Consider the following 57,671-nt stretch of genomic DNA (forward strand, 5'->3'; position numbering starts at 1 on the left):
GACAGCTCGTTGTCGGCGAGTACCCGGCGAACGGATTCGACACGTGCGTCCGTGGCGTGGAACAGGTCCAGATGCTGGGCAATCCCCCACAGCTCGATCTCGCGGAGGCCAAAGCCTCGGATCGTCCTGGCGACCTCATCGAAGGGGAAGTGCTGGAAGCTGAAATTGGCTCCGATCAGCTGATGAGCAGCGAGCTGCGGCATGAAGGCTCCTTTCGGGAATTGTTATTTGCCGATGCCTTCGGCCAAGCCACGGATGAAGTAGCGTTGCGCGGCAAAGAACACGATCACGATAGGCAGCGCCGAGATCGTCATGGCCGCGAACACCACGGCATAGTTGGTCCCGTGCGTTGCCATGATCGACGTCAGTCCGACCGGCAGCGTCTGCACATCCGAGCCGCTCGTGAAGATCATGGCGAAGAGATATTCGTTCCAGGCGAACAGGACGTGCAGGATGACGCAGGAGATGATTATCGGCCGGCACAGCGGCAAGGTGATGCGCCAGAAGATCTGACCCTCGCTGGCGCCATCCATCGTCGCCGCCTCGTCGATGTCTTCAGGCAGATCCAGCATGTAGGCGCGGATGAGGAAGGTGGTGAACGGCACCCGGAACGCCGTGTAGAGAATGATCAGCGCCCAGTAGGTGTTGTAGAGACCGAGCGCCTGCAACATCTTCACCAGTGGAATGATCGCCACCGTGGGGCTCAGCATCAAGCCGCCCAGAACGATGGCGATAACCAGCGGCTTTGCCGGCATCTTCGTGCGGGTCAGGCCGAAGGCCGTCCAGGCGCTGATCAGCACGGTGCATATGGCCGAAGCGATGGTCACCAGCACCGAGACTGTCACGTAGCCACGCACGCCCTGGTTCCATGCCTGAACGTAGTTGTTCCACGACCAATGGGTGGGCAGGGCGAAGGGATCGCCGAAGATCTGCGCATTGTCCTTGAAGCCGCTCAGCGCCATCCAGATCAGCGGGTAGATGACGACGACAGCGAGGCAGACCAGGAACGAATAGAGCAATGTCCTGGCGATGACCGACCACACATTGACGTGCCGGCTGCGACCGGCTGCAATCGTTGCGCTCATTGCTGCACCCGGCGGCGCTTGGTGTACCAGAGCTGTGCCGCACCGGTGAGCATGGTCAACATGAAGATGACGGCGGCGATCGCCGCGCCATAGCCGAAATTGTCCTCGATGAAGGCCTTCTGGTAGAGCCACGTGCCCAGCACCTGGCTGCTGTTGTTGGGGCCGCCCGCGGTCATCACCATGACCTCGTTGAACACCTGGAACGCGCCGGTGATGGTGACGATGATCATCAATCCCGTCATTTCCCGGGTCAGCGGAAAGGTGATGCTCCACAGGCGGCGAAGCGGGCCTGCGCCGTCGATCGTTGCGGCATCGTAGAGGTCGCGCGGGATCTTCTGAATGGCAATGGCAAACAGCAGCGTCGAATAGCCAAAACCCTGCCATTGGCTCATGGCGATGATGGCATAGATGGCGGTGTGCTCATTGCCAAGCCAGGGCATGACGAGCTGGCTCAGGCCAACACGGCTGAGGGCTGCATCCAGCAAGCCGATCTGCGGCTGGTAGATGAAATAAAACAGCAGGCCCGTCACCGTGATCGAGATGGCCGACGGGACGAAATAGACGGCGCGCCACAGGCGGCGCCAGCGTTCGCTCTTCAGGTCCTCGATGATGGCCGCCAGCAGGAACGCGCCGAAGACCTGGAAGATGACGGAGATGAGAGCGTAGAGGCAGTTGTTCCACAGCGCCAGCAGCACGACCGGGTCATGCAGCAGCCGGTCGTAATTGGCGAGGCCGACATTGGTGACCTCGCCGGTGTAGATGTCCTGGTCGGTGGTGCTGACGATGAAATTGTCGACGATCGGATAATAGACGAACCAGCCGATGAGGATGAGCGCGATCGCCGCCCATCGCAACGACAACAGGTTGGCGAAACAGGCCCGCCGGCTCTTTGGCCGTTGCGGCTTGGCGACGCCGCGAATATCGGCGCCGCTGTCCACTGTGTCCGAGGCCCTTGCCATGGTCTGTTTTATTTGGCCGCGGATGCGGCTTTGCGCACCTCGTCCATCACTTGCTCGGGCGTCATCGAGCCGCCCGCCAGCGCCTGCAAGCTGGACAGCCAGACGGCGGCGACGCGCGGTGGGTTGGCCGTATCCAGCCAGGGCATGAGGTATGAGGCGGCGTTGATATCCTTGAGGCCATCGACCACAGCCGCGCTCATGTTCGATTCCGAGGCGCCGCCGATGGTGGCGCTCGGCTGGCCATAGGGTGGCGCAGACAGCACCTGCGCATTTTCCTTGGAAGTCACGAACTTCATGAAATCGATCGCCAGCGGGATGTTCTTCGATGCCGCATTGATCATGTAGCCCTCCGGCGCGCCCTCGATCGACTTGGCGTCACCCTTTGCGCCAGCGGGCACCGGCAGCCGGAAGAATCCGAAATCGGCGGGCTTTAACGCCGACTCCGGCGTGGCGGCCTGATCGAACTCGATGATTTCCTGGTAGTACATCGCCGACTGGGCGTTGGTGAAGGCCTGGAGAGCCGAAGCATAGGATGTGCCGTTGACGCCGGCGCCATCGGTGCAGCGCTCGACAAGCTGGCTGAACTGCTTGAGTGCTGCGACGTAGCCTGGATCGCTGTATTGGGCGGTGGCCGGATCGAAGTCGCGTTCCAGCGTTGCCTGCGGCACGTTGTAGGCGAGCAGCTGGCCTGCAAAGTGGATCGCCGGCCAAGCCTCCTTGTTGCCGAAGGAGATCGGTGTCACGCCGGATTTGCGGATGGCGTCGCAGCTGGTCAGCAAGTCCTCGAAAGTGGCGGGTGCCTTGAGGCTGAGCTTGGCGAAGATCTGCTTGTTGTAGCCCATGAACTTGGCATCCTGGTAAAGCGGAATGCCATAGAACTTGCCGTTGTACTGGAACGCCTTGACGGCGGCTGGAGACAGCGACTTGCCCCACTCGGTATCGGCAGCAATGACGGGCGTGAGATCAACGGCGCGATTGCCGCGCACGAAATTGCCACCCCAGCTGCCTGTCCAGGAGAAATAGATATCGGGCAGCGAGTTGGAAGCGACCAGCGTCTTGGTCTTGCCCTTCACGCTGTCGTCGCTCTCCTGGATAAGTTCGACCTTCACATCCGGATGGAGCTTCTCATAGGCCTGTGCCAGGTTGACGAAATAGGGCGACAGCTGTTGCAGCCCGAACTTGGTCAGGACCGAAAGCGTGCCGGTGTATTCCACCTTGGCGTTTGGGTCGGCCGTGACAGCCGGCGAAGCGGCGGAACTGCCGCTTATCGACAACCCCAATGATGATACCGCGGCCACCGTGACCGCCACGACTTGCAGCGAACGTTTCATGGATAGCTCCTTCAGAGGTAAGAGGGGATCAATATTCCACGCGTTTGTAGTAGCGACGGGTGGTCAGCGGGTGGTTGCGCAGCACCTCGAGATGGGCGCTCAGCCGCTCGAGCAAGGTGGCGAGCAGAACCGGCGAGATCATGCCGCGGACCTTTGCGGAGATGCCCGGCAACTTGACCGAGGCCGCGTCCAGCGTGCGAACGCGGTCCGTGTAGCGCCTGGCGAAGTTCTCGACCCGGTCGGCCAGGGGCCGAAGGGCATCTTCGCCCTTGAACACGAAAACGCTGACGCCCGGCTCGACCAACTCGAGCGTACCGTGGAAGAAGTCGGCGGCGTGCACCGGGCGGGTGCGAATCCACTGCATCTCTTCGAGGATGCACATGCCGTAATAGTGTGCCTCCGGCCACACCGAGCCGGCGCCGGTGAAGATGTGATAGGTATCGTCCTTGATTGTCTGGGCCAGTTCGGCCGCCCTGTCCTCAAAGGCAGCCTTGGCGTCGGCAAGCAGGTCCGGCAGCAGTTTGAGTTCGGCGACAGTGCCATCAAAATCATCATATTCGCCGCGCTCTTCCAGCAGGGCCAGGACGATCAGCAGCGTCTGCAGGTAGAAGGATTCCGACGAGGTGTCGTCTTCGGCGAAGTTCGTGAAATTGTGGTCAGCCTCCCGTGCGATTGGCGTATCCGAATGGCCGGTGAGCGAAATCGTGCGTACACCACGTTTTTTCAGAAAGGCCATGAGCTCGACGCCTTCCTTCGTCGTGCCCGACAAGGACGGGATGACCACCACGGCCTTGCTGTCGAGACCGGCGGGCGGATCGATCACGACCTGCGCCGGATAGGCACCGCTCACCGGGAAGGTGGAACAGCGCTGCGCCAACTCGATCGCGGGCAAGGTTAGAAGCTGCACGCCGCCGGTGCCCATGACAAACAGCCGCTCGACGCCATCTGCCAGCAGTGTGCGCATCAGTGAGCGAACCTCACCTGCGACGGCGACGGCCCCGCTTTGGATCTTCACGAAGCGGTCCCTATCGAAGTTCAGCATGACGTTTTCCTTGTATTTCGCATGTTACAGGCCTCTAGCCCGCCTTAGGCGTCGGTGGGCCGTCTAGCTCGTTTTCCCGATGTGAGATCGATCTCACAAGCAATAATGGGCACGCAATTTCGCCAATGGCAAGTCCTTTAGACGAAATTCTCCGAAATCGAGGGGTTTGCTCTTAGCGCACAGCGCGCCGGACAACCGATCCGCGTACGATCAAGCGGGTCTGAAACCGGGTACGGCGCGGTGCAACCTTTTTGCCGGCAAGCCGCTCCAGCAGGTATCTGGCGGCGAGCGGTCCGATCTCGGAGATGGGTTGCGCCACGACCGTTATCTGCGGATCGGTGAACGTGGCGAGGTTGAAGTCATCGAAGCCAACCACCGACACATCATGCGGAATCGAGAGCCCCATTGAACGCAGGCCAAGAAGCGCGCCTTGCGTCATGAGGCTGTCCACCGTGAACAGTGCGGTCGGGCGATTGCGCCGGCTGAACAGGCGGATCGTGGCTTCGATGGCGTGCTCGACGGTCGAGCGCGATACGCCGATGAGCGCTTCATCGATTGCGATCCCATGCGAGTGGAGCGAGTTTTGGTAGCCAGCCAAGCGTTCCTGTGCCGTAAAGATGCGTGACTCGTCGCGCAAAAGACCGATCCGGTGGTGACCGTTGCCAACCAGATAGTCCACTGCCTCGCGTGCCCCGCCCTCGTTGTCGACGACGACGCTGTCGCATTGCAGGTCCTTTACCACGCGGTCGATGAGCACGATCGGCGCGCCTTCGCGGGCCAGTTGCACAATATGCTGGCTGTCGGTTGCAGACGTTGGGGCAAGGATGAAGCCGCGAATGCTGAGCGAGCGAAGGCTCTCAAGCAGTTCTTTCTCCTGTTCTACATTCTCCTCGCTGCTGGCAATCAGAAGATTGTGCCGGTGCTTGCGCAGTTCCACCTCTATGTCGTGCGCGATTCGGGCGAAGAACGGATTCTGGATATCGCCGGGCACGAAGCCTATGATCGGCAATTGTCCGCTGCGCAGCGCCTGCGCGACGAGGTTGGCCCGATAGCCCAGCCTTTCGGCTGCCTCAACCACGCGGAGCGCCGTCTCGTCGCCAACGTAACCATAGCTGTTGAGCGCCCGGGCGGCCGTGGCGCGCGACACCTTAGCCGCTGCGGCAACGTCCTTTAGTGTGATTCCTTTCTGGGCCACAGGTAACCGTCCTTCTTGGATCTGAACATTGCGTCAGATCATTCTCGGCTCGTCTTGCCGGCATCGTTGTGCGGCATATCGGACGATTCTCAAACTGCGAACATAGCTTTCGCAACTCCTTGCCACCTAATCGAGATACGCGCGCTGTTTGGCTATCTGGAAATTTGATCCACGAATGCACCTACATGTTGTGCAGTCAGTTCATTGCCTTGCACTGCCAGCATACGGCAATGAGTTCACGCCATGGTCCAGGCGGCCTCCCTGGCATCGATCATAACACCGATGGAGACGACTAGCCTTGCCGCCAAACTCGTCCAGCGATTGGAGGCGAGCTTTCAAAAAGGTCGAGCCAGACGCTCAAGGCCCGCTGCACGGAGAGCCACAGGCTGGGAGACTCTGAGCAAATCGGGAATCTGAGTCGCTTGCTCTGAACCGTCGGCATCATGCTGCTAACCGGTTTTGATCCTCCGGGGCTCCGCATTGGCAATAGCGACGAAAATGCTGTCGAGCAGCCCTTGTCGCGGCAGGAACTTGCCAAGCAAGGGCACCTCGGCCAAGTACGCAGACAACGCCCGGCACTCTTGCGATAGCCGCGGAATATGCGGAAGGTCCGTCAGGCGGTCCGTCAAAGGCAATCTCTAAGCACCGATTGTCGCTGATTATCCTGAAAGGATTTGTTTTTATTTCAGCGCGTTACGTCAGATTGGCGTATTTTCGGCGGCGTTTGAGTGGGCCTGAATCATTCCCACTCGATTGTTTATACAGCCTATAACCATTGAACGACTGTCAGTATTTTCCATCAAAGCAAAAAAGTCCGCCACCAGAACCGTCAAAAAATTACCCTTTTGATTTAAAGGAAAAATCGGCGCAAAAAACATTTTGAGGTTTCACCAACTATCGGGATCAATCGGACGATTTTTTGCAGTTTGTGGCGTTCGACAGCCGCGCCCAACACTTTTCGAAAGTACCGTCACTGCTCCAGGTGCATTTGCGCGTTGCAAAATCAATGGCTATGGTAGGCCCGGAGGGCGAATGAAAATCGTTGATTTTGTTGAGTTCTTCGTGGGCCAAAATCTGAAAGCTTCCCGTATGCTCCCGCGACCCCGAACTGCCGACCATAGCTGACGTCGTTTTCCAAACCTTGGGAGACCAGGTCCAGAACGTCGGAAATTGGTCCGGTTGCAGATCGGCAGCTGTGGCAACAGCCGCGCGACCAGCTGACGGTCTAGCGCCTCGATATGGCCGATGAGACTTGGGAAGTACGAACATGCGGCAGCTTGCAGGCAGTTGTAATCCGTGGAACGGATTTACGAGTCGACGCGCCGGATTAGGACGGGCTCACTTGCCTCGAAGTTCATCCTGTTGCCAACCAATTGCCATGTGGGCTCGCAGATGAATATGCGCCCCAGAAATAGTCAGGCTATCTGAGCAGATTGGTTGTAAGTTGCCACTGCGGGCCCTTCCCGGGGGAGCATTCTCCTTTGCCTGCGCGAACCCGGATGGCTGTTGCCAGAAACCGCACCTGAGTATCTTTATGTGCTATTTTTGCTACATTCCTTAGATTTATGGCTTGAACTCAGCGTTTTACCGGTCACTAAATCAATAAGCGCTCACATATTTTGTAAATTTGTGAACAATCACGCTTGAGTTGTAGCGCCCGGGGATAAGGGCGCGGGGAAACGTTGGGATGGGCAAAATGAAAACAATAGTTATGCCGGCGATAGGCAAGCGCCTCGGCCTGCTGACGACGGTCGCCATATTGAGTTGTGGGAATGCTCACGCGCTCACTCTCCAGGAGGCGATGGCGGTTGCGGTGGAGTCCAACCCCGAAATTGGCCAAGCGATCGAAAACCGCGAAGCAATCGAATTCGAGCTACGCCAAGCGAAGGGACTTTATCTTCCCAGCGTCGATGTCGAGGCGTCGGCGGGGGTTCGTCGTCTCGACAATTCCTCCCGGCGTTCGCTGTCCATAGAGGATGACGCGCTCTATCCGTCGGAAGCCGATGTCGTTGTCACGCAGACGCTTTATGACAGCGGCGCAAGGCGGGCGGAACTGAACCGTCAGGCGTCGCGGGTCGACGGCGCATCGTTCCGGGTGCTGGAACGGTCTGAATTCATTGGACTGTCTGTCGTCCAGGACTATCTCGAATACATGCTGCAGGCTTCGATCGTTTCGGAAGCGAAGAAGAATCTGGGCTTTCACCAGGCAATCCTCGGCGACATCCGGCAAGGTATTGCAGGCGGCGCGTTGAACGAGGCTGATCGCCAGCAGGCCGAGGAGCGGCTGTTCGCTGCCAAGGCACGTATGCAGGAGGCGACCGAAGAACTGGAGGCTTCCAAGATACGGTTCTTCAAGACGGTCGGTAAGCCGCTGACCAACGCGTCAAGGCCAGGCGATGTCTCGAGCGCGCTGCCAAGGTCGCTCGACGACGCGCTAGGGCTGGCGCGACAGAACAATCCGCGCGTCCACATGGCCAACAGCGATATCGACGCCGCCGCCTCCCTGGTGGATGCGGCGCGGGCGAAATTCGGGCCGTCCGTCATCGCCGAAGGCCGCGCCCGCGGCGGCTATGACATCGACGGCGACGATGGCGACGCTAGCGACCTGCAGGCGCGGCTGGTGCTGCGCTGGAACCTCTATCGCGGCGGCATCGACAAAGCCAACGAGCAAGAGCAGGTCCGCCGCACCAGCGAGCAGCGCCTTGTGCTGCACCAGGTTCTGCGCGAGATCGAGGAAGCCGTCCGTACGTCATGGGATCGCCGCTTCCGGCAGGCCGATCTGGCAAAGACATTGAAGCTTCAGGCTGCCGCCAACGAAAGGCTGGTGGCGTCCTATCGCGAGCAGTTCAAGGTCGGACAGCGCTCACTGCTCGACGTGCTCGACGCGCAGAACACGCGGTTCAACACAGCTACGCTTGCCGACACCGCATCCTACGCGTCGCTTTTCGCGCAGTACCGGCTGCTGGCGGCAACCGGGCAGTTGCTGAAGACCATGAATCTTCAGCCGGCAAAACAGGCCACCGCCTATGCCAAGGCCGAGTTCAATGCGCCTGAAACGGCCGACACCGAAACCTATGCGCGCACGCCGTCGGAGCAGACGAACGATCTGCCTTTCGACATCCTCGCACCGGTAAGAAAGAAGTAGGAAGGTCAAGGACGAACGATAGTCCTGCGGGCCGATCGTGAACCCACAACCCAAAATCCTCTCCCCAAAAGAGGCGTTCAAGGCCTGCTTCTCCGCTGTTGCCGGGTACCTCGGCAGGCCGAGTTCCGAGACCGTGCTGTTTGCCGGCGTGCCGCTGTCAGACACCCGCATCGATATCGACGCCATCCGGCATCTTGCCGAACGCATCGGTCTTGAAATCACGGAATTCAGCCATCGCGACTTTCTTCGCGGACGCATCGACCTTCCCGCCATTCTGTTTCGCGTCAGCCAGTTGCCTGTAGCGCTGCTTGCCCAGACCGAGGACGGTGGATTTACGACCGCTCCCCAGGAAGACGGCCGCACGACAATCAGCAAATCCGAGTTTTCCGGAAGTTATATTAGTGGCGGCGTTTCGTTCTCGATAACCTATGCCAACGCAGTAGAGGCGATGAGCGTCGGTTCGGCGGCCAAGATCGAGCGGCGACATTGGCTGACCGGCACGATGGGGCCGTTCTGGCGCACCTATTCGAAGGTCATCCTGTCGGCGGTATTCATCAATCTGCTGGCTCTTGCCTCACCGATCTTCACCATGAACGTCTACGACAGGATCTTGCCGAACAAGGCGATATCGACGCTCTGGGTGCTGTCGATCGGGATCGGCGCGGTCATTCTGTTCGACCTGCTCTTGAAGACCGCCAGAGCGTCACTGATCGACTATGCCGGGCGCAAGGCCGATCTTCGCATCTCCTATATGCTATTCGAGAAGGTGCTGAACTCGTCCTTGTCGGCAAGGCCCGGCTCAACCGGCGAATATGCAAATCGGGTGACCCAGTACGAGTTCGTGCGCGAGTTTTTCACGTCGAACACCATCAGCGTCTTCATCGACACAGCATTCGTCTTCGTCTTTCTTCTTGTCATCTATGCGATAGGCGGTTGGCTGGTCGTCATACCGGCCATTGCTTTTGTCGCCTCGGTGATCGTCGGGCTGATCACGCAACGGCGCATCGGCAAACGCGTTGCCGCTTCCATGAACGAGGCTTCGCAGCGCCAGGCCCTGCTGGTGGAATCCATCTCCACGCTGGAAACGATCAAATCGCTACGCGCAGAGGCGTACCTTCTGCGAAAATGGGCGGAGCATTCCAAGAACGCATCCAACACGTCCGAGAAGATCAAACAGCTTTCGGCTGCCGCCGGCAACATAACCCAAGCCATCCAGCAGATGGTCACCGTCGCTTTGATCGTGGCCGGCGCCTATGCCTTTTCGGAAGGGCATGTCTCGACCGGCGCCATCATCGGCACCGTCATGCTGGCAGGCCGGGCGGTGGCCCCGCTTGGGCAGATTGCGATCACCTTGTCCAGACTTCGCCAGGCGATGCTGTCCCTGCGAATGGTGAATTCGATCATGGCGCAGCCTGAGGATCGGCCGGACACGGTTGGTTTCGTCAACCGCCCCATTCGCAACGGTGCAATGGCATTCAGGAATGTCGGCTTTGTCTACCCGGGTTCCGAAAACGAAGTGCTGACCGGCCTGAATTTCTCGGTGAAGCCCGGTGAGCGGATCGGCATCATCGGCCGCATAGGCTCGGGAAAGACGACCATGGGGCGGCTGATCGGCAGGCTTTTCCTGCCGACCTCCGGCGAGTTGCTGCTGGACGGGATCGACATCCGTCAATACCACCCGTCGGAGGTTCGCGCCGCGGTCGGGATCGTCGCGCAAGCCAACGATCTGTTTTCCGGCACCATCAAGGAAAATCTCCTGATGGCGTGCCCGGAGGCGACCGATGAGCAGATCGTCGACGCGGCCAAGGCTGCCGGCGTCGACGACTTCGTCTCCCGCCATCCGCGAGGTTACGACATGAATGTCGGCGAGCGCGGCACCAATCTCTCGGGCGGTCAGAGGCAGACAATGGCAATTGCCCGCCTGCTGCTGACCAAACCGAAAATCGTGTTCCTGGACGAGCCGTCCGGCTCGATGGATCTGGCTTCCGAGCGCCAGCTGATCAAGCAGCTCAAAGTGGCTTTCGATCGCAACACGACGCTGATCGTTTCGACGCACCGCTTCAGCATGCTCGAGCTGGCCGACCGCCTCATTGTCATCGAGCAGGGCAAGATCGTTGCCGATGGACCGAAAGACCAGGTGATACAGGCGCTGCAGAAAACAAGCGCCTGACCGAACAGAATTACTGAGTTAATTCAACACTTTGGGGCGTTGGAAATGCTAGCCAGGGAAGACCGTCCGCCGCTTTTTGCGTCGGCTTCGATATTCATTATCGGAGCGCTTTTTGCGAGTTCGGTAGCCTGGGCATCCTTCGCCGAGGTCGATGAAATCGCACGCGGCGACGGCAAGATCATACCGGCGTCGAAGACCCAGATCATCCAGGCCAGCGAGCCGGGCGTGGTTCAGGAAATCGCCGTGACGATCGGTCAGGTCGTCAAGAAGAATGACCTCATCATTCGTCTCGACAACACCTTCAACACTTCCAGCCTTGGCGAGCAGCAGGCCAAGGCGCGGGCATTGCAGACGCGCATTGCACGGCTCAAATTCGAACAGACCGGAAGTCTAGAGGGCGCGTTTCCCTGCCCGCCCGAGATTCAGAAGGTGGCGCCGGAAATCTGCGACAACGAGCAGAAGCTGCTAATCGCGCGGCGCGACAACTTCGAAGTCAAACTGTCGGTTCTCAAGTCGCGCCTCGATCAGCGTGAGAAGGAACTCGACGAAGCCAACGCCAATGCCGATCGCCTCACCAAGAACCTGGCCGTCAGCGACCAGGAGGCGAAGCTGGTCGAAGCGATGGTCAAGAAGGGCCTGATGGCGCGAACCGAGCAGCTCCGCGTCGAGCGCGAGCAGACCGAGCTCAATGGTCAGCTGACGCTTGCCGGAGAGACCATCAAGAAAGCCAGGTCTGCCATCACGGAAGCCAAGCTTCAGGTCGACGAACTTGGCCTCCAGCTGCAACAGGAAGCGCTCAGCGATCTGACGCAGGCGCTGGCCGATCTCTCGGTGGTGGACGAGACGATACGCGGTGCCACCGACAAGGTGGCGCGTACCGATATCCGTTCGCCTGTCGATGGTATCGTCAACACGCTTGACATCAACACGGTCGGCGCCTTCGTCCAGCCCGGCGCGGTCGTCGCGGGTATCGTGCCGACGTCCGAGACCCTGCTGGTCGAAGCCCGGGTCTCACCGCGGGACGTCGCCTTCATCCGGCCGGGCCAGGATGCCCTGATCAAGGTGACCGCCTATGACTTCTCGATTTTCGGCGGCATCGAAGGCAAGGTCTCGAACATCACTGCCGACAGCCTGGTCGACCAGAAGACCGGCGAACCCTATTATCAGGTCCGTGTCGCCACCGACAAATCGACGCTGACACGCGACGGCAAGACCTATTCGATCATCCCCGGCATGATCTGTTCGGTCGACATCAAGACCGGACGCAAAACGATTCTCACCTACCTTATGAAGCCGATCAACAAGGCGCGAGAGGAGGCAATGAGTGAGCGATAGCGCGGTCTCCCTTCCTGCCGATCGCGACCGGCTGCTGCCACCGCTGGCGGCAGAGGATTTCGGACTGGAGTTCCGGGTTGTGGCGCGTGGCGGCATGCGCCGCGGCATTCGTCTGGAACGGGCGTTCTGGACATCGCTGAAGCAGATGGCGGAAAGCCGCAAATGCACGATCGGCACACTGATCGAGGAAATTGCAGAGAGCCACGCCAACGCCGGAAACCTGACATCGGCAATTCGCGTAGCCTGCATGCGTGGATTGGCCGACCAAAACCTCACCTTGCAGAGGCTCGCGTCGATCAAGACCATCAGCGCCATTCTCGTCGCCTGTCCCTCGCCGGCCTTTGCCCTGGCATCGTCGAAGAAGATCCTGACCTTCAATGCGCCGTTCCAGCAACTGGTGCGGCGGCAATTGCCGGTGGCGCCGAACGAGGACGCGCGCCAGGATCTCAAGCTGGCGCTGGACCTCAATGTCGCCGACATATTCGCTAGGCTCGACGCCAATGGCGAGACGCCGGTCGCGACCGGTTTCGTCATAGGCGCCGGCGACCGCCGCTACCGCGGTCAACTGAGCGCGGTGCGGGCGCCGGTGGTCGAGCCGGAACTGCTGATGGCGTTCGTCTTCGGCGGCTAGAGCAATTCCGGGAAAAGTGTGAGCGGTTTTCGTGGAAAATTGCGTCAAACAAGAGATAGAGCGCTCAAGACTCTCTGATGGGAGCTTACGGCTGCACACCTTCACCAGGCGCGACCGTCGAAAGGCCGCCCTTGATATCGGCTATTTGAGCAGAACCGGTCTTCGCGCCATGGATCCACGCGCGATCGGTGCTGAACGAATACAGCGGCACGTAGGTCGGCAGGTCTGTGTCGCGGGAAACTACATTGCTCAAACTGTCGAGAATGAAGACGCCGCTGCCGGTGCTGACCGACAGCACGGCATGAAAGAAACCGCGCTTGCGATCCTGCAAGACGACCAGCGACATGCTCTGCGCCGGGATGCCTGCATGCAGCAGCGCGGCCATCTTGAGGATGGCGAAATCCTCGCAGTCCCCTGCCCGCCGCTCAAGGATTTCCCGGGGCTTGGCCCAGTAGTCGAGCTTGCCGTAAACCACGCTGTCCTTCTTGTAGGCGATGGCGCGATTTATACTTGAGTTGACGAAGGACAACTTGTCGATGAAGCGCTTGTTCCCGGCTGCCTTGACTATCTCGGCAAAGGCGCTGTTCTTGCGTTCGCACGCGCTGCTCGCGGTACAGTCGACAATTGCCTTGTAGACCGGCGCCCAGCGCGCCGAAACCGGGAAATTGCGCATCGACAGTGCAACAGAACCGAACACGCCGGGAATGATCGCCGCCGTCTGGATCAAGTCGATCCCGGCGGCGGGCGGCGCGATCGAAGAACCACGCTTTTCATCAACGGCAACAGAGCTGCTGAAAATCATGCCGATCCGGTAGGCTGAAACCGGCTGCCATGGCTGCGGCCGAGCCAGCGAAACGCCGCCGAGACTGGACGGGGTTTCGACCGCCGCCAGAACTCCAGCGGCAGCGCCGGCATTCACGGCAATTGCTTTCGCGGATGATGGCTGCGGCAGGCTTGCAATCGCCATTGCCAGCAGGAGGAGCCTGAGCCCGGTTATTCCCAGGGCAGATTTTTCTTTTTTCATGACGCCCACCTCTTGACTGTGGACGGTACCAATATTGTCTCAAATTACTGGAAAGGAAGGTGGATAAGTTTCCTTCAATCGGGAATACCTATTTTGTGTAAAACTTTATTCAAATTTATACTTCTGTTTACCAATCCAGCTCAGCCGGCGGATATCAAACGAAGCGCGGCGCGGCCAATGTATATCAGATTATATCTTCCGGGTTTACCACACGTAAAAAATGCCGAGACTTGCATACCGGGATATATGAAATTGATTGCGGGACAGTTGCAAAGCAGAAGTCGTCACTGTCTCTATCCGGGAAATGCCGGAGGGGTTTGGCGATGACGACCAGTAACGATTTGGATACCGTCTCGAATTCTTGGGACGAGCACTCTTCACATGAACATGGCGGCTCGCCATCGCAGGCAGGCATCCAGGTAGCGCAGGCCGCTCAGGCGGCGCCTGCCGAGCCGGTGCCGGTCGATGTCGGCAGTGGCGCACCCGTTCAGCCGGCAGCACCCGCGGAGGCGAAAGCGCCGGCGGCAGCCGCGCCGCATGAATACGTGGCCGACGCCAGCAACATCGTGAAACTTCCGGCGGACGTCTCCATCGACAACATCAAGGTCGACGGCCACAATCTGTTGCTGGAACAGGCCGACGGTTCAGTCATCCTCATCAAGGATGGCGCGCTCAACGTGCCGACCTTCATCATCGGTGATGTCGAAGTTCCGCGCGTGGCCTTGCTGGCCGCTCTTGAAGCGAGCCACGTCGATGTCGCCTTCGGTGCCGATGGTTCGATCTCGGCCGGCCCGGGCGGCGCCCCAGGCAGTGCCGGCGGCGACTTCACCATTCCCCCAGGTGGTATCGGCGACGGCTTCGATCTTTCCGCATTGTTGCCGCCGACGGACCTGCAATTTGGACGGCTGGAGCCGCGTGAGCTGACGATCGGGGTCAGGGAAGAAGATACGACGCCGACAATCGACATTGGCTCCGGATTTGTCGTCAACGAGGCCGCGCTTGCCGACGGGACGGACCCGGCCAGCACCGCCGAGCAGGTTTCAGGGACCTTCAACATCGTCTCGGGTGATGGCATCGGGACGCTTGTCATTGACGGTGTGGACGTGACCAACGGCGGCAGCGTTGCCGGGCAATACGGCACGCTCGTGGTCACCGGCAATCCGACGAACGGCTATAGCTGGATTTATACCCTTGCCGACAACACTCTTGATCATCACGACATCTCATCGACCGGAACGACCGAGGGGGTTTCCGACAGCTTTGCCGTCGTGGTTACAGACACAGACAATGATCCGGCCACCGCGACCCTCAATATTGGTGTGCTGGACGACGGCCCTACGCTTTCGGTCCAGGCAACCGCGCAAGCGGCACAGTTGCTTTCGGTCGAGCTCGACGAGACGGTCGGCGGCGACCGCTATAATGCCGGCGAGACCGAAGATGCCGGCGGCAACGCCAACACCGATGACGGCGTTGGCCTGGCCCAGGTGACGACCGGCCTGGCGGGTGGCCTTTCTTCGCTGTTCGCCGTTGGCGGCGTCTACGGTGCCGACGGGCCAGGCAACACGACCGCGCAGTTGGCATTCACCGGCATTCCGGCCGGTGGCCTTGCCACGAATCTCATTGCCACGGACGGCGGGGCCATTACGCTCTTCCTCGAAGGAGGAGTGATTGTCGGCCGCGACACGCAGGGTGATCAGGTCCTGACCATTGCGATCACCGGCGCGCCCGGCGCAGAGCAGTTGCAGACCACGCTCTACGAAGCGCTCAACCATGGCGCCGACGGCAACAAGTTCGATTCCGAACTCAATCTGTCGCTGACCAATGGCGGCCAGGTTCAGCTGCAATATGAGGTAACGCGCCAGGATGGCGACGGCGACACCATCACAGAGAAGGCGACCGTNGGCCAGGTTCAGCTGCAATATGAGGTAACGCGCCAGGATGGCGACGGCGACACCATCACAGAGAAGGCGACCGTAGACCTGATCGACGACAAGGGTTCGGCATTCTCCTTCGACGATGACGGGCCAAGCCTTACGGTTGGCGCCTACCATGGAGCCGCTGGCCTGCTTTCCGTCGAACTCGACGAGACGGTTGGCGCGGATCGCTACAATGGCGCTATCGGCGAGACCGAAGATGCCGGCGGCAACGCCAACACGGATGATGCCGGTCCGGGCCTGGCGCAGGTCAACACCGCGGTAGCAGGCGGACTGACCAATCTGTTCACTGTCGGCGGCAGCTATGGTTCGGACGGTCCTGGTACCGTTACCGGGAATCTGAGCTTTACCGGCATTCCGGCCGGTGGCCTTGCCACGAATCTCACCGCCACCGACGGCGGCGCCGTCACGCTCTTCCTCGAAGGAGGAGTGATCGTCGGCCGCGACACGCATGGCGATCAGGTTCTGACCATCGCGATCACCGGGGCGCCTGGCGCCGAGCAGCTGCAGACCACGCTCTATGAGGCACTTAACCATGGCGCCGACGGCAACAAGTTCGATTCCGAACTCAATCTGTCGCTGACCAATGGCGGCCAGGTTCAGCTGCAATATGAGGTAACGCGCCAGGATGGCGACGGCGACACCATCACAGAGAAGGCGACCGTCGACCTGATCGACGGCCAAGGCTCCGCATTCTCCTTCGACGATGACGGGCCGAAGGTTACTGGCACCGCCCAGGTCACCGCGAATGTCGACGAAGACGGTCTGCACAACAGCCAGTCCACCGGAAATGCCGACAATCTTCAGCCTGGCGAAGTGACCGGAACAAACTCCGCGGTTGCCATCGGTGCTGCCGGCGCATTGAATGCAATCGTCGACTTCGGCTCTGACGGCCCGAATGCGACCTCGGCCTTCGGCCTTGTCACCCAAACCACCCCATCGGATTCGGGATTTGATTCGAAAGGCGGCAACGTCCTCATCGTCTCCGACGGCACGACCCTGACCGGCTATGTCGATGTAGGCGCCGGCGCCGGCTATCAGGCGGGCACGGATCGTCCTGTTTTCACCCTGACCGTCGGTGCGGACGGCTCCTATGTCTTCACCCTGATCGATCAGATCGATCATCCGACTCTGGATACGCTCCCGGGCGACAACACCGAAAATACGCTTGCCAATGGCGGTATCGATCTTTCGGCCTTCGTCATCGCCATGGACGGTGACGGCGACACCATCGGACTGGCGGCTGGTACGTTCAAGGTCCAGGTGCTCGACGACGTTCCGCAGATCGTCGCGCGGGATGCGGGCACGACAACCACAACCACGACCGAAACGATCGTCTATACGCTGCAGGCCGGCAACACCGATGTTCGCGGCATGGATGGCGCCGGCAATCACGACATCAAGCTCAGCGGCATCGACATCAACGAAGGCGACAATTCCGTCAACACCACCGGCACCAAGATCGGCGTCGGCGACGGCCAGATCATCGACGGATACGAAACCCATCCGCATTTGACCGGCCCCGAAATCGTGACGATGGACTTCGTCAATGATCTTGTGATCACACCCAACGGTCCGAATCCGCCAAGCGTCAGCGACAGCGGCTCGTACGATGTCGCCTCGGTCAAGTTCACGATCGATGTTGCGGAAGCCCAGGGTGTCGAAGCCGCCGTGATGTTCATCGGCGCCAAGGACGGTGGCACATTCGAACCGTTCACCGTGAGCATCAACGGTGTGCTGACCGCCGGCACGGCTGTCTTCGAAGGCGGCGCGCAGGTGGGCTATGCCTTCGCCGGCGTGCCGGATGGTGCGACTGTCGAGGTCATTGGCAGCACCCCGTTCGACCAGCTCAAGGTGGGCAACTACAACGATTTTACCTTCGATTCCAACGCTGGCGGAACCGATGCGACCTTGACTGGCGGCAACCCGTTCAAGATCTTCGGCATCGAAGCCAAGATCACCACCGTCACCACGCAGACGGAGGTCTTCAGGGTCAGCCACGACGAATCCGCCGGCGTCAACAATGCCGCGGATCCCAATCCGGCCAACGACACCGCGCTGCCCCCGCCTGCCCTGGTCACCGAACCAGACGCACTAGGTTACGCAAAATCTTCAGCCAGTGCACTCGGCCTGTTCAATGCGTCGGTTAGCGCGGACGACGACGCGACGTTCTCCTTTGCGGTGACGGATGCGAACGGCAACCCGCTGGCAAACATCGATTCGGGCCTGAAGACACTCGACGGCCTGGCAATCATGCTCTCGACAAATGCGGACGGCGTTCTCGTCGGCTCTGCCAACGGCGTCGACGTCTTCAAGGTTTATGTCGATCCAACCGGAGCGGTCTGGATCGGGCAATATCAACCGATCGCCCACAATGTCGACGGGTCAAGCGCGGCAGCTTTTGACGACATCGCCACGGTCGCCGCCGACCTGCACGTCAAAGCCACCATTACCGATTTTGACGGCGATTCCAGCACTGCCATATCCCATGTCGCCCTGAGCATCGAATTCCAGGATGATGGTCCGGTTGCGCAGAACTATGCGGGAGCGACCTTCGTCGAGGGCACCGGAGCGCACGACATCGGTGATGCAGTGACGGTTCTGGGCATCGGCGCGGGCGCCGACGGCCTGCAGGGAACGCTGCAAGGCCTGGTCTTCGCCAACCAGGGCGCGACAGGCGGAACGCTGTCGATCGACGGCGCCGGCCATCTGATCTACACCGCGCCGGCGCACGTGACGAGCGCCACGACGGNCTTCGCCAACCAGGGCGCGACAGGCGGAACGCTGTCGATCGACGGCGCCGGCCATCTGATCTACACCGCGCCGGCGCACGTGACGAGCGCCACGACGGTAACCGAGACGTTCAGCTACACGGTGAGCGACAAGGACGGCGACACGGTCACCAAGCAGGTGACGTTCGGGGTCTCCGACAGCGGCATCACCAATGTGACGGCTTCGGCGAACCTGATCGCCGACGAGGACGACCTTGCCGCCGGCAATCACGACACGGCGACAGGCGATGCCACGCCGNGGTCTATACCAACACCACGCAGAACGTGGCCAACGGGACGACGGTCGACGAGACCTTCACCTACACCATCAAGGACGGCGACGGCGACACCACCACGGCGACGTTCACGGTGACGCTGAGCGATACCGGCGTGACGGCGCTGTCGACGTCGGCGAACCTGATCGCCGACGAGGACGACCTTGCCGCCGGCAATCACGACACGGCGACAGGCGATGCCACGCCGGTGCTGACCGGCCATATCGCCTACACGCTGGGCGCCGACCATATCGCCCTCGGCGGCGTTGTGCTGTCGACGGCCGGCAATGCGACGGGCCTGCAGACGCTGGCCGGCGCTGTGGTCGACACGACATGGGTCGGCAGCCANCCGACCATATCGCCCTCGGCGGCGTTGGGCTGTCGACGGCCGGCAATGCGACGGGCCTGCAGACGCTGGCCGGCGCTGTGGTCGACACGACATGGGTCGGCAGCCAACTGATCGGCTACGTGCATAACACCGACCCGAGCGTGGCCGCCAACCAGGTGTTCACCATCGCGGTGAGCAGCGTCAACGATACCGGCGCCGACTACACCATGACCCTGCTGCAGCCGGTCAAGCACACAGTGGCCGGCACCGAGGACGACACCGCACCGTTCACGGTCACCGCCACGGTGACCGACGCCGACGGCTCAACCGGAACCACCTCCTTCACCGTGGTCATCGACGACGACCTGCCTACGGCTGCGAACGATACCTGGGCATCCACGGTTACAGGCCCCACAGTTCTCATCGACCTGCTCGCCAACGACAAATTCGGAGCCGACGGCGTCGACACCGACAACAATCCGGTCAGCGGCCAGGTGACCGCCACCAACGGTGCTCACGGCACCGTCACCTACAACAACGATGGAACGTTCACCTACACGCCGACGGGCATCTATNACCTACACGATCAAGGACGGTGACGGCGACACTTCGACGGCCACGGTGACCCTGAATGTGCAGACCAACACCGTTCCATCGGGTGGCGGGACTGCATCGTTGACATTGAACGAAGCCGCGCTCGACACCACGCTCGATGCTTCGGCGCCTGCGGATCTCCAAGCCGGGGCCGTGACCGGCACCAACCCAGGCAGCCGCGGCGAGACGGCGCAAGCAATCAGCGGCATCACCTTCACCACGACCGGCGAAGCCATTAATGTTGCATTCGCCAACCCGACCGGCGATCCAAACTGGGTGGCGCCGACTGTTTCTGGCCTAGCCTCTGGATACACAATCAGCTGGGCGCTCGTCGGCAACCAACTCGTCGGCAGTCTGATACAAACGGCCGGCAGCGTGAACCTCGGCGCATTCGTCTATCTGGCGCTGTCAACCACAAACGCCGGCCCCAACAGTTCGTTGACACCCGTCGTTACCGCGACACTGACCGACCAGCTCCAGCATCTTGCCGGCTCGGGCAACGTCACCATCAACGGGATTCAGGTGGTGGCAACCGACACCAGCGGCGATCATGTTTCCGGCTCGGTCAATCTGACGGTTCTGGACGACGCTCCGCTGCCGTTCACTCCGGATGGTATCTTCGTCGAGAACATCAACCATACGACGCTCACGGAACAGATCAATTTCGGACCATCCGCCGGCGCCGACGGCATCGGCAATGTTGTGTTCAACGTGACCGAAGGCGCTGCAGTGAAGGATGCGACGGGCACGAATATTTTCCTGAACGGCGAACAGGTCTTCTTCCACGTCGTCGATTCGCACACCGTGGTCGGACAGACTTCGGTTGTCAACGGTAGCGATCTCGCATTCACGGCAACACTCAATCCAGCCACGGACACCTGGACCTATACGCAGAACGCGACAATGTTTGCCGGCAACCAGTTCAATACGGCGAACTTCACACCCAGCGGCGGCAACAATGACGCTATTGTTCTTGACTCGACCGGGTCGACCAGTGACCTGCTAGCCACCGCCAATGGCCACACCGTAAATACGAGCACGGGCAGCTGGGGTGTCAATGGCGGAAACAGCATCGGACCAGGTGAGGCGATTCGTTTCGACTTCGTCAGCAACGCAACAACCGACGGCAATATCGCCGGCACCCCTGACGGTACCGGGACCGGAATCCATTATACCGATCACTACGAGGTAGCCAGCTACACCCAGGGGATTGGCAATGTCTCGGGATCAGCTCCGGTATCCATCACCATCCGCCCGGTCAACGCCGACTACGACAACTCCTACATTGGCGACGGAACAGGCGAAAGCACAGCGTTCGGCAGCCTGGTCACCGTGGTCAACGCCGGAGGGAGCATTAATCCGGTGGCAACGTACAATGCGTTGAACGGAACATGGACCATCATCGGCCTGGAGCAAGGCGATACCTTTACCGTGATTGCAAATTCCGACCCGTTCAGCGCAATCGAGATTTCGGCCAATGCTGGCTCAAACGACTTCAAACTGGGGCCGGTGACCTACACGACCGCCAACGCCGTTACGCCATTCGATATCGCGATACCGGTTACCGCGACCGACGGTGACGGCGACGCGATCGCCGGGTCAGTGACGGCACACCTTTCGCCCGATCTCAGCACCTGGCAAGGAACCTCTGGCGTCGATACACACACTACGACGTCGGCGGAAACCACGTTGCTCGGCGAGGGCGGTAACGACACCCTCAATGGACTCAATCTCCAGGCTGATATCCTCTCCGGCGGACGCGGCGATGATACCTTGTCGGGCAACTCCGGTAACGACACGCTCTACGGCGGCTCGGGAGCGGACATACTGTTCGGCGGCGACGGCAACGACCTGCTGATCGGCGGTTCCGGTCAGGACACGCTCACCGGTGGTATAGGCGTCGATACGTTCAAGCTCGAGCACCTCGACATCAAAGATCTTATCGCTGACTACAGCGGTGTCGGCGGCCATGGCGACATCATCGACCTTACCTCACTGTTCGATACAGCCGCCGGAGGGGCCAATGTCGGCGACTTCGTGAACTACAATGCGGGAACGAACACTGTCAGCGTCGACGCCGACGGTTTGGCCAACGGCGCCAATTTCGTGGACGTGGCCACCTTGACGAATGCACCCGTCGCCAACACGATCACCCTGCTCTACGATGACGGAGTGACGCAGCATACGACAACGGCAAACGTGGTCTAGGAGCATGGTGCGGGGCCACGCGACTATGCTATGCATTAGAGATTAGGAATACAGAGGGGGATCTCATCATGAAACGTTCCGTAAGACTGTTGGTTTCCGCTGCGACGCTGTTGCTGGCAGTCGGGTCGACGGGTTATGCCGCCGACATCATCGAAGGGCCGGTGGCCGACTATTGCCGGACCGTCGGCACATCGAACCTGGTGCTGACCGACAACATCGTCGATCTCAAGGCCGAGGTGGTGAAGCTGATGGACGAGTCGGTGGCCGTCGCCAACAGCTCGGAATGGATCAATTCGTCCCGTCCTGCCTTCGTCTGGGCATCGGAAGCCAAGGTCGCCTGCGGCATGGCCTATGGCTACCTCAAGACGAACTACAAGGACGAGGACACGCTCAACAAGTGCGAATGCTTCCACGACCGCATGGTCGAGTACATGAACTGACCGGAAGGGATCCGGCAGTGCCGGTTGGCTGACCGATGGTCGGCGGACGATTGACGAGGGCGATCGCCGGAGCGATCGCATTGACCGGTTTTGGCCAGCTTGCCACTCAAGCCTGCGCCAACTGGCTGGAACGACCTAGCCTGGAGAGACCAGCACCGTTCGGCTTAAGGCGGCCGGTTCGCTGCGACGCCGCCTCCGAATGGACGCGCGCGACATTCAAGGCGTTTGCGACATGCCAGGCATCGCTCTACGGCTTGGAGCCGGTGCTGGCGCACGCGGTGATGGAGATCGAAAGCGGGTTCGATCCCGATGTGCACGGCGCCGATGGTGAGGTCGGGTTGATGCAGGTAATGCCCGCGACGGCCCGAATGCTGGGCTTTCGTGGCTCGCTCGACGAGCTTGGCGCGCCGGCGACCAACATCGCGCTCGGCGTCAGATATCTGGCGCAGGCAAACAGCCTTGCCGCAGGCGATCTCTGCACCACCGTCATGAAGTATCGTGCCGGGCACGGCGAAACCCGGTTCTCCGAACTTTCGGTCCGCTACTGCCGGCGTGCGCGTGCAATCCTGGCGAGAGAAGGTTTTGCGGTGGCCGGGCCATTGCCGGTGGCGACGTTCGGATTCTCCGCATTCCCGACAGCAGGAGACGATGGTGCCCCTGCCCCGGCGAGGCGGATTTGTGTGCGCCGACTGTTCGTGCCGGGCCCGCGATACATGAAATGCGCGGACTATCGAAGCGCCGGGCAAGCCAGAATGATCAAGGCGCTCCGGGCAAGACTTTTCGACGGCTGAGCCATAATCCAGCAATTGCAAAGACGGCGAGGCAAGTCTGCCGTAAGATGAACGGATGAGACCGGGACAAATACCCGGCGGGATATGAGGGAGGCATCATGGATTCTGGCCGGCAGCGACACGGTTTGTGGACGTGGGCGATCGTCTTTGCGTTCGCGGGCATGGTGTCGGGCTGCCAGTCGAAAGGCAGCGTCTCGGACGCGCTCGATCCGGCGGCGATCGCCGCACCCGGAGCGCCGGCCGCCGGCACCGCTGCCAGCCCGGCCCAAGCCACGCGATCGCTCGGCACCGGGTCGACGAAGGTCACGATGCTGCTGCCTTTGTCGGCCCCGGGCAACGCCGGCGAAAACGGCCGGAAGATGCTCGATGCGACCAAGCTGGCGATGGCCGACCTTGGAAATGTCCTGCTCACGATTACGGTCGAGGACACCAAGGGCGACAGCGCGCACGCCAGCGAATTGGCTGTGAAGGCGATCACCACTGGAACCGCGATCGTCATCGGCCCGGTCGAACTCGCGGCCGCGCAGCACATAGCCAAGCTGTCGGGATCGAAGCGACCGCCGGTGCTGGCGTTGGCCGACAATTTCGCCGGCGGCCCGGGCGTCTATGCGGTGCGCCTCAACGAGGCCGACAGCGCGGCCGCGGGCGCAGCCGGCCTGGCGGCCAAAGGCAGCAAGAAGTTCGTGTTGCTCGTTCCGGCGGGCGCGAATGCCGGCGTGGTTGAAAAGCGGGTCGCCAACAGTCTCAGCATCTATGGCGCGACGCTCGCCGTCACCGTTCCGTATCCGGCCGGCGATGGCGGCACCAAAGTGGTCAATGATGTGGGCTCGCTGGTCGAGGCTCCCGATGCCATCATCATCGCCAGCGGCGACGACAATCCGGCGCCGATCCTTGCGGCGCTCAAAACGAAAGGCATTCCTGGAAAAGCAATTGCCGTCGTTGGAACCAACCGCTGGCTGGAACATCCGATGGAGCCGCTGTTTGAAGGCTCCTACATCGCCACGCTCGACCCAACGGAAACCGGCCCGATCGCCGACCGCTTCAAGACGACCTACAATTATCCAGCCGACGCCAATGTCGCCTACGCCTATGATATGGTCGCCCTGACAGCAGGAATTGCAAGTTCGGCCGGGCCTGACGGCTTCAGCAAGCAGGTGCTCGAAAATCGGAGCGGATTTCGCGGATCGACCGGCCTGTTCCGGTTTCGGGCGGATGGCTCCAGTGAGCGATCCATGCCCTTCTACCAGGTTCGAAAAGGTGCACTCAAGCTGGTCGCCAAATCGACATCGGGGTATTGAGGGGCAAGGAACCTTGCTTGAGTTGATGGGCTGGCTGAGGCACAATCGCTTGATAGCGCTCGGAAGCCTGCTCCTCCTGGCCGGGGTCTTGTTGATCATCCGGGCCGCAGATCTGCTTCCGAACAATCGGCCAGCGCCACGTCAATCCATCGATCATAGCCAGGCAATGCGACCACCTCCGAGCGCCGCCAATACGCCATGGCGGGGACGGGCACGCAAGATTGCTCAGGACCTTATCGCGCCGCCACAGCTTGATCCGGCGCAAATCGAACGGGTCGAGCCGCGCCTGCCGCTCAGCGACCTTGGTCTGGCTTCGCCTGCAGGGATGCGGATGCCAAAGGATTGGAAAGAGGTCCTGCTGTACCAACCGGTTGCCACCTCGTCGGCAACCTTCGAATCGATGGGGCGCAAGGTAGCCATCAGCGGGATCCAAGGCATTGACCTGGATGAGACCTGTTCCTTTCGTGGCATCGCCTGGCCTTGCGGCCAGCGTGCGCGCGCGACGTTCAATTCCTGGCTGCGCGGCCGGGCGCTGAAATGCGTCGTGCCGCCGGAAATCGATCGTTTTGCCATTGCGGCACCGTGCAGCTTGGGCAAGCAGGATGTCGGCGCGTGGCTTGTTTCCAATGGCTGGGCGACGGCCTTGGCGAGTGGCATCTATGGCAAGGCGGAGGCAGTGGCCAGAGACGCGCAGATGGGGATATTCGGCCCGCCGCAATAGCCGATAATTCGGTGTCGTTGCTTTTGCCGCCGTAGCCTTGCTTTTGAAGGGCTGATTTCGGGCCGATGGTAGGTGATTGCGCCATTACTAAAATTGTATGTTTCCTCGAAACTGAAAGTGCAGCACCTTGGCCTTATGACAGCCGATCAGGCGGGAGATTGGCTAATGATGACACCAATGGCGAATAGCTCGCCCCGGCAATGGAAAGATATCGCATGGCTGACTGCCCTGGGATCGGCGGGCATTCTGCTCCTCTCGGTTGGCCTAAATTATCTGCTTCTGTTCTCGGAAGCCTTGGCGCCCTTCGGCCGCAGCATGGTCACAGCGATCCTGTTGCCGGTCATCGTCGGTGGCCCGCTTTTCCTGTTCATTGGACTGCAGCGGACCGAGCTCGTCCGTTATCGAAGAGAACTCAACAAGTCGGCGACCTTTGACAGCCTGACAGGCTGCCTCAACCGGACAGTCTTCACGTCGATGGTCGAAAGGAGAGCAACCAGGCCGGAATCGTCTGGTCCAAGATCTGGCGCCTTCCTGGTCATTCATCCCGAACACATCAGGTCCATCAATCTGCGCTTCGGCCTTGGCTGGGGTGACGAAGCCTTGCGGCTCATAGCCTCGACCATCCAGTCATCGGTACGCAAGGAAGATCTGGTGGGCCGGATCGGAACCTCCATGTTCGGGGTCTTTCTGCCCGGTGCGACAGAAGACGACGCCAGGGAGATCGGCGACCGTATCCGGGCGCGCGTGGCCCAAGCCTATTTCGCGCCAAAAGGAACCGCGGACACGCTGACCATCAGCGTCGGCGGCGTGGTGTTTGAAAACGAGTTGGAATTCGAGGACATGTTCCGATCGGCGGAATCGCTGTTATCCGGCGTCGGACGCCAGCCCGGATTTCAATTGTCGCACCTCCACAACTAGAGCCTGTCGCGATTTAAGGGATTCAGGATTCCCTTTGGTTTGAGTTAGTGATTCATTGCGGTTGAAAGGAGACCGCGATGGGCAAGCCGCTACCGCTTGAGTTGCGTCAGCGTGTTGTTGCGTATGTCGATGAGGGGCATGGTCACCGCGAGGCAGCGCGCCATTTCCGCGTTTCGCCTCGCTTTGTGAACAATCTGATCAACTTGCGGCGGCAGACCGGTTCGCTTGAAGCGCGCCGGCAGGGCCATGTGGGCGGCGGCAAGCTTGAGCCGCATGCCGAGTTTGTGCGTTTGCGATTGGCCGAGACCGGCGAACTGACGCTGGATGAGCTTTGCGTCGAACTGGAGGTGCGTGGTGTGAGCGTGCACCGCTCCAATGTCGGGCGCCTGCTCCATCGCCTTGGGCTCAGTCACAAAAAACTCTACTGGCCAGCGAGCAGCAGCGGGCCGACGTGCGCCAGGCGCGTGAGCTGTGGACCGGGCGGCGAAAGCGCTTCTTCAACAAGGCTTTGGCGCGGCTGATCTTCATCGATGAGACGTCGACCAACACCAAACTGACCAAACGCACCGGCTGGGCGCCGAAGGGCGAGCGCTTCAGGACGCATGCGCCCTTCGGCAAATGGCAGACGCAGACCTTCATCGCCGGGCTACGATGCCACGGTCTTGTCGCGCCGTCGTCAACGCGCCGATGAATGGCGCCATCTTCGAACACTACATCGAAACACAGCTTGCTCCCCAACTGTCGCCCGGCGATATCGTCATTCTCGACAATGTCGGCTTCACAAGAACGAGCGCGCCGCACAACTGGTTCGCCAAAGGGGCGCTTGGCTCCTGTTCCTGCCGCCATACTCACCCGATCTCAATCCGATCGAGATGGCCTACTCAAAACTCAAGGCGCGGCTGCGAAAGAAAGCGGCCAGAACCTTCGACGCACTCTGCCAAGCTCTCGGCGACATCTGCCACCTGTTCGAGCCAGCAGAATGCAGAAACTTCTTCAAGGACGGCGGCAGCGATCGCGTAGAGCTCGTAGAAATTGCCGTGCGAGCTTGGCAGGATCGAGCGTGTGTACATTGCGAGAAAGATGGATGACAGCGCCGTCAGCTCGGCGCAGATCACATAGGCGCAGATGATAACCGGCCGGTACGGATTCCGGAAAACCGCGCGGCCTCTTCATTTTTGCCTACGGCGAAGGCGGTACGGTGCAGAACGACCTCACCGCCGCCAGCACGAGCAGGAAAACAAAAGAATGAGGAATGGGAATGGAGGTGTAGGCGTTGTTGATAAGAGCCGAGACCAGATCGGTGCGACCGGTGGTGAGATATTCCAGATCCTCGAAGCGGGTTTCGTAGGGCAGGCGGTGATCGCCGAGGAGCTGTCGCTGGGCGGGGCCGCCGACCTTTCCGATCAGTCCATAACAGACCACATCCTCGAACACGCCAAAACGGTCTATCACCCCTGCGGCACCTGCCGGATGGGCAGCGATGACCAGGCGGTGGTCGACCCGCAATTGCGCGTGCGCGGCGTGCCGCGCCTACGCATCTGCGACGCCTCGATCATGCCGCGTCTCATCAGCGGCAAAACCAACGCGCCGGTGATCATGATCGCCGACCGCTGCGCCGATTTCATCCTCGGCAGCGCTTAGCGAAAAACGGGCAGCCGAGAGAAATCCAGGCTGTTTTGAGACGGTGTATCTGTCCAGCGCATGCAGCGACTTGTCGCGACCGAAACCGGACAGCTTGACTCCGCCGGGCGGCACGGTGATGTCGGCGCCGCCATACATTGCATAGGTCCTATCAAATCGAGACTGGGACAGCGATGCCAACGCGCTGCTGTTGGCCGCCAGAAAGCTGGTGCGGATACGCCTGGAGAAATTCAGGCGATGCAGGCAGCTTCACCAGACGCAGCAGTTCCAGCAGCATCCATGACGGCGCCGAAGTCGCGCCCGGCTTCCAGATCATCGCTGCGCCGGCCACACGCCCGGCCACTCGGTCTACCTCGCAAACTACGGCAAGGAACAGCGCATGATTTCGGCCGACACGATGTATGTGCCAGCGCTGCTGGCGCCGCATCCGGAGTGGCAAGGCAGCTACGACCAGGACGGGCCGATGGCGATCACCACGCGGCACAAGCTGATCGATCGCGTGATTGCCGACAACATCCGGATCTCGGGCGGGGGCTCTCAGAGAGGTTCCTGCTATTGCTGCTGCAGGCCGGTGATCATGGCAATGATCTCGTTCTTATCGGTCTTCGCGGTCTCGCGAATTCCAATCTGCTTGCCACGCCTGAGAACACAGATGCGGTCGGAGAGCTTGAAGACCTGGTCGAGGCTGTGGCTGATGATCAGGATGCCGACATTGCGCTGCTTCAGCGACTGGACGATAGCCTCCACCCGGGCGGTTTCGGCAACGCCCAGCGCCGCCGTCGGCTCATCCAGCAGGATCAGCTTGCTTGCCCAATGCGTGGCGCGCGCGATCGCAACGCCCTGGCGCTGGCCGCCGGAGAGATCGCGGATAGTGGCGTGGGCGGAGGGGATGCGCACGTCCAGTTCCTTCACCAGTTTCTCGGTCTCGTCGATCATGCGGCGGCGGTCGAGCAAACCGAGGCGGTTCAGCGGCTCGCGGCCGAGGAACATGTTCATGTAGACCGTCTGCTGGTCGGCCAGCGCCAGGTCCTGGTAGACGACCTCGATGCCGTGCGCGCGCCCCATGGTGGCATTCGACATCGTCACCGGTTTTCCTTCGATGACGATGGTGCCGGACGAGGGCGGGTGGACCCCCGAGACGATCTTGACCAGCGTCGACTTTCCGGCGCCGTTGTCGCCGACGAGTGCAACGATCTCGCCCGGGAAAACCTCGAGCGAAAAACTCTCGATCGCGGTGATGCCGCCGAAATTCTTGCGAATGTCGTGCAGCTGAAGGATGGGCGCGCTCACCGTCATGTGTTTCTCCTAGACTGGCCAGGCATAGGGTTCACCGAAGCCGTTCTCGATGGTTTCCACTTTCGGATTGTCCGTCGAAATGCCCGACACGCCGACAATATGGGCGCGGGTGACGAAGGCCTGGCCACGGAAGCCGAACACGGCGCTGTCGCCAGGCTTCGGCGCGTTCGCGCCGGCGGCATCGATCATGGCGTAATAGTCGATCGCCGAGGGCGGCGGCACCTCGACGCTGCGCAGTGCCGAGCCTGCCGTTGTCGGTTCAGCCGAGACGATCGCCTTGACGTCGTAGTCGGGGAAGATCGGATCGATGTAGAAGCCGCCGCCAAGGCAATAGGCCTTGCCGCCGGAGAGATGCGAGACCTCGGCGAGATAGAGCACCGCCGGCAGCTCCGGCAAATCTTCCATGACATGCAGCGCGGTGGTGCCATGTAGTCCATTGCCGGGCTCGCACTGCGTCGCGCCGGCCTCGGCGAGTGCCGCCAGCATAACGCTCGACGTGGTGCCCGGCGCGTTGATCTCAATGTCCTTGCGGCCTGCCTTAGCCAGCGCTTCCGCAGCTTTCGCGAGCGTCGCCAGATTGGGGGTCGGCAGCACTTTTCGCGAAGCATGGTCGAACAGCAGAGCAGGGAAAGTGGTGATGCCGGCGAAACGGCCGCCTTCGACGGCATCCAGCCGGTCGGCGACATCGATAATGTCGGCGGCATTGAAACCGCCTTCATGGCCGCGATAGAAGATATCGCCTTCGGCGGCGATGCGGGCCAGCAGATGCTGCACATAGCCGGCCGCCTTGGCGCCTGTTGCCGCTTCCCCAGCCTTGGTATCATTGAACACGGTCCAGTAGTCCGGCTTGAAGGTTTTCGCCGCAGCCGCCGCTTCGAATTTTGCGACCTGCTGGAGATGGCCGAGATGGCCAAGCTTCATGCCTGCCTTGTGGGTGGCGCGGGCGCAAGCCATGTCGACGGCGACCGCGCGGTCAATGCCGCCGCGCATCACAGCCCGGCAGAACGACGAGGAGCGGCCGACCTGCTTGGTCATGGCGAAGATCTTCAGGCCGTTGCGGTTGGCCTCGCTCTTGAGAACCCGCGCATTGGCCTCAACCGTGTCGAGATCGAGCACATAAGCATTGGCCGGCAGCTTACCTTGCTGGTGCAACCGGATAGCTGATTCGATGAAGGCGGGGTTGCGGCGGCGCAAAATGTCGAGAAACATGGATGGCTTCCTTCAGCGGTTCTTTTCGCGCAGCGACACGGCGACTGCGGTCAGGATGATGAGGCCGCGCACGATCATCTGGTCGGAGACCGACAGGCCCATCAGGATCAGGCCGTTGTTGAGCATGCCCATCATCAACGAGCCGACCAGCGCGCCGACCACGGAGCCCTTGCCGCCATTGAGCAGCGTGCCGCCGACGATGACGGCGGCGATGACCGTCATCAGGTCGGTTTCGCCGAGAGTATATTTCGCCGCCTGCAGGCGACCGGCATAGAGCAAGCCGGCAAGACCGGCGAGCCCGCCGCTGATGGTCAGCACGGCGAGCCTGATCCTGGGCACGCTGATGCCCGATACGCTTGCGGCGCGGGCATTGTCGCCGGTCGCCAGCACATGCGCGCCGAAACGGGTTTCGCGGAACACCAGGTGGCCGATGGCCACGGCAATCACCGACCACCAGACGAGTGAGGGGACACCGAGCAGCGAGCCGGAACCGAAGAAGCCGGTGAACGCTTCGTTGGTCACCGAGATCGAGCGAAGGTCTGTCATCGAACGCGAAACGCCGGCGAACAGGCCGAGCGTCGCCAGCGTCACCAGGAAGGAGGGCAGCCTGACATACGCCACCAGCACGCCGTTGATGACGCCGATCAGCAGGCCGGCGCCGAGGCCGGCGACTATCCCTGCCGGCATGCCGTACGCGTTGATGGTGACGGCGGCTGCAAGGGCCGCCACCGCCACGATCGAGCCGATCGACAAATCTATTTCGCCGGCCGACATGACGAAGACCAGGCCGATGGCCATGATCGTCACCGGCGTCGTCTGCAACACGATGTTCGATAAGTTTCGGACGGTGAGGAAGCCGCTGTCCCTCAGCACAATGGCGAAGAACAGGAAGATCGCCAGGAAACCGAGGTAGACGACATATTGCTGCAGATTGAAGCGGCTGACGAAGCTGCTACCGGCGCTGGTGTTGGCACTGGACATTTTATTCCTCCGGTGGTGAGCGCTTCGCCTCGAGCCTATTTCACCGCGTCCGCGATAGCCGCCGGTACGTCCCTGTTGAGGGACTTCTTCCAACCGTCCTTCACCGTGTCCTTGGTGACGGCGATGGAATCTACGGCATAGAATGGTTCGGCCTTCTTGCCGACCAGAGAACCTGCCGAGGCGCGCGCCAGCGTCACGCCAATGCTGTAGGCCTCGTCGGCGACGAGGGCCGCGATGTTGCCGCCCTTGACCATGTCGAGCGCGGCAGGCTCATTGAGGTCGAGCGTGACAATCTTGGTGTGCGTGTTGCCGGCACCGCGCAAGGCCGAAAGCACGCTCAGCGCCGGTTCGGCCCAGGTGACATAGATGCCGTCCAGGTCCGGATGCTGGGTGATCATCGCCTGGGCGATGTCTTCGCTGCGCGCCGGGTCGGCCATGCCGGCCTCGGCCTCGATCTTCATATCGGGATAGTCCTGCTCGATGGTCTTCTTGAAGGCCTGGTCGCGCTGGTTGGTGACGTAGAAGTCGGCATCGTGGAAGATGTAGCCGACCTTGCCTTTCTTGCCGAGCGCCTCGGCCATGGCGATGCCGGCCTTGTTGCCCATCTGAAAGAGATCGTCGGAGACGATGGTGACATAGTCCCTGCCCTGCTTGTAGCCGGCCGGGGAATTGTCGACGAAGCCGAGCTTGACGCCGGCCTGTCGTGCCGGATCGTAGACCGAAGCTGCAGTCGCCGGATCGACGGGAAGCGACAGGATGATCGACGGCTTTTTGGCCATCACCGTCTCGATATCGGCCTTCTGTCGCGCGGCGTCGAAACCGGCATCGGTCTGCGCCACCACCTCGATGCCGAGGCGCTTGAATTCGTCATGGGCGCCGGCATTGACGGCGTTGGTGTATTCGCTCATCTCGTGCCAGACGAGGGCGGCGGTGAACTTGCCGTCCTTGATCTGCTGCTCTTCGGCTGGCGTCAGCGTAAGACTGCTCGCCGGCACCGGCTTTTCACCATTCGGTCCTGTGGTGACGCCTTCGGCGGCGAAGGCGTGCATGGCTAGCAGGCTCGCCACCGTCGTTATGATTGCAGATGCTATGCGCATGTCCCGATTCCCCTTTTTGTTGTCGAAGAAAAGCTCCGGTGCGGCGGGCCGCGCCGGAGCGAGAGCCTTACTTGAACGCGTCGAGCACCGGCTGCGGCGCGTCGCGGTTGAGCGAGTCCTTCCAGCCCTGCGCGACATTCTCCTTGGTGACGGTCAGGGCCGGGGCGACGACGAAGGCTGGTGTCGGCTGGCCAAGCAGCGACTTCATGCCGGAAGCAGCCATGGCGCGGCCGAGTTCATAGGCCTTGTCGGCGACGAGGGCTGCGACATTGCCGCCCTTGACCATGTCGAGCGCGACCGGCTCGGCGAGGTCGAGCGTGACGATCTTGGTCCTGGCGTTGCTGGCGCCGCGTAGCGCCGACAGCACGCCGTCGGCCGGCTCGGCCCAGGTCACGTAGATGCCGTCGAGATCGGGATGTTGCAAAAGCATCGCGTTGGCCAGTTCCTCGGCGCGGGCCGGGTCGGATATGCCCTGTTCGGCGACGATCTTGATGTCGGGATAGACCTTCTCGATGGTGGTCTTGAAGGCTTGGTCGCGCTGGTTGGTGACGTAGTAGGCAGCGTCGTGGAAAATGTAGCCGACCTTGCCCTTGCCGCCGATCGCCTTGGCCATCGCGTCCGCAGCCTGCTTGCCCATCTGGAATAGATCGTCAGTCACGATCGAAGCGTAGTCGGTGCCCTGCTTGTAGTCCTTGGGCAAGTTGGACAGGAACACCAGCTTGGTGCCGTCCTTGACCGCCTGGCGGAAGGCTTCTGCCGAGGTGACCGGGTCGAGCGGCAGCGCCAAGATGACGTTGGGCTTTGCGGCCAACGCCGTCTCGATGTCGCTGCGCTGGCGGGCGGAGTCGAACTGGGCATCCGTTTTGACCGCAATGGTGATACCGGCGCGGGCGAATTCGTCGGTGGCGCCGGCGGTTACCGCATTGGTGAAATCGGACGAGGTGTGCCAGAGCAAGGCAGCCTTGTAGCCCTTGTCCTTGAGCGCGGCGATGTCGGCATCGCTTAGGATCACGTCGGCGCTCGGCGTGGCGCTCTCGCCCTGCGGGCCGACCGTCTGTGCGAAAGCTGGGTTGGCGGCAAGCATCAATCCGCCGGCAAAGGCGGCGGCGATCAGTGTCTTCATCGGCATGTCAGTTCTCCCATTTTGCTTCGTTGGTGGTTCAGTCGGCCACGCCGCAATAGCGGGCCATGAAGGCGGCGAAGCCGACTATGCCGGCGAAATATTCCTCGACATCCACGTGCTCCTCGAATGTGTGGCAATTCCTGATGTCGCCGGGCGCGCAATAGACGGCAGGAATACCGAGCTGATTGATGATGAAGGGGGACTCCGACCAGAACGGTGCGCCCTCGATGACGCCGCGTCCGCTCATTGCGCCGGCCATCGCGTCGGACAGCATGGCGACTTCCGCCCGCGTTTCGCCGATCTCGGCAGCGGTGCCGCCCAGCCTGTGGTCGCGGCCGGCGGGGTAGGCGAACTCTACCGAAATATCCGGATCGGTGATCGCGCCGCGCACGGCAGCCTCGATCTCGGCGGCGGCGGTGTCGAGGTCTTCGCCAGGCAACAGCTTACGGATCAGCGAGAGCGTGCAGCGCTCGGGAACGGCAATGTAGCCGCCGCCGGCAAGCCCGGTGATAAGCAGGAAGCCGCGCCCGACCAGTTTGTGCTCGGCGCGCGCGGCGACCTCATCCGAATGCTTCCAAAGCGCCGTCATCGCGGCATGGCTTGCACGGAGCGCATCCTTGCCGAGTTCTGGCACACCGAAATAGGCGGATTTGCCGGTAATCGAGATATCGGTGATGAAGAAGCCGATCTGCGCCGCATAAACGGCCAGGCGGGTCGGCTCGACATAGACGCTGAAATCGGGTGCTGTGACCTCGCCGGTCTCGATGCGTCCGACGAAGTGCTTGATCCCGGCGGAAATGCCGGTGCCGGGCTGGCCGCTCTCCTCGTCGCCGATGAAAGCGAAGGCGACGTCGCCCTTGAGGCGAACGCCTGCCTTGTCGAGTAGCGCGAGTGCCGCCAGCGAAGCAGTGATGCCGGCCTTGAGGTCGCCTGAGCCGCGGCCCCAGACAGCACCATCAATGATCGGGGCGGCGAACGGATCCTCACGCTCGGTGCCTGCCCAATGCTCGCGCCAGCCGTCGACATGGACGGTGTCGGTATGGCCCATGAACAGCAGGCGCTTTCCCTGGTCGGCCCCCTTGCGCTCGCCCCAGATGTTGGGCCGCCCGGGAAGAAATTCCGTCCTGGTCAGGCCGCTGAGGTCAAGGTCGCGCATCCTGGCTTCTAGGAAGTCGACGAAGTTGGCTTCGTTGCCGGTGATGCTCTCTCGGCCGATGGCGCGGCGAAACAGCGTTAGTGCGTCGTCGCGGTCGAGCGCTGCCTGCAGGCGGGCGGTAATATCGTGAGTCATATCGCGGCCTCCTTCAGGGCGGCGGCCTGGGCAGGCGGCAGCGAAATCCGGCCATCAGGCGCGTCGACGCCGAACAGCGTGTTGTGCAACTGGCCAAGGCCGATTGCCGCCGCGCCAATGAGGGCTGCGCGTGCGCCGAGTTCGCTCGCCTCGACCCTGACCGGATAGGGGAAGCATAGCGGCAGAAGCGCCTGCACCCTGGACAGGATTTCGGGCCGCAACCCAATCGAGCCGCCGAGGATAAACTTTTCTGGATTGGCGATTGCCGCGATTGCCGCAACGCCTTGCGCCAGATGGCGGGCAGTTTCGTCGAGCACGGTGAGCGCGTCCTTGTCGCCAAGCGCGGCATTCTCGAATATTGCCGGCACCGAGACCTGCCTGCCGGTGAGAGCGTGGTAGCGATCGGTCATGGCGTGGGTGGCCACCGCGCGTTCGAATGCGCCGGTGCGCAGTGATTCCTCGGTGAAGGGATCGGCCCCGATCGGCATGAAACCGATCTCGCCGGCGGCGTGCCCAGCACCCCGCACCAGATGGCCGCCCAGCATCAGCCCGCTGCCGATGCCGGTGCCGAGCGCGATGTAGGCGAGATTGTCGATGCCCTGGCCTTGGCCGAGCCAGTTCTCGCCAAGCACCGCGAGATTGACGTCGTTCTCGATCATCACCGCGACGCCGAGCGCTTCTTCGAAGGCATCCAGCACATTCATTGTGTCGAAGCCGGCAATGTTCGGCGCCATTAAAATGCGGCCGGTGGCCGGGTCAGGAGCGCCAGGCGCGCCGATGACGGCCAGGCGTATCTTCTTGCGCGCGACGTGCTGTCTGGCCGCGGCATCGAAGGCCAGCGCTGCAATCTGATCGACGACGAACTGGCCGCCGCGCGGGTCGGTCGGTGTGGCGGCTTCGGCAAAGATCTGGCAGGCAAGGTCCGTCAGCGCGACCCGCACCTTGGTGCCGCCAAGGTCGACGGCGATGATATAGGCTGCGTCGTGGACCAGTTCGTAGGTGACGGCGGTGCGCCCGACATGGCCGCTGGTGCGGCCGGTTTCCTGGACCCAGCCCTCCTGCTCGAGCCCGCGCATGATTTCGGAGATGGTCTGCTTCGACAGGCCCGTCAGCTTGGCGATCGAGGCGCGGGAGATCGGCCCGCCCTGGACGATCGCTTCCATCACGGAGCGCTGTGAGAACTGACGGGATATGCGCGGCAGGTCAGTCACATTGAACTCCCGTTAATTCGTTCTATGACCGAACTTATTATTCGGAACTGGACCTGTCAATGTATGTTCGCGAGCGGCCGTTTTTGCGCACGCGAACATTGATCCGGAGGCAGGATTCAGGCGCGGTGCTGCCGTTCGGCAGAAGATAAATGCGGTCAGGGAGTGGCTGGATCAGCTTCTTGAATCAATTGGGCGAACAGCTTCGCAGCGCATTGACAAATAACGATCATGCTAGTCTCTGAGGGGCACTGTTTTCTACAGGAGATCAATACAGCGGATGGTTCGCCGGTCCATATCTCTCGTATTCTCTCGTATGGGTCTGTCGAACCATGGGACGATGAACGAGACCAACTATTGGCTTCGAGAATATCGGTGATGTACCGCGGGTCTGCGTCCCAGTGAATGGCTCAAATGGGGCCGGCAGCGGAACGTCCGTTTGCAGTTTGCAAACGTGGATAACTACCATACCGCCTTAACTCGCAAAGACCCGTTTGACGGCAACTGGGCTGGCCCGAAGCCGACCTCTCCGTCCAGCATAGTCCGATCATATTCGGCGCAAGCTGCTCGCTTGAACCGTGGGATAGAATTCCGCCAATCTCGACCCGCCTATGCCTGGGTGGCCCCTGCTCACAATCACGAGCGTAGCGCCATCTTTCCGAATGGCCGGGTGAGGCTGGAGAAATCGCCGCTGAACCTTCTCGACCAGCCATTCTCCGGCTTTGGCAAAAAGCCGGTTCGAAGGCTTTTCCGCCATGTGCCGTTGCCTTTCGCAACGAACGGTCAACCGACTGTGAATAGCACTTGCAGGCACGTGGTTGTCAGGCGCCCACCGAACTTGACAAGCAGTCTTGCAGGAACTGCGTCGAGCACTGAACGTTTGACCAAGCGCGGGCATCTCCGCCTTGGCTAAGGACCATCAATGTTCACGTTCATGTTTGCCACCGGCATCGAGAACAGCACCCCCACCATTCGACAAGGCCGGGAGCGCGTCGACGAAATGGAAAAATGCCGCTTCTACGAACGATGGCGCACCGACTTCGAACTGGTCCAGGATCTCGGGGTGCATTTCCTCCGCTACGGACCTCCCATCCACAAAACATGGCTGGGTGACGGACGTTATGATTGGGCATTCGCCGATGAGACCTTCGCGGACCTGAAGGCGAAAGACATTCTTCCGATCGTCGACCTTTGCCATTTTGGCGTGCCGGACTGGATTGGCAACTTCCAGAACCCGGACTTTCCGACACTATTCAAGCACTACGCCAGGGATTTCGCGATGCGCTATCCGTGGATCCAGCTCTTCACCCCAATAAATGAGATGTTCATCTGCGCCACCTTTTCGGCCCGCTGGGGATGGTGGAACGAACAACTGAGCAGCGACACTGCTTTCGTCACCGCCCTCAAGCACATCGTGAAGGCGAACGTGCTTGCCATGCGGGCGATTCTCGAGGTGCGGCCGGACGCCATCTTCATTCAGAGCGAATCCTCGGAATACTTCCACGCCGATTCTCCCGAGGCGGTCGGCAGAGCGGAACGGTTCAACAGCGAGCGTTTCCTGTCGCTTGACCTCAACTACGGTCATGACGTGGACGCGCACACCTATCGCTATCTTCTCGAAAACGGGATGACGGCCGAAGAATACAGTTTCTTCCTGGAGAGCCATCTGCGCAGGCATTGCGTGATGGGCACCGACTATTATCAGACCAACGAACATAGGGTTTGGGCAGACGGAACGACGTCCGGGTCCGGCGAGGTGTTTGGCTATGACGAGATCACGCGGCAGTACTTCAACCGCTACCGGCTTCCCGTAATGCATACGGAGACCAACATCAGCGAAGGCCCCAATGGAGACGAAGCCGTCTATTGGCTGTGGAAAGAGTGGGCCAACGTGCTGCGGATCCGCAACGATGGCATCCCCATCGTAGGCTTCACCTGGTACTCGCTGACGGATCAGGTGGACTGGGACAGTGCGCTTCGGGAGAACAACGGACGGATCAATCCGCTCGGCCTCTATGACCTCGACCGAAATCCGAGGGCGGTGGGGCGCGCTTTCAAGGCGCTGATCGCGAACTGGAACAAGCTGCTGGCCACACAAAGTGTCTGCCTTGCTTTGCCGGTCTTTCTTCCCTCACAGCAGGACGATGCCATTGTTCGCGCGCAACAGAATTATGCGCGCAGCCTGCTGAGCGTGGATCGGGTCGCTGAAGGCTGGACTGAACCACTTGCTGCTCCCCAGAAAGAGGTCGAACCTGATGCGCCTGGATAGCAAGACTGCAATCGTAACCGGTGCTGCAAGCGGGATTGGACTGGCCATCGCCATGCGGTTGGGCACCGAAGGTGCACGGGTGAGCCGACGTGGGTGGAGGCAAGGTCCAGAAGGCGCGCATGCGGTTCGACAAGGGGCGCTCCGGGAGACCGCTATCACGGTGCTGTCGACTTGCGCTCACGCGTTCGGCAGGTTGGTAATAATCGTCAACAACGCGCCGGCCTGGTAATCTTTAAACCCTTGAGGCTCACTAGCGCGGTTCTGGCTGAAGGTGCTGAGCGTCGACCTGCTGGGCGCAATTTATTTCGCCCGAAAGGCATTCGCTCATATGACATCTGGCGGCGTCATCGTAAACGTATTGAGTGTGCGCGGTCGAGACGAGCTCCGCATGTCGAGCTATACGCCGCGGCAAAGGCCACCCTCCTGTCTCTAACCGAGACCCGACGCAGTTCGCACCTTGGCCGACTGGGCATGAATCCGGACGATTACCGAACCAAATGGAACCTGCCTCGCAATTACCCGATGGTGGCACCCAACCATTCGGGAAGCGCTCTGCATATCGCCTATAACACCCCAGTGGGCGGACAGCTCTCGCCTGAGGCGTCAGTCGTCCTTGAGGCGCTCCGGCATCGCATTGGAGACCCAAGGCTGGTGCACAAGGATCATGACATTGAATTCCACTCTTTACAGGAACAAGTGCCTTTCCTCGGGGTTAGGATTCGACGCCGCAACGGCGTCGAACCCCAAAGGAGACTCACATGAAACGTAAGATTTTGACAGCTACAGCGATCTCTCTCTGTCTCGCCACCGCGGCCTTGGCGCAGTCGTCGGGAACATCCAGCGGCACGAACGGAACGTCCGGCTCATCGGCCGGGTCGGGTATGAGCTCTACGTCCGGCTCCGGCCAAAGCGGTATCCCGAGCGGCTGGGACAGCAAGCTCTCCGGCTCATTCTTCAGCGACGCCAATTCGGGAAGACTTCTGTCGCAGGATGAGATCCGCAAGAACTGGTCGTCCCTGAGCTCTGCACAACAGGCACAGGTTCGCTCCGACTGTTCGAGAATGACGGCCAGCAACGGCACCGGCTCTGGCGCAACGACCGGCACATCAGCCAACTCGGGTTCGATCGACAGTAATACCACGGCCAGCAACAGCACCGGCTCTGGCGCAACCACCGGAACCTCAGGCAGCACGGGTTCGACCGGCAGTAACACCACGGCGAGCAACAGCACTGGTTCGGGTACAACCACCGGCACGTCGGGATCCTCGAATACAGCTGGCGATACGACCGCCAGCACCAGCACGGGTTCGGGCGCAAACTCGGCTGCTCAAATGGCTTCGATGCGGCAACTCTGCACTCAGGTTCAAGGGATGTGAGTGAATGCGGCGCTCCGGGCCGGCTTGGCCGGAATAGATGAGGCCTTGAAGGCCCGGACATCGCTTTGGTTTGGTAGCCATTTCGGCGCTGAAGTCGGCCGGAGATCGGGGTCACAACTCGGCGCTTCTATCGCCGTCGACCGTCCCTCGCCAATAGCGCGCTTCGCGTCGAGACACTTCTCCCGGCTGAGGCAAGCGAGATTCCGTCCCGTCCATACCTGCCAAGATAGACCGTCTCGCGGCCTCCGTTGAGCCTGTAGTCCAGCCGAAAGGAGATCGCGCCACTGGGCATGACGCGAACATACATGCCGTCACGGTCCGCAATCTTGCAGATTTCTCTTTTGGTTCAGGGCTTTAAGGGCGACGTCCGTCAGCATTCCCCGGTACCTCCTGAAAAGTACCGTCAGTACAATTTCGAGGCTCTTCGGCAGAACATTCGTTTTATCTCCAGTGCCTTAAGGCATCAAAAAACACCGTCAGAGCCTCATTGGATCTGACGGTACTTCGAAAAATCTGAGCTAGCAATTTGCGGAAGGTCCGTCAGCCGGTCCGTCAAATCCAATCTCCGCACCGATTGTCGCTGATTGTCTGCGAATGGATTATACGTGTTATCAAATGGTTGTGGCGTACAATGGCGTGTTTTCGGCGGCGTTTGAGTGGGCCTGAATCACTCCCACTCGATGGTGCCTGGCGGCTTTGACGTCACGTCGTAGACGACGCGGTTGATGCCGCGGACTTCGTTGATGATGCGGGTGGCCGCCGCGCCGAGGAAAGCCATGTCGTAGTGGTAGAAGTCGGCGGTCATGCCGTCGACGGACGTCACGGCGCGCAGGGCGCAGACGAATTCGTAGGTGCGGCCGTCGCCCATCACACCGACGGTCTGCACCGGAAGCAGCACGGCGAAAGCCTGCCAGATGGCGTCGTAAAGGCCGGCCTTGCGGATCTCGTCGAGATAGATGGCGTCGGCCTCGCGCAGGATTTCGAGCTTTTCGCGGGTGATACCGCCGGGGCAGCGGATGGCAAGGCCTGGTCCAGGGAACGGATGGCGGCCGATAAAACTTTCGGGCAGGCCGAGTTCCTTGCCCAGTGCCCTCACCTCGTCCTTGAACAGTTCGCGCAGCGGCTCGACCAGTTGCATGTTCATGCGCGCAGGCAGGCCGCCGACATTGTGGTGCGACTTGATGGTCACCGACGGGCCGCCGGTGAAGGAGACGCTTTCGATGACGTCGGGATAGAGCGTACCCTGGGCCAGGAAATCGGCGCCGCCGAGTTTCTTGGCCTCTTCCTCGAACACCTCGATGAACAGCCGGCCGATGGTCTTGCGCTTCGTCTCGGGGTCGGACTCGCCTTCCAGCGCGGAGATGAATTTTTCCGACGCGTCGACAAGGACCAGCGGCAGATTATAGTGCTGGCGGAACATCGCCACCACGCCGGCGGCCTCGTCCTTGCGCATAAGGCCATGGTCGACAAGAATGCAGGTCAGCTGGTCGCCTACCGCTTCGTGGATCAGCAAGGCAGCGACCGATGAATCCACGCCGCCCGACAGCGCGCAGATCACCTTGCCCTTGCCGACCTGTTTGCGAATTGTCTCGACCGCATGCTCGCGATAGGCGCGCATCGTCCAGTCGCCTTCGAGGCCGGCGATGTTGTGCACGAAGTTTCTCAGCAGCCTGGCGCCATCCGGCGTATGCACAACTTCCGGGTGGAACATGATGCCGTACATCTTGCGCGCGACGTTGCCGAAGATGGCGAAAGGCGAGCCTTCCGACTTGCCGAAGACTTCGAACCCCTTGGGCAGCGAGATGACGCGGTCGCCATGGCTCATCCACACCTGGTGACGCTGGCCGGGCGCCCACAGGCCTTCGAACAGCGGGCTGTCCTTTTGGATCTCGACGAAGGCGCGGCCGAATTCGCGATGGTTAGAGCTTTCGGCGACGCCGCCCATCTGCACGCACATGGCCATCTGGCCGTAGCAGATACCGAGCACCGGCACGCCGGCATCGAAGACGATCTGCGGCGCGCGCGGGCTGCCGATGTCCGATGTCGAGGCGGGACCGCCCGACAGGATCACGGCTTTCGGATTGATGCGCTTGAAGGCAGCTTCGGCCGATTGGAACGGCACGATCTCGGAAAACACGCCGGCCTCGCGGATGCGGCGGGCGATGAGCTGCGTAAACTGGCTGCCGAAATCGATGATGAGAACGGTGTCGGCCAGGACTGTATCGGGATGATTGGCTGTCGTCATGGCGAGCCTTTAGAGAAAGAAACGAGTCGGCGCAATGGGGTGCGTAGCCCGACTTTCAGAGCGCTGCCGGCTCTTGCCCAGGCTGCTCCTTGTGTAGCGTGCCGGAGCCGATGGCCTGTTCGAGGCGCATGACCGCATCGGCCAGCTTCTCGTCGATGACATGGAGGTATTCGGTCCAGTCGCCGACATGCCTGAGGTCGGCAGCGCCGTCGGATATGCCGCGCAGGCCGATCAGAGGGACGGCGAACAGTTGGCAGGCGCGCAGGCAGGCGAAGGTTTCCATGTCGACCATATCGGCGGCGATGGCGTCGTAGGCGGCGCCGGTGATGATGGCGCCGCCGGTCGACAGGCTGGCTTCTTTAATGCCCGGTATCCTGAATGATAGCGGGACGGTCACCGGCAGGTCGAGGAACGGCGTCGCGCCTTTTTCGAAGCCTAGTGGCGAAGCGTCGATGTCGCGATAGCTGACCGAGACCGCCTGGTAGATTTCCGTCTGCTCCAGTGTGCGGCTGCCGGCGGAGCCAAGCGAGACGACGAGATCGGGCAACGCCTTCTCGGATTTCAGCCATGACAGTTCGGCGCCGAGCCGCACACCTGCCTCTACCGGGCCGACGCCCGTCATCAGCGGCGTGAACAGTTTTTGCAGATGCGGACCGTACTCGGCCTGCGCCGCCATGACGAAGAGGACGTCCTTGCCACCAATTCGCGTAATTTTGGCCATCAGCCTGCTATCCCGTCACGGCCAACCACCGTCATCATCGTGCCGGTCATGGTCGCGATCAGCTTGGCCTCGCCATCGGCGGCAAAGGCGTAGGCCTGGCCGTCGGCGACGATGATGGTGCGGCCGGGCTTGGTCACCGAGCCGCGGAACAGGAAGCGTTCGCCCCGGCCGGGCGCCAGGAGGTTGACCTTGAACTCAATGGTCAGCACACCGGAATTTTTCGGCATCAGCGAAAATGCGGCATAGCCGCAGGCCGAATCCAGCGCCGTCGAAATCACCCCGGCATGAAGGAAACCGTGCTGCTGGGTCAGTGCCTGGGAATAGGGCATTTCGATCTCGATGATGCCCGGCGTCACAAGGGTCAGCTCGGCGCCAATGGTCGCCATCGCCTGCTGGCGCGCGAACGACGCCCTGACGCGGTCCTCATAATCGGGTGCGGGTACGATCTTTGCTGCCATGGCCATCGCCCTGATTTATCTGCAAAGCTTATCGCAGACGCCTGAACGCCACGCAAATGCTTTTGCTGCACTGCAGCAAAGCACTCAGTTCAACAGGAGCAGCGACGCGTTGAGCAAGGTGGCGAAGGCTACCCACGCGGCATAGGGCGCAAACAGCCAGCCGGAAACCCGGTCGCGGTTCCACACCGTGGCTATGAACAGCGCAATGCTGGCGAGAAGAGCCAGGATCACTACCAGTGCCGGCCCCATCTGTTTGGCGCCGAAGAAAGTCGGCGACCACGCGAAGTTCAGAACAAGCTGGAGGGCCCAGATCTTCATCGCGGCGCCTGCTCGTTCCCGCTCCCATGTCCGCCAGCCGGCTACGGCGATCAGGACATAAAGGAGCGTCCAGGCCGGCGCGAAGACCCAGTTGGGCGGGTTGAAGGGCGGCTTGGCGAGCGAGGCATACCATTCACCCGGCAACGTCGCATAGCCGATCAACAGGCCGCCGCCGAGCACCAGAAGGAGGAAAAGCAGAAGCGACACATATCTTTGCAAGAATTCTACCCCGTCTGGCGGGCGACGCCGCGCATCTGCAACTGGAGCGCTATGTCAGTCTGTCAATCGCAGCGTCAATTCGCCCGACGCAGCGCACAGAAATAGAAGCCGTCGGTGCCGCTCAGAGCCGGCGACAGCGAGATATCGCTTGTCTTGCCGATCCGGGCGGCCGCTGCGTGACCGGGGAAGCTGGCATCCCAAAGCGCGCGATGATCGACCGGAACGAAGCCCTTGTGCCGTTCGCGAAAGGCGGCGACCTGCTCGCCATTCTCCTCGTCGAACACCGAACAGGTGATGTAAACTAGCAGGCCGCCCGGTTTGACATAGGCCTTCGCCGCATCGAGGATCGCCGACTGCTCGCCCTTGCGGGCATCGAGCTGTCTTTGCATCAGCCGCCATTTGGCGTCTGGACGGCGCCGCCAGGTGCCGCTGCCGGTGCAGGGCGCATCGACCAGCACGATGTCCATGTGGCCTGCGAGGGGGCTGAGCTCAGCCGGCTTGGTGACAACCTGGACGTTGCGGTTTTCCGAACGGCGGAGGCGGTCGAAGATCGGCGCCAGCCGTGCTTTTTCGGCATCATGGGCGAAGACCTGGCCTTTGTTGGCCATCGCCGCCGACAACGCCAGCGTCTTGCCGCCGGCGCCGGCGCAGAAATCGAGCACCTGCATCCCGGCTTGCGCGCCGGCAAGGGCGGCAACGATCTGCGAGCCTTCGTCCTGGACCTCGAACCAGCCTTTCTGGAAGGCCGGCTCGGCCTGTACGTTCGGGTGCCTGCCGTCGCCGTCGATGGGCGGGATGCGAATGCCTTGTGGCGCGATAGCGGCTGCCTTGGCGCCGGTTTCGGCGAGTTCCGCCAGCACTTTGGCGCGGTCGGACTGCAGCGTATTGACCCTGATGTCGAGCGGCGGGCGGGTCGCCAAAGCCGCCCCTTCCGCAACCCAGTCTGCGCCAAAGGATCGTTCGAAGAGCGGCGCGCACCAGTCGGGTATGTCCGCCCGCACCGCCTCCGGCGCGTCTTCAGGCCGGCGCTCGGCCAGCGCCTGCAACTCGGCGGCGCTGAGCAGCGGCGGCGCGAACTTGTCACCCTGGAGCGCATCGTTAAGCGATTGCGGCGTCTGGCCCCATTCGATGAGCAGCGCGCCGAAGCCGATGGCGCGGGGCGTGTCTTCACCCAAAAGCCAGCCGGCGGAACGTTTGTGGCGCAGCGCGTCGTAGACGATGTTGCCGATCGCCGCGCGGTCGCCGCCGCCCGCAAAGCGATGCGACAGGCCCCAATCTTTCAGCGCATCGGCCACCGGCCGGTGGCGCCGGCCAATGTCGTCCAGCACTTCAATGGCTGCCGCCAGCCGTCCGCCCAGTCGCATTCGTCATTCCATCTATCGAGCACAGTATCTTTCGGCCTGCTCTTAGAGCGTTTCGCGTCGAGATTGAACCCCGCTTGAATTTCGCGGCGACGAGGCCTTCCGCTCGCGGCCGACGATTTTCCCCGCCGGCAAATGTCCGCCCGCCGGCGATAACAAATCTCAAATATATGCAAGGTCTCTAATGTTGGTAACTGGCCGCCGTAAGCACGATCTGTGGCGCAATTGCTCAGCTTTCCAAGCTTTTGCGTTGGGAATACTCTTTGCGCCATGATTCGCGGCGCGGAAAAGCGGACCGACGGATCGATACGAGGAGAGGGCAATGAAAACGTATCTTGCGGAAGTTCTAGGGACATTTCTATTGGTGTTTATCGGCACGGCGTCGGTGGCGACGGGTGGCTTTCTCGCCGACTTGCCGCTGGGCCAGGAAGCCATCGGCCTGGCGTTCGGCATCGGCCTGATTGCGGCGGCTTACGCGGTGGGTCCCATCTCAGGCGCACATCTCAACCCAGCCGTCACGCTCGGCGTCTTCCTTGCCGGCCGGCTGCCGGCCAAGGATGTCATTCCTTACTGGATCGCGCAGATCATCGGCGCCATTCTGGCCTCGCTGGCGCTGTGGATCATCGTCTCCGGCCAGACCGGCGGGCACACCACCGGTTTCGGCGCCAATGGCTGGGACGTGGCGAAATGGGGGACGAGTTCGGCCTTCCTGTGGGAGCTGATCGGCACCTTCACCTTCGTCACCGTCATCCTCGGCGTCACCGCCGAGAAGCACTCGACGGCGTTCGCCGGCCTGGTCATCGGCCTGACGCTGGCCGGACTGCACTTCGCAATGATCCCGGTGACCGGCACCTCGCTCAATCCGGCGCGTTCGATCGGCCCGGCGCTGTTTACCGGCGGCGCAGCCCTCAGCCAGCTCTGGCTGTTCATCGTTGCGCCGCTGATCGGCGGCGCAATCGCTGGCGTCGTCGCCAAGGCACGCATCTTCGAAAAGGACTGATTTCGAAGCCTGCGAAAACGAAGGGCGCGGGCCTCGGCCCGCGCCCTTCGTTTGGGAGGTTGTATCAGGCAGCGATGTCGAAACGGTCGGCGTTCATCACCTTGGTCCACGCCTTGACGAAATCGCCAACGAATTTCTGCCCGGCATCCGCCGACCCGTAGACCTCGGCCAGCGCGCGCAGCTGCGCATGCGAGCCGAAGATCAGGTCGGCGCGTGTGGCGGTCCACCTGACTGCCCTGGTCTTGCGGTCGCGTGCTTCATAGACCTCATGCGAGCCCGGCTCGGAGGCCGGATCCCAGATGGTGCTCATCGAGAGCAGGTTGACGAAGAAGTCGTTCGTCAGCGTGCCCGGCCTGTCGGTCAACACACCATGCTTCGAGCCGCCGGTGTTGGCGCCGAGCACGCGCAGGCCACCAACCAGCACCGTCATCTCCGGCGCCGTCAGGTTGAGCAGTTGCGCCCGGTCGACCAGCATGGCTTCGACCGACATCGGCGGTTTGCCCCTGACAAAGTTGCGGAAGCCGTCAATTTTCGGCTCGAGCGCCGCAAAGGAATGGACGTCGGTCTGCGCCTGCGAGGCGTCGGTGCGGCCGGGCGTGAAGGGAACCTTCACCGCATTGCCGCCATCCGTTGCGGCTTTCTCGACCGCGGCGACGCCGCCGAGCACGATGAGGTCGGCCAGCGAGACCTTCTTGCCGCTTGCGTTGAACTCGTTCTGGATGGCTTCGAGCTTCGCCAGCACGCTAGCCAGTTCGACAGGCTGGTTGACCTCCCAGTCCTTCTGCGGCGCCAGGCGAATGCGCGCGCCATTGGCGCCGCCGCGCTTGTCGGAGTTGCGGAAGGTCGAGGCCGAGGCCCAGGCGGTCGAGACCAATTGCGAAACGCTGAGGCCCGAAGCCAGGATCTTGGCCTTCAGCAATGCGATATCCTGGTCGCTGACCAGCTCATGGTCGACGGCCGGAACCGGATCCTGCCAGATCAGCTCTTCCTTCGGCACCAACGGGCCGAGATAGCGCGCGACCGGCCCCATGTCGCGATGGGTGAGCTTGTACCAGGCACGGGCGAAGGCATCGGCGAACTGCTCCGGATGCTCATGGAAGCGGCGCGAGATCTTCTCATAGGCCGGGTCGGCCCGCAGCGCGAGGTCGGTGGTCAGCATTGCCGGCGCATGACGCTTCGAGGGATTGTGCGCGTCCGGCACCGTAACCGCGCCAGAGCCGCCCTTCGGCGTCCACTGATGGGCCCCGGCCGGGCTCTTGGTCAGCTCCCATTCGAAGTTGAACAGATTATCGAAGAAATTATTGCTCCATTGGGTCGGCGTCGTCGTCCAGGTAACTTCGAGGCCGGACGTGATCGCATCGCCGGCAATGCCGGTGGCATGCTTGCTCGACCAGCCGAGGCCCTGCGCCTCGATGCCCGCGCCTTCCGGCTCGGCGCCGACCAGTGTTGCATCACCGGCGCCATGGGTCTTGCCGAATGTGTGGCCGCCGGCGATCAGCGCCACGGTTTCCTCATCGTTCATTGCCATGCGCGCGAAGGTCTCGCGGATGTCGCGGGCCGAGGCCAGCGGATCCGGCTTGCCGTTCGGCCCTTCCGGGTTGACGTAGATCAGGCCCATCTGCACCGCGCCGAGATGGCCGTGCAACTCACGGTCGCCGGAATAGCGCTTGTCGTCGAGCCACTTGGTTTCCGAACCCCAGTCGACATCCTGCTCGGGCTCCCAGACATCGGCGCGGCCACCGGCGAAGCCAAAGGTCTTGAAGCCCATCGATTCCAGCGCGACGTTGCCGGTGAGAATCAACAGGTCGGCCCAGGAGATCTTGCGGCCGTATTTCTGCTTGACCGGCCACAAAAGCCGGCGCGCCTTGTCGAGATTGGCGTTGTCCGGCCAGCTGTTCAGCGGCGCGAAACGCTGCTGGCCCGCACCGGCGCCACCCCGGCCGTCGCCGATGCGATAGGTGCCGGCGCTGTGCCAGGCCATGCGGATGAACAGCGGCCCGTAATGGCCGAAATCGGCCGGCCACCAATCCTGCGAATCCGTCATCACCTTGTGCAAATCCTCGATCACCGCGTCGAGGTCGAGCGTCTTGAACTCCGCGGCGTAGTCGAAAGCTTCGCCCATCGGGTCCGAAAGGCTCGACTGCTGGTGGAGAACGCCGATGTCGAGCTGGTTCGGCCACCAGTCGCGGTTGGTCCTGGCGGAGGTTCCATGCGCGACCGGGCATTTGCCGGCGCTGTTGTCGTCGGTCATCGCGTCCATCTTGGCCTCCGAATTGCTGATTTATGTGTTGTTTTTTCCGGGCCGGCCGGGAGCCGCGCCACTCTGGAATGGTTCCAGACTAAGCCGTCTCTTCGATAAAAACAAATTGCCTTTCCTGTTTGTTGCGATAGGTTTTCCTTATGATTGGCTTGACCGTGCGGCAGATGCAATATTTCGAGGCTTTGGCGCAAACGCTGCATTTCGGCCGCGCCGCAAAACTTGCCGGCGTCAGCCAGCCGGCGCTGTCCGCGCAGATCGCCGAGATGGAGCAAAGGCTGAACTGCCGGCTGTTCGAGCGCGGCGGCAAGACGGTGCGGATGACGGAAGAGGCGCAAGCGCTGCTGCCACGCATCGAGCGCATCCTGCGCGACATCAGTGATGTCGAGACGACGGCCCGGCGCGGCCGCCCGGCGATGGAAGGCCGCTTCCGGCTGGGCATCATCCCGACCGTGGCACCCTATCTGCTGCCGCATGTATTGCCGGAACTGAAACGGCATTTTCCGTCCCTGCAGCTCGAACTGCGCGAAGCAGTCACCGCATCGCTAGTCGAGGACACGGCAACCGGACGGCTCGACGCCTTCATCGCCGCGCTGCCGCTCGAGCAGCCGGGCCTGGTCACCGAGGAACTGTTCGCCGACCGCTTCTTCCTCGCCGTGCCATCCGGAGATCCAGCCTTCGCCTCGCCACCGGTGCCGCCGGAAAGCCCGGCGCTGGAGCGGTTGATGCTTTTGGAGGAAGGCCACTGCTTGCGCGAACAGGCGCTCGCGCTCTGCGGCAGCGTGCGTCCCGTAGCGATGGCAAGCTACGGCGCCACCAGCCTGACGACGCTGCTGCAGATGGTGGCGCATGGTCTCGGCGTCACGCTTATCCCGGAAATGGCGGCGAAGCCGGCCAGCGCCATGCCGGACCTCAAGATCGTGCCGTTCCAGGAGCCAATGCCGCAACGCACGATCTGCCTGGCCTGGCGCCGCAATAAGGTGCGGCATGATGAGTGCGTCGAGTTGGCGAAGATCATTCGCGGGCTGGGTGGGGTGGTGATGGGGGTGTGAGTCGTTTGGGTCTTGGATGTCGCCTTGGGAACCCCGAAAAAAAGCTCAAATCAGGCGCGTTCGAGAATACCCGCCTTGGTGGCTGGTCGCCAGATCGCACCAAAGCCTCAAGGGATAAATACCAGAAATACATACGTAAAAAACACAACGGCATGGACGATTCCGGTCAGGAAGGTCGTCCTTTCGTTGCTAAAGCTTACGCCGCATATGAAAAGCGCTAAAACCAAAAGTACTGCGTCAGCTTCCGGGAGCCCCAGGGTTAAGCCTCGTCCCGTAAGCAGGCTGGCTGCTGCGACCGCAGGTATCGTCAAGCCAATCGTGGCGCAAGCCGAACCCATTGCGACATTCAGGCCGCGCTGCAGCTCATTGTTGAGTGAAGCACGAACCGCCGAAATGGCTTCCGGCATCAAAACCAGACCCGCGATCATTGCCCCCACAATGCTGTCAGCCTGAGTCACCTGGTAAGCAACGAGCGCATCTTCAACACTTGCGGCGACCTGCTCGGCGAGCATGACAATTCCGATCAGTCCGATTACCAGGAGCAGAGCGCTGGAATAGATGCTTTTGTGAGGGGCGGTTCGCGCCGAAAGGTCGTGTGCCAGTCCTTCGATGAAATCGTCCCGGTGCCGGACTGTCTGCGCGAACACAAAGCTTGCATAGAGCAGCACGGAAAGAACGCTTACCAGGCCAAGCTGAGCTGCCGAAAATGTGCCGGGATCGGTGGTCCGCGTGTAGGTCGGCAGGATAAGCGTCATGACGGTCAGTGCGGCCAGAACCGCCAGATATGCGCTGGTCCCTTGCCGGACAATTGCCTGCTTGCGATGCCGCCAGCCGCCAAACGTGAGACACATTCCGACAACGCCGGTGGAGGCAATCATCACTGTCGAGAAGACCGATTCACGTGCAAGCGTGGGGTTGTTCTCTCCATGCAGCATCATGGAAACGATGATCGACACTTCGATTGCCGTCACGGCAAAAGTCAGCACCAATGTGCCGTAGGGTTCCCCCACACGGTGGGCCATCGCCTCGGCGTGATCGAGCACCACGAAAATAGTGATGAACATGATCGCACTCGAGAGCGCTCCGACGAGAATCCTGACGCTCGGCGAACCTTCGTCCACCGATAGCCCGCTGGCTCTGACCGCAACGGCCAGTGCCAGCGCGGCCAAAGGCATCGCATAGGAAGTCGCTGATCGTGCGAAACCAGTCATTCAAGCCCCAATGCGTTCGGCGAACCTTGCGGAAGCCTGTCGAGCACCCCAATGTCGTTTCGAAGCGGGCAATCCCGTCCCCCGGCGTTCAACCCTCAAGCCGTCTTCTGCACCACCAGCCCCAGTTCCTCCACCATCGCCTCGCGCATCAGAAACTTCTGCGGTTTTCCCGTCACCGTCATCGGCAGTTCGGTGCGGAAGCGGATGTAGCGGGGGATTTTGTAGTGGGCGATCTGGCCGGCGCAGAAATTCTTGATCTCCTGCTCGGTGGCGATCTGGCCCGGTTTCAGCACGATCCAGGCGCACAGCTCCTCGCCATATTTGGGGTCGGGAATACCGAACACCTGCACCTCCTTGACCTTGGGATGGCGATAGAGAAATTCCTCGACCTCTCTGGGATAGACGTTTTCGCCGCCGCGGATAACCATGTCCTTGACCCGGCCGACGATGTTGCAATAGCCCTCGGAGTCGATGGTGGCGAGATCGCCGGTGTGCATCCAGCCGTCGCTGTCGATCGCCTCGCGGGTTTTTTCCGCGTCGTCCCAGTAGCCTTTCATGACGGAATAGCCGCGGGTGCACAGCTCGCCCGGCGCGCCGACGGCGACGGTGGCGCCCTCGGCGTCGATGGCCTTGACCTCGACATGCGGATGGATGCGGCCGACAGTGGAGACGCGTTTTTCCAGCGGGTCGTCGACGCTGCTCTGGAAGGAGACGGGACTCGTCTCCGTCATGCCATAGGCTATGGTCACTTCCTCCATATGCATCAGCGACACCACCTTCTTCATCACCTCGATCGGGCATGGTGAGCCCGCCATGATGCCGGTGCGCAGGCTGGAGAGATCGAAGCTGGCGAAATCCGCATGGTCGAGCATCGCGACGAACATTGTGGGCACGCCATAGAGGCCGGTGCAGCGTTCCTGCGCCACCGCTTTCAGTGTGGCGCCGGCGTCAAAGCCCTCGCCTGGGAAGACCATGGTCGCGCCCTTGGTAACGCAGCCCATCGTGCCCATCGACATGCCGAAGCAGTGGTAGAGCGGCACCGGGATGCAGAGCCGGTCGTCGACGGTGAGCTTGATCGCAGCGGTGACGAAATTGCCATTGTTGACGATGTTGGTGTGGGTCAGCGTCGCGCCCTTGGGCGCGCCCGTCGTGCCTGATGTGAACTGGATGTTGATGGCCTCGCCCGGCTTCAGCCCTTCGGAGATGCGGTCGAGGCTGTCATGCTCGTCGCGGCCGGCCATCGACAGCACATCGGCGAAATTGAACATGCCGGGCGAGTTGTCGTCGCCCATGCTAATGACGATCTTCAGCGTCGGCAATTTCTGCGCCTTGAGCTTGCCGGGGGTGGCCTTGGCGAGCTCCGGCGCCAGCGTCTCGATCATGCCGAGATAGTCGGAGGTCTTGAAACTGGCGGCGGTGACCAGCGCCTTGCAGCCGACCTTGTTGAGGGCATATTCCAGCTCCGTCAGCCGGTAGGCCGGGTTGATGTTGACCAGGATCAGGCCGATGCGAGCGGTGGCGAATTGGGTGACCAGCCATTCCCAGCGGTTGGGCGACCAGATGCCGACACGGTCGCCTTTTTCGAGGCCGAGCGCCAGGAAGCCGGCGGCGAGCGTATCGACCGTGTCCGACAATTCGCTCCAGGTGAAGCGCTTGTCCTGTCCGACGAAGACGGCAGCATCCTGCGTGGCGTATCTGCCGACCGTGTCGGAGAAAAGCTGAGGGATCGTCTTGTCGAGCAGCGGCACCGAACGGTCGCCCGACACATGTGCCCGGCCGTCGAGCGGAGCGATGAACGCCCTGCCGCGCCCGCGCAGATTGGTGGCGTTCTTGAGCTCGTCGAGATTGATCGCCATCGCCGTTTCCTCCCGGGATATGGCGAGCCTATCAGCCTGATGGGATGGTGGAAAGTAGAGGCGGTTCCCCTCCCCCTCGCGGGGAGGGTGCCTCGCGAAGCGAGGCGGGTGGGGTCCTCGGCGAAGTGCTCGACTTCCTTGGTCACGGTCGACCCGGCTTGGGTGGTCTCGCGTCGAGCACTGCCGGAGCGACCCCACCCGTCCATCCGCCTTTGGCGGCTGTCCACCCTCCCCTCAAGGGGGAGGGAGCGCGCTCATCTTCGCGGCTATTTCCCGCACTAGCGCCTCATCCGCAGCAGCACGATCTTTCCTGGCAGCCACGAGGCAGGCCTGCGACTTCAGCACAACCCCATCGGCCAGCACCTTGAGATGGTTGGCGCGCAGGGTCGAGCCGGTGGTGGTGATGTCGACGATGACGTCGGCGAGGCCTGCCGCCGGTGCGCCTTCGGTGGCCCCGAGGCTTTCGACGATGCGGTAGACCTGGATGCCGTGCTTTTGCGAGAAGAACTGCTGCGTGAGCCGCCAGTATTTGGTTGCGATCCTCAGTCGCCTGCCGTGGCGCTGGCGGAAATCGGCGGCGACATCGTCGAGATCGGCCATAGTATCGACGTCGAGCCAGTTGCCGGGCACCGCGACCACGACATCGGCATGGCCGAAGCCGAGGCGAGCGACGATTTCGGCGCGCGCCTCCCAGTCGGCGAGGTTTTCGCGCAGCAGATCCTCGCCGGTAATGCCGAGGTCGACCGAACCTTGCCCAATCTCGCCGGCGATTTCGGACGCCGACAGGAACGCCACCTCGATGCCCTCCGTGCCGTCGATGCGGGCGCGGTACTGGCGCTCATCGCCGGGCAGACTGACGGCAAGCCCGGCCCTGGCCAGCACCTCCAAGGCCTGCTCCTTGAGCCGGCCTTTCGATGGGATCGCCAGCGTGATCATTGCGGCTCTCCCCGCAGCGCTTCGATGCGGTCGAGCCAGACGGAGAAGCCGACGCCGGGGATCGGCGTCTTGGCGCCGAGCAGGGTCAGCAGCCGGTCGTAGCGACCGCCGCCGGCCAGCGGCCGCTCGCCACCAAGTGCTGCGATCTCGAAGACGATGCCGGTGTAGTAATCCAGCGGACGGCCGAAGGCAGCGTCGTAGCGGATCGTCTTTGCAGGCAGGCCATGCGCCTCGATGGCTTTGGCGCGGGCGGCGAATTTTTCCAGCGCCGCGCCCAGCGAAAGCCCGGCAGAGGCCGCAAAACTTTCGAGCGCAGCACTCGAGCCGTCGAGCGGCACGTCGATGGCGAGAAAATCCCTGAGCGCCGCAAACGCTTCGTTCGACAACCGCACGCTGCGCAGTTCGGCCTTTTCGATCAGCCGCCGGGCAATGTCGGCGGGCGCGCGTCCGCCGGATGCCAGCAGGCCGGCCTCTTCCATGCCGCCGGCAATGTGGGCGGAAAGCGCTTCGAGATCGCCATCGAGGACAAGGGCCGCGACTTCGCCGTCAAGCTGACCGTTGCGTGGCGGGTTGGCGAGATCGGACAACGCTGCCTGCAGCATCGGCGCCGAACCGAAGGCGCGCGCAAGTCGCATGCGCCAGCCGCGCGGCAGGCCGAGGGCCGCCAGCACCGCCTCGAAGATGGTCTGGTCGCCAAGCGTGATCGCAAGAGGTTGCGCCGGCAGCACCAGCTGCAGCAGCGCGTGCGCATCGGCCAGCGAACGCGCATCGGCCTCGGCCGTATCGCGGTCGCCGAGATCCTCGATGCCGGCCTGAAAGAACTCGTTGCCGCCCTCGCGGCGCTGGCGGAACACTTCGCCGAGATAGGAATAGCGGCGCGGCGTGCCGGCCTGCGAGGCGATGTGGTCGAGGCAGACGGGGATGGTGAATTCGGGCCGCAGACACAGCGTCTTGCCGGTCTCGCTTTCGGTGAGAAAGATGCGGCGGCGCAGATCCTCGCCGGCCATGTCGAGGAATGGGTCGGCCGGCTGCAGCACCGCGACCTCGACCGCATGGGTGTTGCGGGTGGCGAAGAGTTTGGTGATTTCGGATGCGATGGCGGGATAGCGGGAGGTCATGCGTGGCGCGAGGCACCCCCCTCTGGCCTGCCGGCCATCTCCCCCTCAAGGGGGGAGATTGGCAGCTCGGAGCGCAGCGCCTCTTCTTCAACGCCGGAGATTGGCGAAACCATGCGCGACATCCAATCTCCCCCCTTGAGGGGGAGATGGCCGGCAGGCCAGGGGGGGGTGCCTCGCGCTGGCGTTTGNTCCAATCTCCCCCCTTGAGGGGGAGATGGCCGGCAGGCCAGAGGGGGGCGTTCAAGCGCCACCCTTCGCACGGTCAGCGGCCTGCACCGCCAAAATCTTCCTCACCTCGGCGACCAGCTCTCCCTCCGCCACCGTCACCTGCGCCGGGCGGGCAGCCCGCCATTCAGCGTTGTCGGCGATTTCAGCGGACATGCGCGCGCCTTCGATCAGATCCTTGATCTGCAACTCGCCCTTGGCGCGCTCATCGCCGCCCTGGATGATCGCGACCGGGCTACCGCGGCGGTCGGCGTATTTCAGCTGCGCCTTCATGCCGGCGCCGCCGAGATACATCTCTGAGCGGATGCCGGCGGCGCGTAGCTCTGCGACCATCTTCTGGTAGCGGCCAAGGCTTTCCGTATCCTTGTCCATGACCAGCACGACGACCGGCGCGATGACATCGGTGGTGTCCAGCTTGCNGCCACCGCCGACCGAACCGAAGCGCACGATCTGGCCGTCTTCGTTGGGGATTTCGGCGAGCAATTCGGCTTCGAAGACCGGGCCGGTGTAGTATTCGAGGCCGCGCACGACGGAGCGGTCCATGGCGATGCGATCTTCGCCATATCCGGCCGCCCTGACCAAGGCTTCAATCGTCGCGAGCTCGCCGACGCCTTCTTGGTAAGTAGAGTTCGAGCTCACTATGGAAACCTGGTCGACCTGTGCGTTCCTTGCCGTGGCGAGAAGAACTGCTTCAGCTTGCCCGTCGTCCAAACCAGCGCCCTTGGCGAAGTCGCCCTCGCCTTCCTTGCCGCCATCCCATCGGCCCGGCCCAAGCAGAAGCTTCACGCCTTCCGGCCCGAGCTTGTCCAGCTTGTCGATGGCGCGCAGCACGGTCAGCCGGCGGCCAGCATTCTCATCGCCGCCAAGGCCAATCGCCTCCAGCACGCCATCCAGCACCTTGCGGTTGTTGACCCGGATGACGTAGTCGCCGCGTTTGATGCCGAGCGCTTCCATCACGTCGGCCATCATCATCGCCATCTCGGCGTCGGCGGCGACGCCCGGCGTGCCGATCGTGTCGGCGTCGAACTGCATGAACTGGCGGAAGCGGCCGGGGCCGGGCTTTTCATTGCGGAACACCCAGCCGGAGCGGTAGCTGCGATAGGGCTTCGGCAGCTTTTCAAAATTTTCGGCGACGTAGCGCGCCGTCGGCGCGGTCAAATCGTAGCGCAGCGACAGCCACTGCTCGTCATCGTCGTGGAAAGAAAATACGCCCTCATTAGGCCGGTCCTGGTCGGGCAGGAACTTGCCGAGCGCATCGGTGTATTCGATCAGCGGCTGGTCGGCCGGCTCGAAACCGTAGAGCTCATAGACCGAACGGATCGTCGCCATCATCTTCTCGACGGCGCGGATATCGTCGGCGCTGCGGTCGGCAAAGCCGCGCGGCAGCCGCGCTTTCGTCTTTTCCGATTTGTCGGCCATGGGATGGGTCTTTTCGCTAAGTAATCGATGACTTATTTGGAGTCGGCGTGTCCTAACCGAAGCGGCTTGGTGCGGCAAGGGTTTGCGCTCTTTCCTTCTCCTTCGAAACAAAACGCACCAAAAGGAAACAATTCCGCCATCGGCGCGGCATCGTGCCGACACAATCAGAGCCGATAAGCGCGCCGAAACAAAGGGTTGGGGCCATGACTGCGGCACGCAAATTCGATATCAGAGACGGCGGCTTGCATGAAGTCCGGCTGCGGCCGGCCGAGAGCCGTGCGCAGGTGACGGCGAGCCCCGGTCCGTTTGAGGTCACTGCCGACGAGCGCAAGGGTTCCACCGTGCGCGAGGCGCTGATGACTGGATTGCTGGTGATTTATCCGGCCTTTGCGGCACTGGCGGCGATTGTCGCCGGGCTTTTTCTGACGGGCGCCAGCGGGACGTGAGTTCCTTACCCTCCCCCTTGTGGGGAGGGTCGACGCGTAGCGTCGGGGTGGGGGTGCGGCGCCAAGATACCCCCACCCGCGCCTTCGGCGCGACCTCCCCACAAGGGCCCACAAGGGGGAGGTCGGGGGACAGCGCCCTAGTTCGGCCTCTTAAAGGCCTTGCGTTCCTTCTCCACCTGCTCCCGGCACACGCACCCTTCGAGATGGTCATTGACCAGGCCCATCGCTTGCATGAAGGCATAGACCGTCGTCGGTCCGACAAAGCTCCAGCCGCGCTTTTTCAACTCCTTCGAAATCCTGATCGAAACCGCTGTCGTCGGGTTGGCGCGTAGATGCGCCAGGTTCACGACTGCCGGCCGCTCCTCCGGGCCTGGCTCGAACTTCCAGAACCAGGCGGCCAGCGAGCCGAATTCGTCGACCATTTCGCGTGCGCGTTTGGCGTTGTTGATGGTCGAGACGATCTTGCCGCGGTGACGGATGATGCCGGCATTGGCGACCAAGCGCTCGACATCCTCGTCGGTGAAGGCGGCGACCTTGTCGAAGTCGAAACCGGCGAAGGCCTCGCGGAAATTCTCGCGCTTGCGCAGAATGGTCAGCCAGGACAGGCCGGACTGAAAGCCTTCCAGGCAGATTTTTTCGAACAGCCTGCAGTCGTCGGCGACCGGCCGGCCCCATTCATGGTCGTGGTAGTGCAGATAGTCCGGCAGATTGCCGTGCCAGAAGCAGCGCGTGATCCCGTCGGAGCCGGTAAGCAGTCCGGTGTTGTCTTGCGCCATGGCCAATCCATCCGTTAACGCGCTTTCGCGCTGCATTTACCGCGGCTTTACCAGATTCCTGAACCCGGCGGTAACCACTCCAAAAGGTTTACTGACAAAGCGGCATTTTACGCATTCCGATTCATGTTTCGGTTGCCGCTTCGCGCCAAGGATCGCGCAACCGGGGGCAAGTTCCGCCTCCGTCCGTTCGACGATCAAGGTGCGTTCCGATGAAGATCTTTTTGCGTTCCGTGCTCGGCGCCGTGGCCATTCTGGCCGCCGGCGTCACCTCGTCTGCCGCCAACGACCGCTATGCCGACAGGCCGCCGGTTATGGTGAGCCCCGACCTTTCAGCGCCCTGGGTGCTGCAGCTTGGCCGCGCGCCCGG

At 61.8% G+C, this 57,671-nt stretch carries 49 protein-coding genes and 5 pseudogenes (2 of these 54 only partly in view); 23 read left to right on the plus strand and 31 right to left on the minus strand.

The features are described from left to right. From X733_RS152755 to X733_RS1000000169505, 7 genes are all read right to left on the minus strand, one after another. Window positions 1-203, minus strand: the 5' portion of a protein-coding gene (locus X733_RS152755; RefSeq protein ID WP_023818618.1) for a sugar phosphate isomerase/epimerase family protein. It extends 652 nt beyond the left edge of the window; 203 of the gene's 855 nt are visible here — the first part of the coding sequence; its start codon is at window positions 201-203; the stop codon falls past the left edge of the window. Between the two features lie 21 nt (window positions 204-224). Continuing rightward, complete coding sequence (locus X733_RS152750) at window positions 225-1,085, minus strand: carbohydrate ABC transporter permease (RefSeq protein ID WP_023818619.1); 861 nt, start codon at window positions 1,083-1,085, stop codon at window positions 225-227. Next, window positions 1,082-2,044: a sugar ABC transporter permease gene (locus tag X733_RS152745; RefSeq protein ID WP_023818620.1), complete on the minus strand. Its 963-nt coding sequence runs from the start codon at window positions 2,042-2,044 to the stop codon at window positions 1,082-1,084. Before X733_RS152745 ends, X733_RS152750 begins: the two co-directional genes overlap by 4 nt. A gap of 8 nt (window positions 2,045-2,052) precedes the next feature. After that, on the minus strand, window positions 2,053-3,375 hold the full coding sequence (locus tag X733_RS152740; protein ID WP_023686870.1) for an extracellular solute-binding protein: 1,323 nt from the start codon (window positions 3,373-3,375) through the stop codon (window positions 2,053-2,055). 28 nt (window positions 3,376-3,403) lie between these two features. Next, window positions 3,404-4,417, minus strand: a complete 1,014-nt coding sequence (locus X733_RS152735) for an SIS domain-containing protein (protein WP_023818621.1) — start codon at window positions 4,415-4,417, stop codon at window positions 3,404-3,406. 172 nt (window positions 4,418-4,589) lie between these two features. After that, on the minus strand, window positions 4,590-5,612 hold the full coding sequence (locus X733_RS152730; RefSeq protein WP_023818622.1) for a LacI family DNA-binding transcriptional regulator: 1,023 nt from the start codon (window positions 5,610-5,612) through the stop codon (window positions 4,590-4,592). Window positions 5,613-6,310: 698 nt separating this feature from the next. Then, window positions 6,311-6,490, minus strand: coding sequence for a hypothetical protein (locus tag X733_RS1000000169505; protein ID WP_155924189.1), 180 nt, complete (start codon window positions 6,488-6,490; stop codon window positions 6,311-6,313). Between the two features lie 818 nt (window positions 6,491-7,308). Between X733_RS1000000169505 and X733_RS152720 the strand changes: the two genes are divergently transcribed. The 4 genes from X733_RS152720 to X733_RS152705 are packed head-to-tail and all read left to right on the plus strand — an operon-like array spanning window position 7,309 to window position 12,893. Continuing rightward, window positions 7,309-8,757, plus strand: coding sequence for a TolC family protein (locus X733_RS152720; protein WP_023818624.1), 1,449 nt, complete (start codon window positions 7,309-7,311; stop codon window positions 8,755-8,757). Window positions 8,758-8,794: 37 nt separating this feature from the next. Further along, window positions 8,795-10,927 (plus strand): type I secretion system permease/ATPase, encoded by a 2,133-nt coding sequence (locus X733_RS152715; RefSeq protein ID WP_023687775.1) that lies wholly within the window; start codon window positions 8,795-8,797, stop codon window positions 10,925-10,927. Between the two features lie 45 nt (window positions 10,928-10,972). Continuing rightward, window positions 10,973-12,262 carry an HlyD family type I secretion periplasmic adaptor subunit gene (locus X733_RS152710; RefSeq protein ID WP_023744453.1) on the plus strand — a complete coding sequence of 430 codons (1,290 nt, stop codon included), beginning with the start codon at window positions 10,973-10,975 and terminating at the stop codon, window positions 12,260-12,262. Then, complete coding sequence (locus X733_RS152705) at window positions 12,252-12,893, plus strand: ribbon-helix-helix domain-containing protein (RefSeq protein ID WP_023681069.1); 642 nt, start codon at window positions 12,252-12,254, stop codon at window positions 12,891-12,893. The genes X733_RS152710 and X733_RS152705 overlap by 11 nt, the downstream gene beginning before the upstream one ends. Window positions 12,894-12,978: 85 nt before the next feature. On the opposite strand, the gene X733_RS152700 is transcribed toward X733_RS152705, so the two are convergent. Beyond that, window positions 12,979-13,917 (minus strand): transglutaminase-like cysteine peptidase, encoded by a 939-nt coding sequence (locus tag X733_RS152700; RefSeq protein ID WP_023696389.1) that lies wholly within the window; start codon window positions 13,915-13,917, stop codon window positions 12,979-12,981. A gap of 5,535 nt (window positions 13,918-19,452) precedes the next feature. On the opposite strand from X733_RS152700, the gene X733_RS1000000170720 reads away from it, so the two are divergent. The 10 genes from X733_RS1000000170720 (at window position 19,453) to X733_RS1000000170740 (ending at window position 27,283) form a co-directional block, all read left to right on the plus strand. Beyond that, on the plus strand, window positions 19,453-19,824 hold the full coding sequence (locus X733_RS1000000170720) for an Ig-like domain-containing protein (protein ID WP_245274427.1): 372 nt from the start codon (window positions 19,453-19,455) through the stop codon (window positions 19,822-19,824). Window positions 19,825-19,846: 22 nt separating this feature from the next. Then, entirely contained in the window at window positions 19,847-22,027 is a 2,181-nt protein-coding gene (locus X733_RS1000000170725; RefSeq protein ID WP_245274418.1) for a calcium-binding protein, read from the plus strand. Window positions 22,028-22,095: 68 nt separating this feature from the next. Further along, complete coding sequence (locus tag X733_RS152680; protein ID WP_023818629.1) at window positions 22,096-22,467, plus strand: hypothetical protein; 372 nt, start codon at window positions 22,096-22,098, stop codon at window positions 22,465-22,467. A gap of 35 nt (window positions 22,468-22,502) precedes the next feature. Continuing rightward, window positions 22,503-23,258 carry a transglycosylase SLT domain-containing protein gene (locus X733_RS152675; RefSeq protein WP_023818630.1) on the plus strand — a complete coding sequence of 252 codons (756 nt, stop codon included), beginning with the start codon at window positions 22,503-22,505 and terminating at the stop codon, window positions 23,256-23,258. Window positions 23,259-23,356: 98 nt separating this feature from the next. Further along, on the plus strand, window positions 23,357-24,556 hold the full coding sequence (locus tag X733_RS152670) for an ABC transporter substrate-binding protein (protein ID WP_023818631.1): 1,200 nt from the start codon (window positions 23,357-23,359) through the stop codon (window positions 24,554-24,556). Between the two features lie 13 nt (window positions 24,557-24,569). Then, complete coding sequence (locus X733_RS152665) at window positions 24,570-25,277, plus strand: thermonuclease family protein (protein ID WP_245263023.1); 708 nt, start codon at window positions 24,570-24,572, stop codon at window positions 25,275-25,277. 165 nt (window positions 25,278-25,442) lie between these two features. Continuing rightward, window positions 25,443-26,195 (plus strand): GGDEF domain-containing protein, encoded by a 753-nt coding sequence (locus X733_RS152660; protein ID WP_023818632.1) that lies wholly within the window; start codon window positions 25,443-25,445, stop codon window positions 26,193-26,195. 77 nt (window positions 26,196-26,272) lie between these two features. Next, window positions 26,273-26,716, plus strand: a complete 444-nt coding sequence (locus X733_RS1000000170730; protein ID WP_155924191.1) for an IS630 transposase-related protein — start codon at window positions 26,273-26,275, stop codon at window positions 26,714-26,716. Continuing rightward, window positions 26,647-26,886 carry a transposase gene (locus tag X733_RS1000000170735; protein ID WP_245274429.1) on the plus strand — a complete coding sequence of 80 codons (240 nt, stop codon included), beginning with the start codon at window positions 26,647-26,649 and terminating at the stop codon, window positions 26,884-26,886. The genes X733_RS1000000170730 and X733_RS1000000170735 overlap by 70 nt, the downstream gene beginning before the upstream one ends. Next, window positions 26,798-27,283 carry a transposase gene (locus X733_RS1000000170740; RefSeq protein WP_081740642.1) on the plus strand — a complete coding sequence of 162 codons (486 nt, stop codon included), beginning with the start codon at window positions 26,798-26,800 and terminating at the stop codon, window positions 27,281-27,283. Before X733_RS1000000170735 ends, X733_RS1000000170740 begins: the two co-directional genes overlap by 89 nt. Here X733_RS1000000170740 and X733_RS1000000167965 read toward each other — a convergent pair. Next, a pseudogene (locus tag X733_RS1000000167965) lies at window positions 27,191-27,449 on the minus strand (ABC transporter permease); the annotation flags it as partial. The gene X733_RS1000000170740 and the pseudogene X733_RS1000000167965 sit on opposite strands and share 93 nt — an antisense overlap. A gap of 168 nt (window positions 27,450-27,617) precedes the next feature. Here X733_RS1000000167965 and X733_RS1000000167970 point away from each other — a divergent pair. Next, window positions 27,618-27,836, plus strand: a pseudogene (locus X733_RS1000000167970) (GMC oxidoreductase); the annotation flags it as partial. A gap of 157 nt (window positions 27,837-27,993) precedes the next feature. On the opposite strand, the pseudogene X733_RS1000000169510 reads toward X733_RS1000000167970, so the two are convergent. Next, window positions 27,994-28,107 (minus strand): annotated as a pseudogene (locus X733_RS1000000169510) (peptide ABC transporter ATP-binding protein); the annotation flags it as partial. Window positions 28,108-28,111: 4 nt separating this feature from the next. Between X733_RS1000000169510 and X733_RS1000000170745 the strand changes: the two are divergent. Beyond that, window positions 28,112-28,365, plus strand: a pseudogene (locus X733_RS1000000170745) (MBL fold metallo-hydrolase); the annotation flags it as partial. A 23-nt stretch (window positions 28,366-28,388) separates the two neighbouring features. Here X733_RS1000000170745 and X733_RS152645 read toward each other — a convergent pair. The 7 genes from X733_RS152645 to X733_RS152615 all read right to left on the minus strand — a co-directional run bounded on the left by X733_RS152645 (window position 28,389) and on the right by X733_RS152615 (window position 36,044). Continuing rightward, window positions 28,389-29,132 (minus strand): ATP-binding cassette domain-containing protein, encoded by a 744-nt coding sequence (locus tag X733_RS152645; RefSeq protein WP_023686849.1) that lies wholly within the window; start codon window positions 29,130-29,132, stop codon window positions 28,389-28,391. Between the two features lie 9 nt (window positions 29,133-29,141). Then, complete coding sequence (locus X733_RS152640) at window positions 29,142-30,341, minus strand: alanine racemase (RefSeq protein ID WP_023818638.1); 1,200 nt, start codon at window positions 30,339-30,341, stop codon at window positions 29,142-29,144. A gap of 12 nt (window positions 30,342-30,353) precedes the next feature. Continuing rightward, window positions 30,354-31,322, minus strand: coding sequence for an ABC transporter permease (locus X733_RS152635; protein WP_023818639.1), 969 nt, complete (start codon window positions 31,320-31,322; stop codon window positions 30,354-30,356). 35 nt (window positions 31,323-31,357) lie between these two features. Then, window positions 31,358-32,419 (minus strand): substrate-binding domain-containing protein, encoded by a 1,062-nt coding sequence (locus X733_RS152630; RefSeq protein ID WP_023735717.1) that lies wholly within the window; start codon window positions 32,417-32,419, stop codon window positions 31,358-31,360. Window positions 32,420-32,486: 67 nt separating this feature from the next. Next, window positions 32,487-33,548: a substrate-binding domain-containing protein gene (locus X733_RS152625; RefSeq protein WP_031193242.1), complete on the minus strand. Its 1,062-nt coding sequence runs from the start codon at window positions 33,546-33,548 to the stop codon at window positions 32,487-32,489. Between the two features lie 31 nt (window positions 33,549-33,579). Next, on the minus strand, window positions 33,580-34,833 hold the full coding sequence (locus X733_RS152620) for a M20/M25/M40 family metallo-hydrolase (RefSeq protein ID WP_023667730.1): 1,254 nt from the start codon (window positions 34,831-34,833) through the stop codon (window positions 33,580-33,582). After that, window positions 34,830-36,044, minus strand: coding sequence for an ROK family transcriptional regulator (locus X733_RS152615; protein WP_023681814.1), 1,215 nt, complete (start codon window positions 36,042-36,044; stop codon window positions 34,830-34,832). Before X733_RS152615 ends, X733_RS152620 begins: the two co-directional genes overlap by 4 nt. A gap of 919 nt (window positions 36,045-36,963) precedes the next feature. Here X733_RS152615 and X733_RS152610 point away from each other — a divergent pair. From X733_RS152610 to X733_RS1000000171440, 3 genes are all read left to right on the plus strand, one after another. Continuing rightward, window positions 36,964-38,310 carry a family 1 glycosylhydrolase gene (locus X733_RS152610; protein WP_023818641.1) on the plus strand — a complete coding sequence of 449 codons (1,347 nt, stop codon included), beginning with the start codon at window positions 36,964-36,966 and terminating at the stop codon, window positions 38,308-38,310. Window positions 38,311-38,362: 52 nt separating this feature from the next. Continuing rightward, on the plus strand, window positions 38,363-38,539 hold the full coding sequence (locus X733_RS1000000171305; RefSeq protein WP_280790539.1) for a hypothetical protein: 177 nt from the start codon (window positions 38,363-38,365) through the stop codon (window positions 38,537-38,539). 242 nt (window positions 38,540-38,781) lie between these two features. Next, window positions 38,782-39,072, plus strand: a complete 291-nt coding sequence (locus X733_RS1000000171440) for a MucR family transcriptional regulator (RefSeq protein ID WP_348524871.1) — start codon at window positions 38,782-38,784, stop codon at window positions 39,070-39,072. Here X733_RS1000000171440 and X733_RS152605 read toward each other — a convergent pair. The 7 genes and pseudogenes from X733_RS152605 to X733_RS152580 all read right to left on the minus strand — a co-directional run bounded on the left by X733_RS152605 (window position 39,065) and on the right by X733_RS152580 (window position 45,011). Continuing rightward, entirely contained in the window at window positions 39,065-39,613 is a 549-nt protein-coding gene (locus tag X733_RS152605) for a hypothetical protein (RefSeq protein WP_023681816.1), read from the minus strand. The genes X733_RS1000000171440 and X733_RS152605 overlap by 8 nt on opposite strands. Window positions 39,614-39,811: 198 nt before the next feature. Beyond that, window positions 39,812-40,063, minus strand: a pseudogene (locus tag X733_RS1000000170755) (Arm DNA-binding domain-containing protein); the annotation flags it as partial. Between the two features lie 290 nt (window positions 40,064-40,353). After that, window positions 40,354-41,931: a glutamine-hydrolyzing GMP synthase gene (gene guaA / locus X733_RS152600; protein WP_023681817.1), complete on the minus strand. Its 1,578-nt coding sequence runs from the start codon at window positions 41,929-41,931 to the stop codon at window positions 40,354-40,356. Window positions 41,932-41,986: 55 nt separating this feature from the next. Next, window positions 41,987-42,652, minus strand: coding sequence for a 5'-methylthioadenosine/S-adenosylhomocysteine nucleosidase (locus X733_RS152595; protein WP_031193243.1), 666 nt, complete (start codon window positions 42,650-42,652; stop codon window positions 41,987-41,989). After that, window positions 42,652-43,110, minus strand: coding sequence for a PaaI family thioesterase (locus X733_RS152590; RefSeq protein ID WP_023681819.1), 459 nt, complete (start codon window positions 43,108-43,110; stop codon window positions 42,652-42,654). Before X733_RS152590 ends, X733_RS152595 begins: the two co-directional genes overlap by 1 nt. A gap of 84 nt (window positions 43,111-43,194) precedes the next feature. After that, a complete protein-coding gene (locus tag X733_RS152585) occupies window positions 43,195-43,647 on the minus strand; it encodes a TspO/MBR family protein (protein WP_023818642.1) in 453 nt (150 codons plus the stop codon). Between the two features lie 74 nt (window positions 43,648-43,721). Then, window positions 43,722-45,011, minus strand: a complete 1,290-nt coding sequence (locus tag X733_RS152580; protein WP_023681821.1) for an RsmB/NOP family class I SAM-dependent RNA methyltransferase — start codon at window positions 45,009-45,011, stop codon at window positions 43,722-43,724. Window positions 45,012-45,330: 319 nt separating this feature from the next. On the opposite strand from X733_RS152580, the gene X733_RS152575 reads away from it, so the two are divergent. Beyond that, a complete protein-coding gene (locus tag X733_RS152575) occupies window positions 45,331-46,008 on the plus strand; it encodes an MIP family channel protein (RefSeq protein WP_023681822.1) in 678 nt (225 codons plus the stop codon). Between the two features lie 64 nt (window positions 46,009-46,072). Here the strand turns inward: X733_RS152575 and katG are convergent, their stop codons facing one another. Continuing rightward, a complete protein-coding gene (gene katG / locus X733_RS152570; RefSeq protein WP_023681823.1) occupies window positions 46,073-48,268 on the minus strand; it encodes a catalase/peroxidase HPI in 2,196 nt (731 codons plus the stop codon). A gap of 140 nt (window positions 48,269-48,408) precedes the next feature. Here katG and X733_RS152565 point away from each other — a divergent pair, with 140 nt between their 5' ends. Further along, window positions 48,409-49,317, plus strand: a complete 909-nt coding sequence (locus tag X733_RS152565; protein WP_023818643.1) for a hydrogen peroxide-inducible genes activator — start codon at window positions 48,409-48,411, stop codon at window positions 49,315-49,317. 107 nt (window positions 49,318-49,424) lie between these two features. Here X733_RS152565 and X733_RS152560 read toward each other — a convergent pair whose 3' ends face one another. The 5 genes from X733_RS152560 to X733_RS152540 form a co-directional block, all read right to left on the minus strand. Then, window positions 49,425-50,528: a calcium:proton antiporter gene (locus tag X733_RS152560; RefSeq protein WP_023818644.1), complete on the minus strand. Its 1,104-nt coding sequence runs from the start codon at window positions 50,526-50,528 to the stop codon at window positions 49,425-49,427. Window positions 50,529-50,623: 95 nt separating this feature from the next. After that, window positions 50,624-52,384, minus strand: coding sequence for an AMP-binding protein (locus tag X733_RS152555; protein ID WP_023818645.1), 1,761 nt, complete (start codon window positions 52,382-52,384; stop codon window positions 50,624-50,626). A 234-nt stretch (window positions 52,385-52,618) separates the two neighbouring features. Next, complete coding sequence (gene hisG, locus X733_RS152550; protein ID WP_023818646.1) at window positions 52,619-53,320, minus strand: ATP phosphoribosyltransferase; 702 nt, start codon at window positions 53,318-53,320, stop codon at window positions 52,619-52,621. Further along, window positions 53,317-54,438: an ATP phosphoribosyltransferase regulatory subunit gene (locus X733_RS152545; protein WP_023818647.1), complete on the minus strand. Its 1,122-nt coding sequence runs from the start codon at window positions 54,436-54,438 to the stop codon at window positions 53,317-53,319. Before X733_RS152545 ends, hisG begins: the two co-directional genes overlap by 4 nt. A 240-nt stretch (window positions 54,439-54,678) precedes the next feature. Continuing rightward, window positions 54,679-56,082 carry a HisS family protein gene (locus X733_RS152540; protein ID WP_023818648.1) on the minus strand — a complete coding sequence of 468 codons (1,404 nt, stop codon included), beginning with the start codon at window positions 56,080-56,082 and terminating at the stop codon, window positions 54,679-54,681. Window positions 56,083-56,285: 203 nt separating this feature from the next. On the opposite strand from X733_RS152540, the gene X733_RS152535 reads away from it, so the two are divergent. Beyond that, complete coding sequence (locus X733_RS152535; protein WP_023818649.1) at window positions 56,286-56,528, plus strand: hypothetical protein; 243 nt, start codon at window positions 56,286-56,288, stop codon at window positions 56,526-56,528. Window positions 56,529-56,665: 137 nt separating this feature from the next. Here the strand turns inward: X733_RS152535 and X733_RS152530 are convergent, their stop codons facing one another. Next, the gene (locus tag X733_RS152530; protein WP_023818650.1) at window positions 56,666-57,304 is read right to left on the minus strand and encodes a DNA-3-methyladenine glycosylase I; all 639 of its coding nucleotides are present in this window, start codon (window positions 57,302-57,304) and stop codon (window positions 56,666-56,668) included. A gap of 209 nt (window positions 57,305-57,513) precedes the next feature. Here X733_RS152530 and X733_RS152525 point away from each other — a divergent pair, with 209 nt between their 5' ends. Then, on the plus strand, window positions 57,514-57,671 hold the beginning of the coding sequence (locus X733_RS152525; RefSeq protein ID WP_023750650.1) for a L,D-transpeptidase. It continues 589 nt past the right edge of the window; 158 of the gene's 747 nt are visible here — the first part of the coding sequence; its start codon is at window positions 57,514-57,516; its stop codon lies beyond the right edge, outside the window.

The organism is Mesorhizobium sp. L2C066B000, from assembly GCF_000502335.1.
Lineage (GTDB): Bacteria > Pseudomonadota > Alphaproteobacteria > Rhizobiales > Rhizobiaceae > Mesorhizobium.

Excerpts from the sequence above, each read along its gene's own strand:
- X733_RS152750 (WP_023818619.1), bottom strand. The coding sequence starts at position 1,085 with ATGAGCGCAACGATTGCAGCCGGTCGCAGCCGGCACGTCAATGTGTGG.
- X733_RS152745 (WP_023818620.1), bottom strand. The coding sequence starts at position 2,044 with ATGGCAAGGGCCTCGGACACAGTGGACAGCGGCGCCGATATTCGCGGC.
- X733_RS152740 (WP_023686870.1), bottom strand. The coding sequence starts at position 3,375 with ATGAAACGTTCGCTGCAAGTCGTGGCGGTCACGGTGGCCGCGGTATCA.
- X733_RS152735 (WP_023818621.1), bottom strand. The coding sequence starts at position 4,417 with ATGCTGAACTTCGATAGGGACCGCTTCGTGAAGATCCAAAGCGGGGCC.
- X733_RS1000000169505 (WP_155924189.1), bottom strand. The coding sequence starts at position 6,490 with ATGTTTTTTGCGCCGATTTTTCCTTTAAATCAAAAGGGTAATTTTTTG.
- X733_RS152720 (WP_023818624.1), top strand. The coding sequence starts at position 7,309 with ATGAAAACAATAGTTATGCCGGCGATAGGCAAGCGCCTCGGCCTGCTG.
- X733_RS152710 (WP_023744453.1), top strand. The coding sequence starts at position 10,973 with ATGCTAGCCAGGGAAGACCGTCCGCCGCTTTTTGCGTCGGCTTCGATA.
- X733_RS152700 (WP_023696389.1), bottom strand. The coding sequence starts at position 13,917 with ATGAAAAAAGAAAAATCTGCCCTGGGAATAACCGGGCTCAGGCTCCTC.
- X733_RS152680 (WP_023818629.1), top strand. The coding sequence starts at position 22,096 with ATGAAACGTTCCGTAAGACTGTTGGTTTCCGCTGCGACGCTGTTGCTG.
- X733_RS152675 (WP_023818630.1), top strand. The coding sequence starts at position 22,503 with ATGGTCGGCGGACGATTGACGAGGGCGATCGCCGGAGCGATCGCATTG.
- X733_RS152670 (WP_023818631.1), top strand. The coding sequence starts at position 23,357 with ATGGATTCTGGCCGGCAGCGACACGGTTTGTGGACGTGGGCGATCGTC.
- X733_RS152660 (WP_023818632.1), top strand. The coding sequence starts at position 25,443 with ATGATGACACCAATGGCGAATAGCTCGCCCCGGCAATGGAAAGATATC.
- X733_RS1000000170730 (WP_155924191.1), top strand. The coding sequence starts at position 26,273 with ATGGGCAAGCCGCTACCGCTTGAGTTGCGTCAGCGTGTTGTTGCGTAT.
- X733_RS1000000170740 (WP_081740642.1), top strand. The coding sequence starts at position 26,798 with ATGCGCCCTTCGGCAAATGGCAGACGCAGACCTTCATCGCCGGGCTAC.
- X733_RS152645 (WP_023686849.1), bottom strand. The coding sequence starts at position 29,132 with ATGACGGTGAGCGCGCCCATCCTTCAGCTGCACGACATTCGCAAGAAT.
- X733_RS152640 (WP_023818638.1), bottom strand. The coding sequence starts at position 30,341 with ATGTTTCTCGACATTTTGCGCCGCCGCAACCCCGCCTTCATCGAATCA.
- X733_RS152635 (WP_023818639.1), bottom strand. The coding sequence starts at position 31,322 with ATGTCCAGTGCCAACACCAGCGCCGGTAGCAGCTTCGTCAGCCGCTTC.
- X733_RS152630 (WP_023735717.1), bottom strand. The coding sequence starts at position 32,419 with ATGCGCATAGCATCTGCAATCATAACGACGGTGGCGAGCCTGCTAGCC.
- X733_RS152625 (WP_031193242.1), bottom strand. The coding sequence starts at position 33,548 with ATGCCGATGAAGACACTGATCGCCGCCGCCTTTGCCGGCGGATTGATG.
- X733_RS152620 (WP_023667730.1), bottom strand. The coding sequence starts at position 34,833 with ATGACTCACGATATTACCGCCCGCCTGCAGGCAGCGCTCGACCGCGAC.
- X733_RS152610 (WP_023818641.1), top strand. The coding sequence starts at position 36,964 with ATGTTCACGTTCATGTTTGCCACCGGCATCGAGAACAGCACCCCCACC.
- X733_RS1000000171305 (WP_280790539.1), top strand. The coding sequence starts at position 38,363 with ATGCGGTTGGGCACCGAAGGTGCACGGGTGAGCCGACGTGGGTGGAGG.
- X733_RS1000000171440 (WP_348524871.1), top strand. The coding sequence starts at position 38,782 with ATGAATCCGGACGATTACCGAACCAAATGGAACCTGCCTCGCAATTAC.
- guaA (WP_023681817.1), bottom strand. The coding sequence starts at position 41,931 with ATGACGACAGCCAATCATCCCGATACAGTCCTGGCCGACACCGTTCTC.
- X733_RS152595 (WP_031193243.1), bottom strand. The coding sequence starts at position 42,652 with ATGGCCAAAATTACGCGAATTGGTGGCAAGGACGTCCTCTTCGTCATG.
- X733_RS152590 (WP_023681819.1), bottom strand. The coding sequence starts at position 43,110 with ATGGCAGCAAAGATCGTACCCGCACCCGATTATGAGGACCGCGTCAGG.
- X733_RS152580 (WP_023681821.1), bottom strand. The coding sequence starts at position 45,011 with ATGCGACTGGGCGGACGGCTGGCGGCAGCCATTGAAGTGCTGGACGAC.
- X733_RS152575 (WP_023681822.1), top strand. The coding sequence starts at position 45,331 with ATGAAAACGTATCTTGCGGAAGTTCTAGGGACATTTCTATTGGTGTTT.
- katG (WP_023681823.1), bottom strand. The coding sequence starts at position 48,268 with ATGGACGCGATGACCGACGACAACAGCGCCGGCAAATGCCCGGTCGCG.
- X733_RS152565 (WP_023818643.1), top strand. The coding sequence starts at position 48,409 with ATGATTGGCTTGACCGTGCGGCAGATGCAATATTTCGAGGCTTTGGCG.
- X733_RS152560 (WP_023818644.1), bottom strand. The coding sequence starts at position 50,528 with ATGACTGGTTTCGCACGATCAGCGACTTCCTATGCGATGCCTTTGGCC.
- X733_RS152555 (WP_023818645.1), bottom strand. The coding sequence starts at position 52,384 with ATGGCGATCAATCTCGACGAGCTCAAGAACGCCACCAATCTGCGCGGG.
- hisG (WP_023818646.1), bottom strand. The coding sequence starts at position 53,320 with ATGATCACGCTGGCGATCCCATCGAAAGGCCGGCTCAAGGAGCAGGCC.
- X733_RS152545 (WP_023818647.1), bottom strand. The coding sequence starts at position 54,438 with ATGACCTCCCGCTATCCCGCCATCGCATCCGAAATCACCAAACTCTTC.
- X733_RS152535 (WP_023818649.1), top strand. The coding sequence starts at position 56,286 with ATGACTGCGGCACGCAAATTCGATATCAGAGACGGCGGCTTGCATGAA.
- X733_RS152530 (WP_023818650.1), bottom strand. The coding sequence starts at position 57,304 with ATGGCGCAAGACAACACCGGACTGCTTACCGGCTCCGACGGGATCACG.